Annotated in this window: 45 protein-coding genes and 2 tRNA genes (1 of these 47 running past the window's edge); 23 read left to right on the top strand and 24 right to left on the bottom strand. The window is 62.8% G+C overall.

Annotated features, from left to right (window positions below; all coding sequences use genetic code 11):
* The 4 genes from FHW92_RS12415 to FHW92_RS12430 all read left to right on the top strand — a co-directional run.
* Window positions 1-636: hypothetical protein (locus tag FHW92_RS12415; protein WP_210428485.1), on the top strand; the 636-nt coding region annotated here is incomplete at its 5' end.
* A gap of 503 nt (window positions 637-1,139) precedes the next feature.
* Window positions 1,140-4,118: a hypothetical protein gene (locus FHW92_RS12420; protein WP_168603609.1), complete on the top strand. Its 2,979-nt coding sequence runs from the start codon at window positions 1,140-1,142 to the stop codon at window positions 4,116-4,118.
* A gap of 963 nt (window positions 4,119-5,081) precedes the next feature.
* Complete coding sequence (locus FHW92_RS12425; RefSeq protein ID WP_210428486.1) at window positions 5,082-6,659, top strand: IS630 family transposase; 1,578 nt, start codon at window positions 5,082-5,084, stop codon at window positions 6,657-6,659.
* A 99-nt stretch (window positions 6,660-6,758) separates the two neighbouring features.
* Window positions 6,759-7,187, top strand: coding sequence for a type II toxin-antitoxin system PemK/MazF family toxin (locus FHW92_RS12430; protein WP_168603610.1), 429 nt, complete (start codon window positions 6,759-6,761; stop codon window positions 7,185-7,187).
* A gap of 484 nt (window positions 7,188-7,671) precedes the next feature.
* Here FHW92_RS12430 and FHW92_RS12440 read toward each other — a convergent pair.
* From FHW92_RS12440 to grxC, 4 genes are all read right to left on the bottom strand, one after another.
* A tRNA-Arg gene (locus FHW92_RS12440) sits at window positions 7,672-7,748 on the bottom strand.
* A 61-nt stretch (window positions 7,749-7,809) separates the two neighbouring features.
* Window positions 7,810-8,295 carry a DUF1178 family protein gene (locus FHW92_RS12445; RefSeq protein WP_168603611.1) on the bottom strand — a complete coding sequence of 162 codons (486 nt, stop codon included), beginning with the start codon at window positions 8,293-8,295 and terminating at the stop codon, window positions 7,810-7,812.
* Window positions 8,296-8,301: 6 nt separating this feature from the next.
* Complete coding sequence (locus FHW92_RS12450; protein ID WP_168603612.1) at window positions 8,302-9,123, bottom strand: carbon-nitrogen hydrolase family protein; 822 nt, start codon at window positions 9,121-9,123, stop codon at window positions 8,302-8,304.
* A gap of 1 nt (window position 9,124) precedes the next feature.
* Window positions 9,125-9,388: a glutaredoxin 3 gene (gene grxC / locus FHW92_RS12455; RefSeq protein ID WP_168603613.1), complete on the bottom strand. Its 264-nt coding sequence runs from the start codon at window positions 9,386-9,388 to the stop codon at window positions 9,125-9,127.
* Between the two features lie 165 nt (window positions 9,389-9,553).
* Here grxC and FHW92_RS12460 point away from each other — a divergent pair, with 165 nt between their 5' ends.
* Window positions 9,554-10,024, top strand: coding sequence for an Hsp20 family protein (locus tag FHW92_RS12460; protein ID WP_168603614.1), 471 nt, complete (start codon window positions 9,554-9,556; stop codon window positions 10,022-10,024).
* A gap of 71 nt (window positions 10,025-10,095) precedes the next feature.
* On the opposite strand, the gene FHW92_RS12465 is transcribed toward FHW92_RS12460, so the two are convergent.
* Entirely contained in the window at window positions 10,096-11,079 is a 984-nt protein-coding gene (locus FHW92_RS12465; RefSeq protein ID WP_168603615.1) for a helix-turn-helix transcriptional regulator, read from the bottom strand.
* 253 nt (window positions 11,080-11,332) lie between these two features.
* Here FHW92_RS12465 and FHW92_RS12470 point away from each other — a divergent pair, with 253 nt between their 5' ends.
* The gene (locus FHW92_RS12470) at window positions 11,333-12,214 is read left to right on the top strand and encodes an alpha/beta hydrolase (protein ID WP_168603616.1); all 882 of its coding nucleotides are present in this window, start codon (window positions 11,333-11,335) and stop codon (window positions 12,212-12,214) included.
* A gap of 3 nt (window positions 12,215-12,217) precedes the next feature.
* Here the strand turns inward: FHW92_RS12470 and FHW92_RS12475 are convergent, their stop codons facing one another.
* On the bottom strand, window positions 12,218-12,583 hold the full coding sequence (locus tag FHW92_RS12475; RefSeq protein ID WP_168603617.1) for a glutathione S-transferase N-terminal domain-containing protein: 366 nt from the start codon (window positions 12,581-12,583) through the stop codon (window positions 12,218-12,220).
* Between the two features lie 194 nt (window positions 12,584-12,777).
* Between FHW92_RS12475 and FHW92_RS12480 the strand changes: the two genes are divergently transcribed.
* From FHW92_RS12480 to FHW92_RS12490, 3 genes are all read left to right on the top strand, one after another.
* The gene (locus FHW92_RS12480; protein WP_168603618.1) at window positions 12,778-13,800 is read left to right on the top strand and encodes a hypothetical protein; all 1,023 of its coding nucleotides are present in this window, start codon (window positions 12,778-12,780) and stop codon (window positions 13,798-13,800) included.
* Between the two features lie 16 nt (window positions 13,801-13,816).
* Complete coding sequence (locus tag FHW92_RS12485) at window positions 13,817-14,926, top strand: CapA family protein (protein ID WP_168603619.1); 1,110 nt, start codon at window positions 13,817-13,819, stop codon at window positions 14,924-14,926.
* A gap of 293 nt (window positions 14,927-15,219) precedes the next feature.
* Window positions 15,220-17,613: a TonB-dependent receptor gene (locus tag FHW92_RS12490; protein WP_168603620.1), complete on the top strand. Its 2,394-nt coding sequence runs from the start codon at window positions 15,220-15,222 to the stop codon at window positions 17,611-17,613.
* Window positions 17,614-17,735: 122 nt separating this feature from the next.
* Here FHW92_RS12490 and FHW92_RS25535 read toward each other — a convergent pair whose 3' ends face one another.
* A complete protein-coding gene (locus tag FHW92_RS25535; protein WP_210428487.1) occupies window positions 17,736-18,371 on the bottom strand; it encodes an HIRAN domain-containing protein in 636 nt (211 codons plus the stop codon).
* Window positions 18,372-18,734: 363 nt separating this feature from the next.
* Here FHW92_RS25535 and FHW92_RS12500 point away from each other — a divergent pair, with 363 nt between their 5' ends.
* A complete protein-coding gene (locus tag FHW92_RS12500) occupies window positions 18,735-19,967 on the top strand; it encodes a diguanylate cyclase (protein WP_168603621.1) in 1,233 nt (410 codons plus the stop codon).
* Here the strand turns inward: FHW92_RS12500 and FHW92_RS12505 are convergent.
* The 3 genes from FHW92_RS12505 to FHW92_RS12515 are packed head-to-tail and all read right to left on the bottom strand — an operon-like array spanning window position 19,964 to window position 25,624.
* Window positions 19,964-23,089 carry an efflux RND transporter permease subunit gene (locus FHW92_RS12505; protein WP_168603622.1) on the bottom strand — a complete coding sequence of 1,042 codons (3,126 nt, stop codon included), beginning with the start codon at window positions 23,087-23,089 and terminating at the stop codon, window positions 19,964-19,966. The genes FHW92_RS12500 and FHW92_RS12505 overlap by 4 nt on opposite strands.
* Window positions 23,090-23,093: 4 nt before the next feature.
* Complete coding sequence (locus FHW92_RS12510; RefSeq protein WP_168603623.1) at window positions 23,094-24,176, bottom strand: efflux RND transporter periplasmic adaptor subunit; 1,083 nt, start codon at window positions 24,174-24,176, stop codon at window positions 23,094-23,096.
* Window positions 24,173-25,624: a TolC family protein gene (locus FHW92_RS12515; protein WP_168603624.1), complete on the bottom strand. Its 1,452-nt coding sequence runs from the start codon at window positions 25,622-25,624 to the stop codon at window positions 24,173-24,175. The genes FHW92_RS12510 and FHW92_RS12515 overlap by 4 nt, the downstream gene beginning before the upstream one ends.
* Before the next feature lie 117 nt (window positions 25,625-25,741).
* Here FHW92_RS12515 and FHW92_RS12520 point away from each other — a divergent pair, with 117 nt between their 5' ends.
* From FHW92_RS12520 to FHW92_RS12530, 3 genes are all read left to right on the top strand, one after another.
* Window positions 25,742-26,437: a response regulator transcription factor gene (locus FHW92_RS12520; protein WP_168603625.1), complete on the top strand. Its 696-nt coding sequence runs from the start codon at window positions 25,742-25,744 to the stop codon at window positions 26,435-26,437.
* Window positions 26,434-27,720, top strand: coding sequence for an ATP-binding protein (locus tag FHW92_RS12525; protein WP_168603626.1), 1,287 nt, complete (start codon window positions 26,434-26,436; stop codon window positions 27,718-27,720). The genes FHW92_RS12520 and FHW92_RS12525 overlap by 4 nt, the downstream gene beginning before the upstream one ends.
* A gap of 126 nt (window positions 27,721-27,846) precedes the next feature.
* Window positions 27,847-28,845: a PHB depolymerase family esterase gene (locus tag FHW92_RS12530; RefSeq protein WP_168603627.1), complete on the top strand. Its 999-nt coding sequence runs from the start codon at window positions 27,847-27,849 to the stop codon at window positions 28,843-28,845.
* Window positions 28,846-28,862: 17 nt separating this feature from the next.
* On the opposite strand, the gene FHW92_RS12535 is transcribed toward FHW92_RS12530, so the two are convergent.
* Window positions 28,863-28,939, bottom strand: a tRNA-Arg gene (locus FHW92_RS12535).
* 248 nt (window positions 28,940-29,187) lie between these two features.
* On the opposite strand from FHW92_RS12535, the gene FHW92_RS12540 reads away from it, so the two are divergent.
* The gene (locus FHW92_RS12540; protein ID WP_246870138.1) at window positions 29,188-32,007 is read left to right on the top strand and encodes a TonB-dependent receptor; all 2,820 of its coding nucleotides are present in this window, start codon (window positions 29,188-29,190) and stop codon (window positions 32,005-32,007) included.
* Between the two features lie 90 nt (window positions 32,008-32,097).
* Entirely contained in the window at window positions 32,098-32,844 is a 747-nt protein-coding gene (locus FHW92_RS12545; protein ID WP_168603628.1) for a queuosine precursor transporter, read from the top strand.
* Window positions 32,845-33,122: 278 nt separating this feature from the next.
* On the opposite strand, the gene FHW92_RS12550 is transcribed toward FHW92_RS12545, so the two are convergent.
* Window positions 33,123-33,326 (bottom strand): PspC domain-containing protein, encoded by a 204-nt coding sequence (locus FHW92_RS12550; protein ID WP_168603629.1) that lies wholly within the window; start codon window positions 33,324-33,326, stop codon window positions 33,123-33,125.
* Between the two features lie 191 nt (window positions 33,327-33,517).
* Between FHW92_RS12550 and recF the strand changes: the two genes are divergently transcribed.
* Window positions 33,518-34,600 carry a DNA replication/repair protein RecF gene (gene recF / locus FHW92_RS12555; RefSeq protein ID WP_168603630.1) on the top strand — a complete coding sequence of 361 codons (1,083 nt, stop codon included), beginning with the start codon at window positions 33,518-33,520 and terminating at the stop codon, window positions 34,598-34,600.
* 53 nt (window positions 34,601-34,653) lie between these two features.
* Here recF and fabG read toward each other — a convergent pair whose 3' ends face one another.
* The 3 genes from fabG to FHW92_RS12570 form a co-directional block, all read right to left on the bottom strand.
* The gene (fabG, locus tag FHW92_RS12560; protein WP_168603631.1) at window positions 34,654-35,406 is read right to left on the bottom strand and encodes a 3-oxoacyl-[acyl-carrier-protein] reductase; all 753 of its coding nucleotides are present in this window, start codon (window positions 35,404-35,406) and stop codon (window positions 34,654-34,656) included.
* A 3-nt stretch (window positions 35,407-35,409) separates the two neighbouring features.
* A complete protein-coding gene (gene fabD / locus FHW92_RS12565) occupies window positions 35,410-36,345 on the bottom strand; it encodes an ACP S-malonyltransferase (RefSeq protein ID WP_168603632.1) in 936 nt (311 codons plus the stop codon).
* 107 nt (window positions 36,346-36,452) lie between these two features.
* A complete protein-coding gene (locus FHW92_RS12570) occupies window positions 36,453-37,265 on the bottom strand; it encodes an LD-carboxypeptidase (RefSeq protein ID WP_168603633.1) in 813 nt (270 codons plus the stop codon).
* Window positions 37,266-37,379: 114 nt separating this feature from the next.
* Between FHW92_RS12570 and FHW92_RS12575 the strand changes: the two genes are divergently transcribed.
* The gene (locus FHW92_RS12575; RefSeq protein WP_168603634.1) at window positions 37,380-38,786 is read left to right on the top strand and encodes a Mur ligase family protein; all 1,407 of its coding nucleotides are present in this window, start codon (window positions 37,380-37,382) and stop codon (window positions 38,784-38,786) included.
* 63 nt (window positions 38,787-38,849) lie between these two features.
* Here the strand turns inward: FHW92_RS12575 and FHW92_RS12580 are convergent, their stop codons facing one another.
* Both FHW92_RS12580 and FHW92_RS12585 read right to left on the bottom strand, forming a co-directional pair.
* The gene (locus tag FHW92_RS12580; protein WP_246870139.1) at window positions 38,850-39,836 is read right to left on the bottom strand and encodes a hypothetical protein; all 987 of its coding nucleotides are present in this window, start codon (window positions 39,834-39,836) and stop codon (window positions 38,850-38,852) included.
* Window positions 39,837-39,849: 13 nt separating this feature from the next.
* The gene (locus FHW92_RS12585) at window positions 39,850-40,065 is read right to left on the bottom strand and encodes a hypothetical protein (protein WP_168603636.1); all 216 of its coding nucleotides are present in this window, start codon (window positions 40,063-40,065) and stop codon (window positions 39,850-39,852) included.
* A gap of 269 nt (window positions 40,066-40,334) precedes the next feature.
* On the opposite strand from FHW92_RS12585, the gene FHW92_RS12590 reads away from it, so the two are divergent.
* Together FHW92_RS12590 and FHW92_RS12595 are read left to right on the top strand one after the other, a co-directional pair.
* On the top strand, window positions 40,335-41,936 hold the full coding sequence (locus tag FHW92_RS12590; RefSeq protein WP_168603637.1) for a globin-coupled sensor protein: 1,602 nt from the start codon (window positions 40,335-40,337) through the stop codon (window positions 41,934-41,936).
* Window positions 41,937-42,035: 99 nt separating this feature from the next.
* The gene (locus FHW92_RS12595; protein WP_168603638.1) at window positions 42,036-42,431 is read left to right on the top strand and encodes a hypothetical protein; all 396 of its coding nucleotides are present in this window, start codon (window positions 42,036-42,038) and stop codon (window positions 42,429-42,431) included.
* 28 nt (window positions 42,432-42,459) lie between these two features.
* On the opposite strand, the gene FHW92_RS12600 is transcribed toward FHW92_RS12595, so the two are convergent.
* The 3 genes from FHW92_RS12600 to FHW92_RS12610 form a co-directional block, all read right to left on the bottom strand.
* Entirely contained in the window at window positions 42,460-43,392 is a 933-nt protein-coding gene (locus tag FHW92_RS12600) for a DUF808 domain-containing protein (RefSeq protein ID WP_168603639.1), read from the bottom strand.
* 46 nt (window positions 43,393-43,438) lie between these two features.
* Entirely contained in the window at window positions 43,439-44,767 is a 1,329-nt protein-coding gene (locus tag FHW92_RS12605) for an alginate export family protein (protein ID WP_210428488.1), read from the bottom strand.
* 109 nt (window positions 44,768-44,876) lie between these two features.
* A complete protein-coding gene (locus FHW92_RS12610) occupies window positions 44,877-45,530 on the bottom strand; it encodes a glutathione S-transferase (RefSeq protein WP_168603640.1) in 654 nt (217 codons plus the stop codon).
* A 145-nt stretch (window positions 45,531-45,675) separates the two neighbouring features.
* Here FHW92_RS12610 and phaZ point away from each other — a divergent pair, with 145 nt between their 5' ends.
* Window positions 45,676-46,896 carry a polyhydroxyalkanoate depolymerase gene (gene phaZ, locus FHW92_RS12615; RefSeq protein WP_168603641.1) on the top strand — a complete coding sequence of 407 codons (1,221 nt, stop codon included), beginning with the start codon at window positions 45,676-45,678 and terminating at the stop codon, window positions 46,894-46,896.
* Window positions 46,897-46,960: 64 nt separating this feature from the next.
* On the top strand, window positions 46,961-47,698 hold the full coding sequence (locus FHW92_RS12620; RefSeq protein WP_168603642.1) for an enoyl-CoA hydratase-related protein: 738 nt from the start codon (window positions 46,961-46,963) through the stop codon (window positions 47,696-47,698).
* On the opposite strand, the gene FHW92_RS12625 is transcribed toward FHW92_RS12620, so the two are convergent.
* The 3 genes from FHW92_RS12625 to FHW92_RS12635 all read right to left on the bottom strand — a co-directional run bounded on the left by FHW92_RS12625 (window position 47,695) and on the right by FHW92_RS12635 (window position 52,911).
* Window positions 47,695-48,825: a purine nucleoside permease gene (locus FHW92_RS12625; protein ID WP_168603643.1), complete on the bottom strand. Its 1,131-nt coding sequence runs from the start codon at window positions 48,823-48,825 to the stop codon at window positions 47,695-47,697. The genes FHW92_RS12620 and FHW92_RS12625 overlap by 4 nt on opposite strands.
* A 67-nt stretch (window positions 48,826-48,892) precedes the next feature.
* A complete protein-coding gene (locus FHW92_RS12630) occupies window positions 48,893-51,292 on the bottom strand; it encodes a TonB-dependent receptor plug domain-containing protein (RefSeq protein ID WP_172249285.1) in 2,400 nt (799 codons plus the stop codon).
* Window positions 51,293-51,399: 107 nt separating this feature from the next.
* A complete protein-coding gene (locus FHW92_RS12635; RefSeq protein ID WP_168603645.1) occupies window positions 51,400-52,911 on the bottom strand; it encodes an adenosine deaminase in 1,512 nt (503 codons plus the stop codon).
* Between the two features lie 128 nt (window positions 52,912-53,039).
* Here FHW92_RS12635 and FHW92_RS12640 point away from each other — a divergent pair, with 128 nt between their 5' ends.
* Window positions 53,040-53,951, top strand: a complete 912-nt coding sequence (locus tag FHW92_RS12640; protein ID WP_168603646.1) for a LysR family transcriptional regulator — start codon at window positions 53,040-53,042, stop codon at window positions 53,949-53,951.
* Between the two features lie 5 nt (window positions 53,952-53,956).
* Here the strand turns inward: FHW92_RS12640 and FHW92_RS12645 are convergent, their stop codons facing one another.
* Window positions 53,957-55,219, bottom strand: a complete 1,263-nt coding sequence (locus FHW92_RS12645) for an HD-GYP domain-containing protein (RefSeq protein ID WP_210428489.1) — start codon at window positions 55,217-55,219, stop codon at window positions 53,957-53,959.
* 303 nt (window positions 55,220-55,522) lie between these two features.
* Between FHW92_RS12645 and FHW92_RS12650 the strand changes: the two genes are divergently transcribed.
* Window positions 55,523-57,671, top strand: partial view of a TonB-dependent receptor gene (locus FHW92_RS12650; protein WP_168603648.1) — the 5' portion only. The gene runs 194 nt beyond the window's last position; the window shows 2,149 of its 2,343 coding nt (coding positions 1-2,149); the start codon lies at window positions 55,523-55,525; the stop codon falls past the right edge of the window.

Below are 57,671 nucleotides of genomic sequence, written 5' to 3' on the forward strand. Positions count from 1 at the left end.
AAGCCCGGAGGCGGAATGTCCATTGGTATCGCAGGGGAGTGCGAGGCGCATGGGCTACTCAAGCTGCAAAAGACGTTTGCGGCAGTTTCCATGGACCCGGTGAATGCTCGCGCAAACGAACTGCTCAAATACCTCGGCTCGGTCGGAGCGGACAATGCTGAACGCTATAATGCGGCTCTTTCATTTATCGAGAGCATGGAGCCGAAAAGTCAAGCAGAGGCGCTGCTGCTGGTCCAAATGTACGTTACGCATGACGCGGCAATTAGGGCACTCAGCCAGCTTGGATCGGCTGAGTGGGCTCCGACAGTGCAGACGTTCGGGAACCTCGCCACGAAATTGTTACGCACCTCGCAAGGGCAAATGGAAACGTTAGCTCGAATGCGGCGCGGTGGTGAGCAAGTGGTTCGCCATATCCATGTCGATAATCGCGGCGGTCAGGCTGTGATCGCTGAAAACGTCCATACCCGGGGCAATGAAAATGGAAAAAGTGACGATCAATCCCGTGCAACCGGAGCAACTGGCATCGGCACCACGCTGTTTGGCAAGGACCCGCTTGGGTTCGGCGTGCCAATCTCCAGCGGTGCGGGGGAGGAAACGTTGCCGAATGCACGGGGGTACCAATCCGGGCGCCCCTAAAGGGAATGGCAACGCCTATAAGCATGGTGGACGGTCAGCAAAGACGCTTGCAGCAGCCAAAAACCTTAAGGAGATTGCGAGGCTGCTTCGGTAATCTCGAAGTGGCCATAGCAGTATGGTCGAAGCCCCCAAAAAGATGGCAGAACCATCCGAAAAAGATAATCGCGGTTGATTAAATCGAAGATGTGTGTCATACAAATTCTGCCAGCGAAAGCAGTCCTAACGGCGTAAGGACGAGGCACTAGACAGACCACGCCAATCAATCCGCGTAGGTCTGTCATGCCACCTCAAAGAAAATACCCTGCAGTCACATTCCGGCTTAGCGCTGATCTTCTCTGCGACATAAGGAACAACGCGGGAAAGCAAGGCCTGTCGATGGGGGCATTCATTCGAGATACCATGGCAGATGGAATGCGCGCGATGCAACAAGCCGCCACAACCAGCAAAGATGTGGCTGCAGTTGAGGTGTTTCACCCGTCGCAGGCATGGGGAGTTAACCCGTAATGGCTCAGGATAATTCTTTCGCGCATCTGATCCCATCGCAGAACAGCCCGTGGGCTCCCTTCCGCGTCGAAAGCGAAAAAACCTCTACCCAAGGCAACCCATTTGCGCACTTGATTCCATCTCAAGAGGCTCCTTCTCCTGGCCCAATTTACGGCCCGGCTGCAACGACTATCCAGCAAAATGCAGACAAACGAGCGGATAGTGCTGAGGCGCGAGCTCGGCGCGACCAGCAATTGCAAGAGGACAAATTCAGGCGCGACCAACAAGAGTGGCAAGCCACGCACAATCCAGATGGCACGCCCAAAAAAGATGAATTTGGAAATGAAGCCCAGCAAAAAGCGTCTGGTTTCTACGGGCGAATGGAGCAGGCCGAGCGAGAATGGCTAGCCCTGCCCGATGATGCAAAATCGCCTCGTGGTTTGGTGCGTCAAGCCATGCATACCTCTGCGCCTGATCTTGAAAACACGTTTTTAAATAGCAACGAGCGGCAACGGGCAGACCAGGCAGTAGAGAACTTTATCGCAGCACAGCTACGCCTTGAATCTGGAGCCGCGATCAGTCCTGCCGAATTTGATAGGCAATACCATATTTTTTTCCCGATGCCGGGTGATGGTAAAGAAGTAATTGCCCAGAAAGCTCGCGCCCGCGCTCAGGCGATTGATGCAATGAAAATCGCGGCCGGGCCTTTGGCGGATAAGGCCCGTGCGACGTTGCAGCCTGTAGAGGGACAGCCGCGACAAGATCAGGGCGGCTTATTGAGCTCACCTTCTGCCTCTGGCGGCCCTTCAGGCGGATCTGGCCCCGGTGGCGGCATCAATACGCCTGACATGCGCGGCGGCCTTCCGGTGGGGACTGGCATCAAATTCGGCATGGATGGCAGCGACAATGGTCCCTTCAACCGCGAGGAATACCTTCAGAAGAATTTCGGCATCAATGCCGATCAGGAAGCGAAAGCCCTTGCCTTCCTGAATGCCAATCTGCGCAATCCCGGCCTCACTCCTGACGCCATCAAGGGATGGTATCAGCAGAATGGCATTCCTGCGCCCAGCCAAGCCGATCTGGATCGCATGGCACAGGACGCGCAAAAAGGCGTGCAGTTCCAGCCTATCGATACGAGTGAGGCCGAAAAGGCGCATCTCAACCAGCTTCAGATGAACCTCGACAAGCGAGGCTATAACCCGACCAGTGCAGGGTCTTACGCAAGCCGCGCATTGACCGGTGCCGAGCTTGGCCTGTCCGATGAAATTGAAGGAATTGGTGGCGCTGTCAAAAATGCGTTTTCCGATAAGGGGCTTGCTTCCGGGTACATTGAGGCCCGCGACACCGCAAGGCTTGCTCAGGAGCAGGCGCGGGAGAAACAGGGGCTGCTTGGATATGCCGCCGAATTTGGGGGCGGCCTTGTCCCCGGCTTGGCCACTGGTGGGACCGGATCAGCGCTTAAGACCGGTGCGGCCCTCGGTGGTATCGCAGGCTATGGCTATGGCCAAGGTTTGGGCGGTTCGGCGCTTGGCGCTGTCACTGGCGCAGGTCTTGGCGCTGCCCTCGGGGCCGGTGGGCAGAAGTTGACGGATATAGCCTTGGCTCGTCAGGCCTCCCGCGCCGCTGCGCCAGCCAGTGATGGGGCGCAGGTCATTCAGGCTGCGGATAATCTGAATGCAAAGCTTGGAACATCCATCAATCCCATGCCTGCCGATGTAGCAGGCCCCGGCATTCGAAACGTGACCGGAGGCGCGGCGAAATTCCCGCTTTCCGCCCAGCCCATCGTTAAGGGCGCGCAAAAGGTCACGCAAGAGGCCGAAAAGGCACGCGATGCGATTGCCTCTTTGGTTGGCAAGCCCACCGAATTGGAGACGGCAGGCGAAGCGGCCTTGACCGGTGCGCAAAAGTTCATCCAGAGCAGCCGCAGCAAAGTGAACGCGCTTTACGATAAGGCGCGCCAGCTTGGCGGGCAAGAGCCTGTCGACTTGGTCAATGCCCGCGCGGCGCTTGATCGCAATATCGCTGAACTGGAACAGACGCCGGGCGGCGCAGCGGGATTGTCTGAGCTCAAGGCCCTGCGCACTCAGCTCGATCAAGCCTATCCCGTTGAAGGCGTGAAAAACATGCGCACCCAACTGCGCGACAAGTTCATGCAAGATGGTCTGCGCGGTTCTGATCTGGAACGGCGCATCGGCACAGTGCTTGATGCGGCGGAAACTGACATTGTTGACAGCCTGAATGCCGCAGGGAAGGCTAAAGCCGCAACTGCCTATGCCGATGCCGCAGCGGCGCATAAGGAGCGCGTGCAACTGATCGATACGGTTCTCTCCCCTATTATCGGTGCTAAAGGATCTGCGCCGCGATCAGGCGAAGAGATTATGGCCGCACTCAATTCGGCCACACAGCGCAACAATGCGCGGCTTGGACGTTTCCTGAACGCCCTCCCGGCAGAGGATGCGGCAACCGTGCGGGCCACTGTGATCTCGCGGCTTGGCACAGCCTCTAAGGGGCAGCAGAACGCAGAAGGTACCGCATTCAGTTTGCCGCAATTCCTGACGCAATGGAATGCTATGACGCCGGGGGCTAAGCGCAGCCTGTTCAGCGCTGATGTTCGCTCTTCTTTGGATGATCTGGCAAAGGTCGCTCAGGGTACGAAAGAGGCGCAGAGGTTTGCCAATTTCCCCAATACAGGCTCTGCCATCGGCCTTGCTACAAGCGGCGCTGCCGCAACTGGCATCATCGCGCATCCGTTTCTCACGATCAGCGGCGCTCTTGCACAATATGGCGGCGGGCGGCTGCTTGCATCTCCAGCCTTTGCCCGCTGGTTGGCGCGAATGCCGCAGATTAAGCCTAGTGCCATGCCTAATTACATTCGCAAGCTATCAACCATTGGGGCAGCAGAAGGCGGCGCATTGGGCGATATTGAGGGACTACAAAATTATCTGATGTCGAATCTTAACGCTGGAAAGGTTGAAAAACCTGGTAGGTTACAAAAATGAGATAGAATAGCGCGCTCAAAGAGTTATGAAATATACCTCTATCCCAACGCCATAAGTGACGAGATAGGCTAGCCTTGCTAAGCCACAGAGGTGGAATTTGTGGAGGGCACGTCATGGGAATAACCGCTTTATTGTTGCTCGCCGGGGCTGCAACCAGCAAGCCAGATCCTTGGAGTCCATTTCGGCATCTCATCCCGAAGCCAGACCGGCGCCCTGCCACAATGATCATTTCAAATCATCAAATGATTAAGACCATATCCTATAAAACAATGGATCAGTGCGAGCGAGCGCGCGCATATGTGAAGGGCCCTGATGCAGGAGATCGTGCACCAAATGGGGCCGTTTATGGGCCGCCCGGGATAATCTATGCCTGCTTGCCGCGATGAGCCGAGCCTTCTCGAAACCGCCAGCGACAACCTTCAGGAGCAACTGGAGCGCTTCAAGAGCGAGGATTAGAGCCAGGTGATGCCCAATGCCGTAGAGGCTGGAGAAGATGTGGAGCAGGCACAAAAGGATTTGAAAGAGGCGACGGATGAATAAGCCGGCCGAGTTCGTGAGGCCGGGACGGGCAGGTACGGAAAAGAGTAACGCGCCGACTGGTGCCCAGAGCCCCAAACACCAGCCGACGCGCCCCCACCCCGAATTGGTAGCCATGAGCGGGGACGTTCGGCTTAGCAGGGCAATCCTGCCGGTGGGATGAAGCGTGGGGTCAGGCGGGGTTCAAACAGATTAGCAGGCCTTAAGCTGCGGTCGATCAATAGAGCATCACTGGAAGCATTAGCGTCAGATCGCCCGTCAGCCTAACTAACGATTCGCTTCGATAGGAGGAGGGTGATATTCAATGCCCTGCACGATCTCCCCGGGAGAACGCCAATGCATACCGATCCAACCCTATGGTCGCGTGTTCGGCAAAGCGTCCTTGCTGATGGTCAATCAATCCACAGGACAGCTCGCCGGGAGAAATTGAGCCGCAACACCGTCAGGAAAATGCTCCACCTTGATCGGCCGCCGCGATATATCCGGGCGCCCCGCTCAACATCGATCACCGGTTTTGAGGCAGCCATCGGCACAATCCTTGCTGAAGATGAGGAGCGACCCCAGCGGGAACGCCACAGCGCAGCTTCAATATTCAGGGAACTCCGTGATCACCATGGCTATCGTGGAGGCTACGGCAGTGTCCGCCGCTACTGTCGTAGCGTTCAGGTTACCCAACTGCCTGTTCTGGTGCGGCCAGCCGGTGCTGTGGGGCCCATAGAAAGCCTTGCCATCAATAAAGGGCCAAAGGCCTACAGACTCGAACCCGAAGCGCTAACGGGCTCGGTCGATATAATGCTCCGGCTGCATCGCGACCGCAGAGCGGAGCGTGCCGCCGAAGCATCGGATTGGATCAACAGGCTGCGCGGTGACCGGGCGGGCATGGCTTTCCATGGGGCGCCCGCCTTGGTGAAACCCTTGCTGGATGCCGTCCACTCCACCCAAAAGCGAAAACGGGATAAAGCCGTCACGGCGTTGGCGCACGAGCAGGGCTTTGCACTCCGGCGTATCAGCGCATGCCTTGGCACCAGCCGGAATACTTGTCGTGGCTATCTGCGCTCTTATCTGGCGGGCGGCGTGGAAGCGCTGCTGGCGCCGGTGACAAGAGCCCAGCGCAAAGCCGATGAAAAAGAGCTGAAGGCAGCAGTCTTCCGCACCCTGCACCAGCCACCGAAGGAGCACGGGATCAATCGTACGTCCTGGATCATGAGCGAATTGCAGGCGACGTTGGAGCAGCAAGGATTCCCGGTCGGGCGTTACGTCCTGGGCCAGATCATCCGAGACGCTGGCTGGAAATGGCGCAAGGCAAAGATCGTGCTCACCTCACAAGATCCGGCATATCGAGAACGGCTGGCCGCAGTTCAGACCATTTTGGCAAACCTGACACCCGACGAGGCGTTCTTCTCGATTGATGAGTTCGGGCCATTTGCGGTGAAGATGAAGGCTGGACGGACCCTCGGACCACCTGACACCCAAAAGACGGTGCCGCAGTGGCAGAAGTCCAAGGGCTGCATGATCATGACCGCCGCGCTCGAACTGAGCGGCAACCAGGTCACCCATTTTTACAGCGAGAGGAAAAACACGGCTGAAATGCTCCGCATGATGGATGTTCTGTTGGAACGCTATGCCGACCGACAGACCCTCTACCTCTCATGGGACGCGGCATCTTGGCACATTTCCAAGAAGCTCAAACAGCGGATTGAGGAGCATAACGCGCTGGCGGTGGCTACCAGCCTACCCCGCGTGGAAACGGCACCGCTACCGGCTGGGGCGCAATTCCTGAACGTCATTGAAGCGGTGTTCAGCGGCATGGCGCGGGCGATCATCCACAACAGCGACTATCCGTCGGTTGAGGCCGTGCGCAAAGCAATTGATCGGTATTTCGACGAACGAAACCAGTATTTCCGGGATAACCCTAAGCGCGCGGGCAATCGGATCTGGGGCAATGAACGAGCGCCAGCGGTCTTTACCGATAGCAACAATTGCAAGGAGCCGGGGTGGCGGTAATGAAGGCTATACCCTGAAGCTACGGTTGTGATGGAGGTGGTGGGGGAAAAGGGTAAATGGGGATTGCCCGCAACCGGCTGGCAGCCCTAAGAACAAAACATGCCGCTTCTGTATTATCCTTCGCCGGGCGAGATCGTTCTCTGTGATTATAAGACGGGCTTCATCGAGCCGGAAATGGTAAAAGCGCGCCCGGTCGTAGTGGTTTCACCGCGTTTGCGCCGGAGAAGCAATCTAGTTGCAGTTGTTCCTTTGAGCACCACTGAGCCGAATCCTACTGAACTGCATCATCACAAGATCGCTCTGGCAGTGCCGCTCCCTGCTCCTTTCGATGCGCCTATTATGTGGGCGAAGTGTGATATGGTAGCAACAGTGAGTCTTGCTCGTTTGGACCGCTTCAAGGATGGAAGAACCCCGGGTGGCGGCGGGCGTAGATATCGGACAGGCCGCCTAGCTGATGATGATCTCATCGAGGTTCGAAAGGGTATTTTGCATGGGCTGGGCCTCGGTTCATTGACCCTTCACCTTTGAGAGACTATATCCTTGGCTGTTCCCGCTCTGCTTCTGCATCGGGCTTGGAGACTGCATCTTAATCGGTGCAGCGGGCCTCGCGTCGGCGATAACAAGCTTGTGAGGTCGTCGATGTGTTCGGAAGGCCCTGTCGGAAACGGCGGGGCCTTCGCGATTCTAATCGCCTTGCCCTCAAGCTCATTGCGGCAATGGCGCCTGCCCCTTCCGGGAGGCTTTCATATCGTTCAGGCCGCGAGCACCAGACGCTCGACCTCAATCTCGTCCCATGCGCGCGGGCCTGAGCAAGCTCATAGGCCGCCTGCATCCGCAGCAGCGTGTCAGCCTTGACGCCAAAGCCCTTCTCGAAGCGGATCGTCATACCGTGCAGCTACGGTCGAATCATCGCCACTCCGCGAAATTGCTTCGCCTGATGCCTATCTGATGCCTGGAAACAAAATCGGCGACCCAAGCCCAACTCGGATCGCCACTAAGCATCTGAAAAAATTGGTGCACCCGGCGGGATTCGAACCCACGGCCCTCAGATTAGGAATCTGATGCTCTATCCTGCTGAGCTACGGATGCACGCGGGAGAGGCCATAATGGGGCCTGCGCGCTCTGGCAACCACCGCCGCGCACAAAAGCCTCAGTTAATCTCGTCAGGCGGGGCCACAGGGATCAGCAAGGGCATGATCTCAACCCCTTCCTCGACAAGGGCCTTCGCGTCCTGCAGACTGGCCTGACCATGGATGGGGGCGGGTTCCTTGTCGCCGTAATGCATGGCGCGCGCGTCCTCGACGAAATTCCTGCCGACCCAGCGCGAGGATTTGATCGCCTCGGCCTGCGCCTGGGCGATGGCGGCAAAGGCGGCCTGCAATTTCTCGCGCGCCTCAGGCGGAAGGACGGGCGGCGGCGGGCTGGCCGCAGGCGCCGGTACGGGAACAGCCGCGCCCTGCTGATTGCCCTTGCGGTTCAGACGCGGGGCCATCGGGGCCTTGATCACATCATGGCTGTCGCATTGCGGACAAGTCACGAGGCCGCGCTGCTGCTGGCCCGAAAAATCCTCCGAGGAGGCGAACCAGCCCTCAAAACGATGCCCGTGGTTACGGCAAATAAGATCGAACACAATCATCGAAAGTCACGTCGCGGAAATAGGCCGCCGGTTGGCGAGGCTGGGCAATTGGGCGCGGATTTCGGCAAGGCGCTGCGGCTCGATCTCGGCAAAGCCAAGCCCCGCGGCCTCGCCCCCCAGATCGAGCAGGACATCGCCCCACGGATCAACCGCCAGCGAATGGCCGTAGGTGGCGCGGCCGTCCTGATGCTGGCCCACCTGCGCGGCGGAGAGGACATAGGCACTGGCCTCGATGGCGCGGGCCCGCTGCATGATATGCCAATGGGCCGCGCCCGTGGGCACGGTAAAGGCGGCCGGAATCGCGATCAGATCACAGCGCGCCCGACCCAAAGCCTCGAACAGCGCGGGGAAGCGCAGGTCATAACAGATCGCCAGCCCCAGCCGCCCAGCGGGCGTGTCCACCGTCACCACGCGGTCGCCCGGACGATAGGCCCGGCTCTCGCGCCAGCTTTCGCCCGTGGCAAGGTCCACGTCGAACATATGGATCTTGTCGTAATGGGCGGCAATGCCCCCCTTGGCGTCGATCACAAAGGTGCGGTTGGCCGCGCGTTCTTCGCCCTCCACCCGCACGGCCAGCGAGCCCAGCACGATCCAGATGCCCTCCTGCGCGGCAACCTCACGCGCGGCGGCCAGCACCGGGTTTTCCTCGGGCGCAACGATATGCGGCGCGGCGCGCGCGCGGTCGCGGTCGATCAAACCGCACATTTCCGGCGTGAACAGCATCGTCGCCCCGCCCGCCCTGGCCGCGCGCGCGGCATCGGCAATTGCGGCGGCATTGGCGGCGGGATCGATCCCGCTCGTCATCTGAAGCAGGGCGACGCGGGCCATATTACAGGCCCAGCAGCGGGTCGAGCTTGCCCGCCGCGTCCAGCGCGTGGATATCGTCGCTGCCGCCCAGCGCCTGATCGTTTACGAAGACCTGCGGCACGGTGCGCGCGCCCGGATTGCGCTCGGCCATCTCGCGGCGCTTGGCGGTGTCCATCGTCACGTCGATCTCGGTATAGGCCACCTTCTTGCTGTCCAGCAGCGCCTTGGCGCGCACGCAATAGGGGCAGCCCCATTGGGTATAGATCTCGACCTTGGGAGTGGTCATCGGGCTAGTCCTTCTTTGTCGTGTATCGGGGTCTTGAAATAGGTGGCGGCTAACATATCTCAAGATGCGTGTCATGCGCCGCACCGGGCATGACCACAAATGCAAAGCGCCGACAAGGGCTTTGACGAAACCGAAAATTGCTCATTTTGAACGAGGATTTTTGTTATGACCCGTTTTGATTTCACTCCCTATCGCCGCAACACCGTTGGCTTCGACCGTTTGTTCGACCTGCTGGAAAACGCCAATCGTGCGGGGGCGAGCGACAATTATCCCCCCTTCAACATCGAGCGCAAGGGCGAGGATTCCTATCGCATCACGCTGGCCGTCGCCGGGTTCAAGCCCGCCGATATCGAAATCGTCGCGCAGCAGAACCTGCTGGTCATTCAGGGCCGCAAGCATGACGAGCAAAGCGCCGCGCAGAGCGAATTCCTCCACCTCGGCATTGCCCAGCGCGGGTTTGAACGCCGCTTTGAACTGGCCGATTTCGTCCGGGTCGAGGCGGCCAATCTTGAAGACGGCCTGCTGGTCATCGACCTGATCCGCGAAGTGCCCGAGGCGATGAAGCCCAAGAAGATCGCCATCGGCACCGCAGGCCCCGCCTCGCTGACCGTGGTGGAAGGCAAGAACGCGGCCTGATTTCCCTGAACTTCCCAAGAAGCCTTCCGCGTGCCCCCCTTGCGCGGAAGGCTTTTTTGCGGAAGACTTTTTTATGTCTCCCGCGCGTTGCGGCTCAATTGCCCGATCTGCAGCGCGATGGCGACCAGCTCGGCCTCGCGCCGCACGCCGCATTTCTGAAAAATCGAGCGCATCTGGGCGGTCACGGTCTGGACGCTGGTGCAGCGCGCTGCGGCAATCGCCTGCCTGCTTTGCCCCATGGCCACCATCGCGGTCACATCCCCCTCGGCCCGCGTCAGCCCCAGCGCCTGCGCCAGAACCGCGCCATCGAGCATATCACTGCGCAGCGGCGAGCGGAAAGTGATGATCGCGGCCGGGGCAAAGCCGAAACTCCATGGCCGCAAGGGCAAGGGATTAACCTCGACCAGCAACGGCGGCGAGGCATGGGGCACCCACAGGTCCGGAAAAGGGACCGGCTGCGAGGCGATGGCCGCCCCCACGGCGCGCTGGAGCATAGCGTCAAAACCGCCGTGCGCGGCCTGTAATTGCCCGCCCGCGATCAAGAGCAATCCGCCCGACAGCACATCCTCGGCCGGGCGCGTCCAGGCGCAGACCCGCCCCGCCCCGTCCACCAGCATCGCAGCCGTGCGCATCATGTCGAGCGAGCCGCGCAGCAGCTCTGTCCCCTGATGGTCGATGGCATTTTGCAACCGCACCCCGGCCAGCACATGGGGCAGGCAATCGGCAAAAATCGCGCGCTGCTCGGGCGTAGAGAGTCCGTCGGCATTGCCATGCAGCATTGCCAACCCGATCATCAAGCCCTCGCCCCGCATCAGCACCGACTGGCAGCCGAATTCACCCTCCAGATCGCGCGCATGGCTCAGATAGACTTCGTTGGTGCCCGATTTCTGCCGATAGGCATCATAATCGACCTCGAAAGTAACCTCCATGGGCGCGGCCATCGCGCCGATGCGGTAATTCACCTCGGGCCGATAGGCCTCGATATCGACAAACACCTGACCATAATCGAGCGGCGCATCGGTCATCCAGTTGAAGCGCGCATGCCGGTCATTCATCGCGATCAGATGACCGCGCGAGGACCCCGTGGCACTGGCCAGAGCGCGCAGCGCGTGATCCCAGCCATCCTCGGAAAAAGGTGCGGCAAGAAACGCCTCGGCCAGAGTTTGCCCCAGAATCTCTGTTCCCCCTTCAAGAAGGCGTTGAGACTAATCGCCCGCCGCCTGCCTTGCAATGGGTTACACAGACGCTAACCTTGAGCGCCCTTCGTCGCGGTTGACGCGACGCGCCGCCGCGCCCATGGCCGCCGGCATGAACGCGGCGCCCTCCCCCACCTCGCATTATTTCACCAGCCAGAACCTGCGCCTGCACTATCTGGACTGGGGCAACCCGCAAGCGCCGGTGCTGATCCTTCAGCATGGCGGGTTCGATCATGCGCGCTCGATGGACTGGATCGCGCGCGAACTGGCGGCGGACTGGCATGTCATCGCGCCGGACCTGCGCGGCCATGGCGACAGCGACTGGTCGGTTGATGCGGCCTATAACATGGCGGCCTATATCCTTGATTTCGTCAATCTGATCGAGGCCATCGGAGCGGACCGGGTTACGATCTGCGCTCATTCTCTGGGCGCGATGATCACCACGCGCTATGCCGGGCTCTATCCAGAACGGGTGGCCAAATTCATCAACATCGAAGGGCTGAGCGTGCCCACCGCGGCCGACCCGCTGCTGGCCATCACGCCCTTTGCGGCGCGGATGCGCGAATGGGTGGCCCAGCATCGCGCCGCGCCCGGCCGCCGCCCGCGCTCGTATATCAGCGAGGAGCAGGCCTGCGCCCGGATGCGCGAAAAGAACGGCCATCTCAATGAGGAGCAGGTCCATCACCTGACCCATCACGCGCTGCGCGTGCAGGAAGACGGCACCTATCGCTGGAAATTCGATCCCCGGCTCAACATCTTCCCGCTGGTCGATTTTCAGCAGGAAGAGATCGAGAGCCTGTGGCAGGCCGTGGCCTGTCCGGTCCTGTTCATTCAGGGCAGCGAGAGCTTCATGCCCAACCCGGCGCAGGATGGCCGGATCGGGCATTTCCGCGATGCGTGCCTGATCGAATATGACCGGGCCAGCCATTGGCCGCACCACGACCGTTTCGACGCCTTCATGCCCGACCTGCGGGCCTTTCTGGCGCAGGACTGAGGCTCAGCCGCGCAGTTCGGCGATTTCGGCCCGCAATTCGGCAATGGTGACCAAAGGCCCGCGGATATATTGGTCCAGCGTGGGCAGATCGCCCACATCCACCCCATGCGCGGCAGCATAATGGGCGATCAGATCGTCGGATTCGCGCATGTACACGCCGGGCGCGATCTGGACCGTGGGGAAACTGGGCTTGGCGAAATGCGGGGCCAGCTCCGCACGGATCGCGGCCTCGCGGTCATCGCCGGGCACGAATTCGCGGAAATCAAAATGGTCCCGCAGGCCCGATTCCAGCAGGAACAGGCGGAACTTCAAACACCACGGACAGCGATCCTTAAGATAGGCGATCGGGCGGAAATCGGCTTGGCTCATGATGCTTGTCCTGCTTGGATTATGGGTGGCGGTTTGACGGTCATGGGCCCATGATTGTCAAGCCTGATAAATGCAATCGACCATTCCTCCGGCAGTTCCATAAGTCGATGCAACACGGTTTTTGAAAGCGCTTGCAGAATAAGGGTGGCGCGCCTATCGTGCGAAAAGAACAGGAAATGGCGAGGGAGAGCCATGTGACGAAGGGCCATCTGACCCGGCAAAAGCATTCGGCCATTGAACTGGTGACATTGTCCTATCTGCTTTCCTATCTGCCCTATGTCATCCTTACCCGCTATCTGGCCACCAACGGCATGGACGGCCATGGCCATCCGCTGACCGGGCTGCATATCCTGCCGGTGATGCTGATCAGCGCGGCGGTCTCGACCTATGGCTTCATCTGGATTTCGGGCTGGGGCCGGCTGATGCACCGGGTGCGCGTGGGCGGCCTCTCGCTGCCGGGGGCCACGCGGGCCACGTTCTGGTCGGGGCTTTGCACGGTCTTTGTGCTGACCACGGTGCCTCTGTCCTATACGTTCCGCGATGTTTCGATCCCTTTCATGCAATTGCTGATGCGGGGCGACATTCTGATCATCGCGCCGCTGGTCGATCTCCTGCTGGGGCGGCGGGTGCATTGGTGGTCGTGGGGCGCGCTGGTGCTGGTGGCGCTGGCGCTGTTTCATACGCTGAGCGCGCGCGGAGGGCTGGCGCTGCCGGTTTTGGCGCTTCTCACGCTGCTGATCTATACGGCGGGCTATTTCGGCCGCCTCTGGGTGATGACGCGCGTGGCCAAGGATGATGATCCGATCCGCCTGCGCCGCTTTTTCAGTGAGGAAAAGCTGGTGGCCTTTCCCATCGCCATCCTCTCGCTGGCCGCCATCGCATGGACGGACCGGGCGCCCGGCGGCGCGGGCGAACAATTGCTCTGGGGCTTTACGCAGGCGTGGCGCAGCGAACATCTGCCCGCGATGATCGTGACCGGACTGATGGTCTGCGCGACCGGCGTGTTTTCCGGCCTCATCCTGCTCGACGGGCGGGAAAACAGCTTTTGCGTGCCATTGGAGCGTTCGGCCAGCATTCTGGCGGGCGTGGGCGGCACGGTGATCCTTGCCCAATTCTATGGCGGGAAATGGCCCAGCGAGGCGGAATTTGTCGGGGCCGCGCTGCTGCTGATCGCGGTGCTGCTGCTTTCGGTGGGGCCCCGTCTGCGTCGCCGCTAAATCAACGGAGTTTGTCATGACGGTCCTGTTTCGGGCAACGGGCGATATCGGCCCCAACCGCCCCAACCCGGCGCAATGTTTCGCGCCCTCCGCCCCGCTGCTGCAAGAGGCCGACATCACCTTTGGCCAATTGGAATGCGTGATTTCCGAAAGGGGCTTTCGCCTGCCCCAGGTGCGTCACACCCATCGCGCCATCCCCGCCGCCGCGCAGGCGATTGCCGAGGCGGGCTATGATGTGATCTCCTTTGCGGGCAATCACTGCATGGACTGGGGGCCGGAAGGGCTGAATGACACGCTGGCTCATCTGGGCGCGGCGGGGCTGGACGTGGTGGGCGTGGGGCAGAATATTGGGCAGGCGCGCCGTCCCGTCATCCGCGAGGTGAACGGGGTGCGGGTAGCTTTCCTTGCCGCCTGCTCGATCCTGCCGCCCGGCTTCTGGGCTGATGAACGCCGCGCCGGATGCGTGCCGATGCGCGCCCACACGCTGTATGAACAGATCGAGATCGACCAGCCCGGCACCCCTGCCCGCATCCACACCTATGCCCATGCCGATGATCTGGCCGCTTTTCTGGCCGATGTGCGCAGCGTGCGGGCGCAGGCCGATGTGGTGGTGGCTTCCCTGCATTGGGGCATCCATTTCGTGCCCGCCACGATTGCCGACTATCAGTTCGAGGTGGGCCGCGCCGTGATCGACGCCGGGGCCGATATCATCCTTGGCCACCATGCCCATATCCTGAAAGGCGTGGACATCTATCGCGGGCGTCCGATCTTCTACAGTCTGGGCAATTTCGCCATCGACCTGCCGATGACGCGCGAACATGCGCAATCCAAGGGCTTTAGGGAAATCCAGAAACTAGCCCCCGAATGGGAGCCCAATTTCGAGAGCATGTATAATTTCCCGCCCGACAGCCGCATGACCCTGATCGTGGAATGCGACCTGACGCGCGAGGGTATTGCCCGCACCGCCTTTCGCCCCGCCTTCATCAATGATGATGCGCAGGCCGAGCCCCTGCCCGCCACCGATCCGCGCTTTGCAAAGGTGCTGGCCTATATGCGCTGGTGCAATGAAGAGGCCGGGCTGAGCGCCAAATATGAGGCGCGGGGCGACACAATAGTGCTGGGCTGAACAACCTGCGCCGAACCTGTCACGCCGTTCATACAAGCTCTGCTTCTATCCATATTCCAAATAGCGATTTACGCAGAAAGACGGCAAAAACCGGGCCTAACACCCAAAAGATGCGGCAAAAATGTCACCTTGTACGTCTTTTTCCGCTTGGCGGCGATTCCTTGACAGCTTGCCATGTTTTGTTGGTTGTCCAGCGGGACAATCGGGGTCTAGGGGAGATACCGGTTGTCGACCGCCCCCCGGCCGGCAATCGATAAACATAAATTCTTCGCCAAGTGAATGAGGACATTCCTATGACCCACTTCCGCCAAGCCCTTCTGGCTGGCGTCGGCTCCGCATTGGCGGTGGCCGTCAGCACCCCCGCATGGGCCGCAGACCAGAACACCGACACCACCATCGTCGTGACCGGCACCCGCGCCCAGAACCGCACCAAGCTCGACACCGTCGCCCCCGTCGATGTGCTCTCGCTTGACACGCTTTCGCGTCAGGGCTCGACCGAACTGGGTGCTTCGCTGGCTGCTGTTGCGCCCTCGATCGATTTCCCGCGTCCGGCCGGCACCGACGGCACCGACTCGATCCGCCCCGCCACGCTGCGCGGCCTCTCGCCCGACCAGACGCTGGTGCTGATCAATGGCGTGCGCGGCCACACTTCGGCGCTGCTCAACGTCAACGGCTCGGTGGGTCGCGGTTCGGCGGCGGTCGACCTCAACACCATCCCCACCCTCGCCCTTTCGCAGGTCGAAGTGTTGCGAGACGGCGCCTCGGCGCAATATGGCTCGGACGCCATCGCGGGCGTGATCAACCTGCGCCTGCGCGAAGCCAGCCATGGCGGCGGCGCGACGGCTTCCTATGGCCAGTATGAAACGCAGTTCAACGGCGCGCGCTCCTCGCGTCATATCTCGGACGGCGGCACGCTGACGCTGGGCGCATGGCAGGGCTTCAAGCTGGGCAACAACGGCGGCTTCCTGACCGTTACCGGCGAATATCTGGATCGCGGCCTGACGGGCCGTTCGGACCTCGACACGCGCACGACCACCGCCAACCCGGCATCTCCGGCTGTGGTGCGTTCGCGCATCGGCGATCCCAAGGTTCTGCAGGGCACGGGCTATGTCAACGCCGCGCTGCCGATCGGCGACACCAACTGGACCGCGTTTGCCTTTGGCGGCTATCAGTTCCGCGACAGCACCAGCTCGGCCTTTGCGCGCGAGCCGGGCAACGTCAATAACGTTTTGGCGATCTATCCCAACGGCTTCCTTCCCCAGATCAAGGTCCTGTCGAAGGACCTGACCGTGACGGCGGGCGTGCGCGGCCAGATGGGCGACTGGAACGCGACGATCAAGGCTTCCTACGGCCGCAACCGTCTCGACTATCGCACGCAGGGTTCGCTCAACTCCACCTATGGCGCGGCTTCGCAGACCAGCTTCTATGACGGCGCGATGATCTATGATCAGGCGCTGGGCGGCATGGATCTGGCCAAGCTCTACAAGCTGGGCGGCACGGATCTGAACGTGGCCTGGGGCGTCGAAGTGCGCCGCGAAGGCTATCGCATCATCGCGGGCGAACCGACCTCGTATAACCGAGCGGTGGGCGCTTCGAACAGCCTGACCAGCGGCGCGCAGGGCTTCATCGGCTTCCAGGCGGGCAATGCTCTCAAGACCAGCCGCATCAGCAACGCGATCTACCTCGATCTCGAAGCCAAGCTGCCCAGCATCTTCACCTTTGGTGCAGCCGTTCGCGGCGAGCACTATTCCGACTTTGGCGACATTGCCACCGGCAAGCTTTCGGCCCGCGCCGATCTGGCCGACTGGTTCGCGCTGCGCGGCACGGTTTCGACCGGCTTCCGCGCCCCTTCGCTGCAGCAGCAGTATTTCACCTCGACCGCTTCGGTCCTGACCACGCTGCCCGGCCAGACCGTGCCGAGCATCGTGGAAACCGGCACCTTCCCCTCGACCAGCAACATCGCTCGTTCGCTGGGCGGTCAGGCGCTGCGTCCTGAAAAGTCGACCAACTTCTCGGCCGGCGCGGTGTTCCGCAAGGGCGGCTTCGACCTGACCATCGACGGTTATGTCATCAAGATCCGCGACCAGCTTGGCCTGTCGGAGAACATCCCCCTGTCGACGGCCGATCAGGCCATCTATGCCGTGACGGCCGCCCGCTTCTTCATCAATGGGCTGCATACCACGACCAAGGGTGTGGACATCGTAGGCCATTACAAGCTGCGCACCGCATCGGTGGGTATCTTTGACCTGACGGCGGCGGCCAACATCAACAAGATCACCGTTGACAGCTATCCCACCTCGTCGCTCTCGACGCTGTTTGCGCGCCAGCGCATCCTGACGATCACCGAGGGCACGCCGGGCGAAAAGCTGGTCGGTTCGGTCGACTGGTCGTTGGACAAGCTGGGCGCGACGGCCCGTGCGTCCTACTATGGCAATGTGATCCAGCCGTCCTCGACAGCCGCCGGTGACCTGAGCACCGGCCGCAAGACGATCATCGATCTGGAAGCGCGCTACAAGGTTCTGCCCATGGCGAGCCTGTCGATCGGTGCAAACAATCTGTTCGACATCTATCCGACCAAGACGCCCCTCAGCCTGCTGGCCACCAATGGCGGCGTGGCGTTCCCCTACTATGCGCCGTGGGGCTTCAACGGCCGCTATCTCTATGCCAAGCTGAGCCTGAACTGGTAATCAGCCCAAAAGAAAGCGCCCCGTCCATTCGGCGGGGCGCTTTTTTGTGTCTGCACCATGCGATTAAAAAACGGGCCCGGCATCGCTGCCAGACCCGTCAGACAGGCTAAATTGTAAAGCGCTCAGCCCTGATAAGACCTTTCGCGCAGCGGCCTTTCGCTGGGTTCCACCTCCAGAACCACCTCGCGATAGCCCCGGTCGCCCATTTCGACCGCCAGTACCCAGGCCGAAAAGCCCGAACCGCCGCCATAGACCGCCTCGCGCACCCAGCAGTCGTGGCTGATATAGCCAATGACGCGGCCATAACGTTCAACCGCGGCAATGGCCGAGGGATCATGCGGATTGTCCGGTTCCAGCTGCAGCGTGATCGGCATGCCCTCGGTCAGGCTGTTGACCGCCTCGCGGTGCTGATCCTCGCCCACCAGTCCGATCATATAGGCATTGGGATTGCCGATGCTGGGCACCATGCCCAGATTGGGCTTGTCGCCGGGCAGCACTTCTTCTTCGTCATCATCGTCAAAGATCGAGCCGCGCAGGAAATCCTCCGAAATCGTCGCGGGCGCGGGGGCAAAGGCGGGCGCAGGCGCGAAGACAGGCGGCGGCGCTTCGGCAGCGATCACCGGCGCGCGCGCAGGCTCGACCGGCGGTGAAACCGCCGAAGGGGGCGTTTCCTGCAAGGTCGCCTGATCCGGGTCCATGGGCAGGTTTTGCACCTTGCGAACCATGTTGCCGAAAAACCGCTTCAAGAAACTGAACATGCTGATCCCTTTGCCTTCTTACGATGGGGCCGCAGCGATCAGGCGCCGCCGCAGCCTCCATCGCCGCAATCCCATTCAGACGCGCGAGTAGGACCATAAGGCCCACCAAGGCAAGGCAAACTATGCACTAACACGGCATGGGCGCCGCGATGGCGCCCGGCGCGAAGGGCGACAGCAGGCAGCCTTTACAGCCTGTAACCGACCAGGAGAAAATCGCCGGAGGCACTTTGCCATCACCCCGCACAACTTTGCCTTAACCACGCGATAACCAAGACGTTCTATCAACATAACTGTCAATGGTCGCATGGTAGGGAAATGGGCGCGCTTAGTATAGACACTGCCACCCCGGTTTTGGGCAAATCGATGTTCGACATTGCCTTTGAAGTCGCGGCGATCGGCATGGCGCTGGTCGATGTGCAAGGGCGCCTGCTGGCGGTAAACAGCGCCTTTGCCCGGATGCTGGGTTATGATCCGGGCGAAATCACCAATATGGATTTCCGCGCCATCACTCACCCGGAGGATATTGACGCCGACGAAGCCCAGTTCCACCGCGTCATCGCCGGAGAAATCGACACATACAGCATGGAAAAGCGCTATTTCCGCAAGGATCGCAGCATCGCCCACGGCGTGTTGAGCGTGGCGACCGTGCGCGATGCAGATGGCAAGGCGCAGCTTTTCGTCTCGCAGATCGTCGATATCAGCGAGCGGAAAATAGCCGAACACGCGCTGGCCCAGGCCAATGCCAAGCTCTCGCTGGCGATGGGAATGATGGATTGCGGCATTTGGCAATATGACATCGCCACGCGCCGTTTTACCCCATCGCAGCAGTTTATCCGGCTGGTTGGCGGCCATCAGGCGACGGCGCAGACCTATCTCGAACATGCATGTCTTGTCGACGCCTCGGACCGCCGCGCGGCCAGCCTGCGCCCCCTGCTCTCGGGCGCCGTGGATCGCAGCGTCACCGAATATCGCATCCGCATCCATGACGGCTCTGTCCGCTGGTTCCGTTGCCACCGGCAAATGCTGCTGGACGACCATGGTCGTCCTGAACAGGTGATCGGCAGCGTGATCGACATTACCGACGAGCGCGCGCAGGTCGTGCATCTGGAAAAGAAAGCCTCGACCGATGCGCTGACCGGATTGCTGAACCGGCGGGGCATGAAGCGCTATGTCAAAACCATTGCGACCACGGATCTGAGCACGGTCGGGATCATCATGCTCGATCTGGACCATTTCAAACAGGCCAATGACGCCTATGGCCATGCTGCGGGCGACGCCATTCTGGTCGAGGCCGCCGGGCGGCTGCGCCAATTGGTGCGCAATGAGGATGCGGTGGTGCGCCTTGGGGGCGATGAATTTGCGGTCATCCTGCGCAACACCGATGGCGCCGATGCGCGCCGCGCGGTGGACCGGGTGCTGCGCGCCATGATGGAAACCTATGGCTATCGCGGCCAGATCATCCGCATCGGCGCCAGCGCCGGTCTGGCCATCGGTTCAGAGCGCGACCGCAGCGTGGGCGACATTATCACCCGCGCCGATGCCGCGCTCTATCTGGCCAAACAGCAGGGCCGCAACACATGGCGGTGGGCGGCCTAGGCCCGGTCCGGCGTCATGCTGACCACCGTGACCTGACCCGGCTCGATGGGATCATCATCGCCCGGCGCACGCGGCGTGATCAGGCGCGCCAGACGCGGGCGCAGCCGCATTTCCAGCGTATCGATCAATTCATAGACCACCGGCACCATCACCAGCGAGAGCATGGTCGAGCTGATCAGCCCCCCGATCACCGCAATCGCCATGGGCTGGCGAAAGGTCGAGCCCTCGCCAATGCCCAGCGCCGTGGGCAACATGCCCGCCGCCATGGCCACCGTGGTCATCACGATGGGGCGCGCACGCTCGCGGCAGGCGTTCATGATCGCCTCGCGCTGAGGTTGCCCCGCGCGCTCGTCCTCGATGGCGAATTCGACCAGCAGGATCGAGTTCTTCGCCGCCAGACCGAGCAGCATCAGCATCCCGATCAGCACCGGCAGCGTGATGGCAATGCCGGTGACTTTGAGCGCCACAAAGGCACCCAGCATGGTCAGCGGCAGGGCCGAAAGGATCGTGATCGGCTTGAAGAAGCTGTGGAACAGCATCACCAGCACGAAATAGATCATCAAAATGCCCGAGGCCATGGCCCCCACGATCCCGCCGAACAGGTCGGCCATGGCCTCGCTGTCGCCGGTCTTGGCCTCATGCACGCCAGCCGGCAGATGCTTCATCGCGTCCAGCTTCGACACTTCATTCAGCGCTTGCCCGATGGTGGTGCCGTTCAGGTCCGCCTGAACCGAGACGCGGCGTTCGCGGTCATAGCGCTGAATCTGGCCCGGCCCGGAAGCGATCGACAGGTCCGCCACAGTGCGGAGCGGCGTCATCTTGCCGTTGAGCGTGGGCACCTGAAGATTGCCGATCTGGTCCAGATCGACGCGCGCATCATGGGGCAGACGCACCCGGATCGACAGGCGTTGCTGGAGCGTCGAGAATTTGGCGACATTGGCGTCGATATCGCCAATGGTCGCAATCCGGGCCACCTGCGCAATCGCCTGAGACGAAACATTGAGCCGCGCCGCCGCATCGGGCAGAGGGCGGATAATCAGTTCAGGCGCCGATGGCGGCGGCGCAGGGCGCGGGTCGAGCGTGGTCTTCATCCCCCGCATCTCGCGCAGCAACGCGGCCTGCGCGCGGGCCAGCGCATCACCATCGCGGCCTGCCAGCACCACCTCGACGCCCGCCGCGCCAAAACCGCCCTGATTGTTGAGCCGAACTTCGGGGATCTGGCGCAACAGGCCGGTGATCGAACGCTGGAACTGGTCCGTCGTCTTCGAGCGGTCGCGCTTGAGCACCACGGTCAGTGTGCCGGTCTGAAGATCCGATCCGCTGCCACCGCCGCCCGGTCCGCTGGTGGTGGTCGAACCGACCTGGGCAAAGACGCGCTCGACATCGGGCATCTTGCGCAGCCGCGCGGTCACATCGCGCACGGCATTGTCCATCGTGTCATGGGTGGCGCCCGCCGTGCCCTGCATCGAGAGATAGAAATAGCCCGGATCGCCGGTCGGCTGAAAACCGATGGGGATCGTGGCCGCGATCGCCAGCGCGCCGACAAACACGCCGATGCCGATGCCCACCGTCGATTTGGGATTGGCCAGCGCCCAGTCCAAAACCTTGGGATAGGCGCCGCGCAACCGGTGCGGCGGCTCGCTATGCGTCGAAGGCTTGAGGAAATAGGCCGCCATCAAGGGGGTGACGAAACGCGCCACCAGCAGCGAGAAGAACACCGCCACCGCCACGGTCAGCCCGAATTCGCGGAAGAACTGGCCCGATTGGCCGCCCATGAAAGAGACAGGCGCAAAGACCACGATGATCGTTGCCGTGGTCGCCACCACCGCAAGACCAATCGCATCGGCCCCGATCAGCGAGGCGCGATAGGGCGAGGCCCCGCCCTCGATGCGCTTCTGGATATTCTCGATTTCCACGATGGCATCGTCGACCAGAATGCCGATCACCAAAGTCAGACCCAGCAGCGTAATGATATTCAGGCTGAAACCAAACAGGATCATCGCGCCAAAAGTGGGCACCAGTGAGAGCGGCATGGCCAGCGCGGCAATCACCGTCGCACGCCAGTCGCGCAGGAACAGGAACACCACCAGCGCGGCCAGCAACATGCCCTCGATCAGCACATGGACCGTCGCCTGATAGGAGGCGCGCGTATCAGCCACGGTCGAAACGACCTTGGTGATGGCAATGCCTTTGTTTTCCGCGCTCAGCTTGGCAATCGCGCGGTCCACGCCGTCCTCGACCGAAACGTCGCTGGCGGCGGTGGTCTTGCTCACCTGAAAGGCGATGGCCGGGTGGCCGTTAAGGCGAGCAAAACCGCGCTCTTCGGCATGGCTGTCGGTGATCGTGGCCAGATCGCCAAGGCGGACATATTGCGTCGCGCTGATCGGGATATTCAGCTCGCGCAGCATATCGACCGTGGCCGAGGAGCCCAGCACACGGATCGTCTGTTCGCGCCCGCCCGCCTCGGCGCGGCCGCCACTGTCGTCGCGATGGAATTGCGCCAGCGCGGTGTTGATTGACGAGGCCGTGACCCCATGCGCGATCATCCGGTCAACGTCGAGATTGACATTGATTTCGCGCGCCACGCCGCCGATGCGTTTCACCTGCGCCACGCCGCGCTGGGCCTGCAGCGCGCGGGCGACGGTGTCATCGACAAACCATGACAGATCGACCGCGCTCATCCCCGGCGCGCTGACCGCATAGGTCAGGATCGGGGCCGAGGACATATCGACGCGCTGCACGCTGGGCGCATCAATGCCCTGGGGCAGAACGGGGCGGGTGCGCTCGACAGCGGTGCGGACATCCTCGACCGCCTTTTGCATGTCGGTGCCGATTTCAAACTCGGCGCTGGTGGAGGACGATCCCAGCCGCACGCTCGATGTCGTATGGCGCAGGCCTGCGATACCGGTCAGCGCGTCCTCGATGGGGCGCGTGATCTGCTGCTCCATCTCGCTGGGCGCGGCGCCGCTTTGCGTAACGGTGACCGAAACGACCGGAAATTCGACATTGGGAAAGCGCTTGACCGGCAGCATCATATAGGACGCAATGCCCGCCAGCGTCAGCGCGATCATGATGACGGCGACGGGAATGGGGTGGCGGATCGCCCATGCGGAAATCTTCATGGGATCAGTTTCCCTTCCGGACCGGCTGGACCTTTTCGCCGTCCAGCACAAAGTCCTGCGATCCGGTCAGCACGCGGGTGCCTGCGGCCGGGCCCTGGGTCAATTCGATCATGCCGCCGCCGCGCGCGCCGGTTTTCACTGGCACGCGGCGCACTTTGTCGCCGGCCTCGATCACCGTGACCGAGGCGCCATTGCCGTCATAGGACACCGCCGCCTCGGGCACGGCCAGCACAGGCATCGGCTTTCCGGCCAGTTCGGCGCGGGCATAGCCGCCCGGGCGGATTTCACGGTCCACCGGCAGCAGGATGCGGGCGCGGCCAAGGCGCGTCTGCGCATCGACCTGCGCGGCCACAAGGCGGACCGTGCCGTCGACCCAGCGGCCCGAGGCGAGGCGCACCCGCGCATGATCGCCCGCATGGATGCCGCCCAGCACTTCCTCGGGGATTTCCGCGTCCAGTTCGGCGCGGTCATCGCGCGCCATGGTGAACATCACGGTCGAAGGCGAGGCCACATCGCCGGGGCGCACCGTGCGGGTCAGGATGCGGCCCGAAACCGGTGCGCGCACCACCATCAGCCCTTGCTTGACCAGTTGCGCGGACAATTGCGCCTGCGATTGGTCGACCTGCGCATGGGCCGTGCGCGCGGCAAGGCGGCGCTGGGCAATGGCTTCGTCGGAGAGCACGCCGGTGTGGTCGAGCGCGGTCACGCGCGAGGATTCCTGATCGGCCTTGTCGGCGGCCACGCGGGTCTGGGCCAGAGCGGCGCGGCTTTGCGCGATATCGGCGCGCAGCAAGGTGGCGTCCAGTTCGGCTAAAGGCTGGCCAGCCCGCACCAGCGCGTCCTGATCCACCAGCACGCGGGCCACAAGATAGCCCGAAAGCTGGCTGGAAACGGCGGCTTCCTCCCGCGCGACAAGGCGGCCGTTGACATTGATGCCCGCGCCCAAAGGTACGCGCGCCACCATGGCAAAAGGCACCGCGCGGGGCGTGTCGGCGCCGGGGGGCGGCGCCTCGGACTTGCTGCATGCGGCCAGCGCCAGAAAGGCAGGCGCGATGAGGGCGACGAGAACAAGCGGACGGGCGTTCATGGTTTTTGATCCGGGAAAGAATTAACAGGGTGGTTCGGGTCGAGCGGGGTCCAGCCCCCGCCCAGCGCTTTGAAAACATTGACGGCATCGCTCATCGTCGTGGCGCGCAGCGCCGAGAGCGAGGTGCGCGCATTGCGCCATGTGCGCTCGGCCGTCAGCAGCGCGGTCAGATCGACCACGCCCGCGCGATAGCCCGCGTTCTGGCCGTCAAAGGCGTGATGCGCACGCGCCTCGGCCTCGGTCAGCAGGGCAAGGCGGGCGCGATCCGCGCCATAGGTGGCCAATTGGTTCTGCGCCTCGCCAAAGCCGGATTGGACGGCCTTTTCATAGGCGATGGCGGCCTGCTCGGCCCTTGCCCGCTGCGCCCGCCTTTCGCCCAGCAGGCGCGCGCGGTCGAACACCGGCATGGCCACCCCGGCGGCCAGCGACCACAGCGAGGTGGTATAGCCCGCAGGCCCGGCAATGGCGCTGATGCTGGTGGTGCCTTGCAGCGTGAATTTGGGCAGCAGGGCCAGCGAATCGAGCCGCAGCGTGCCCATCGCCGAACGCAGCCGCGCCTCGGCCTGCATCACATCGGGGCGGCGCACCAGCAGCGTGGCGGGCGTGGCGTCGGGCACATCGGGCGGAGCGCCCAACGCGCCATCGACCGCCAGCGTTTCAGGAGCCGCCCCCGCCCGCCCGATCAGCACCAGCAAGGTCTGGCGCGAGACGGAGAGTTGCGCCTCAAGCTGGAGTACATTGGCCTGCGCGGTGGCGCGGTCGGCCAGCAGGCTGTCGGCGTCAACCTGCGATCCGATGCCCGCCTTGGCCTTGCGCTGGCCAATATCGGCCAGTTCGCGCGCCACGCGCAGATTGTCGCGCGCCTCGGCCAGTTGCAGCGAGAGGCCGCGCGCCTGAAACAGATTGCTGGCCACCTGTGCGGTCAGGCTTTGCAGCGCAGCGTGATAGGTGAAAGTGGCGGCGGTCAGATCGGCATCGGCGGCCTGACGCGCAGCATCGCGGCGGCCGAACAGGTCCACCTCCCACGAGGGTGAGAAACTTCCCGCGCTGGTGGTGGTCGCGCCGGTGGGGGTCATCAGGAAAGCCCCTGCCCCGCTCATTCCGCTGATCGTGGTCTGGCCCCGCGTGATCGAGCCGGAGGCATTGCCCTGCACGTCATAGGCCAGCAGAGCCTTGGACCGGGTCGCCCGCGCCTCGTCCAGCACAGCCAGCGCCGAACGCGCATCGGGGGCATGGGCCAACGCCTCCCCTTCAAGCGCAGCAAGCTGATCGTCGGAAAACAGCAGCCACCAGCGGTCGAGCGCCTCGGCGCCGGGCGCATGGGCCTCGGGCGGAGCGGCGAATCGCTGGGGCAGCGTCAGGTTGGGCCGGGACACGGAACTCGCGCTGCACCCGGCCAGCAGGGCCAACACAGGCAGCGTCAGGAGGGATGGAATACGTCGCATCATGGCGCCACTTATGCCAGCACGCGCGCGGCTTGCGGGTCAGGACTTCGCAAGTGAAGTGTAAGGTTTGTGTAAATCGGGCGGGACAAGCGCGACGCAAACCGTCAAAAGCAATGCTGCATGGAAACTCCCGCCTTCAACATTCTGCTGGTCGATGATGATGCCGCCCTCACCCAGATGCTCGCCGAGTATCTGGAGGGCGAAGGCTTTGCCTGCCGTGCGGTGCATAATGCGGCGGGCGGGCGCGAGGCGGCGCTGTCGGGCCTGTATGACGCGGTGATCCTCGACGTGATGCTGCCGGGCGGCAATGGCATCGACCTGTTGCGCCATATCCGGGGCACCAGCGATGTGCCCGTCATTATGCTGACGGCGAAAAGCAACGATACCGAGCGGGTGATCGGGCTGGAGCTGGGCGCGGATGATTATGTGGCCAAGCCCTATTTCCCGCCCGAACTGGTGGCGCGGCTGCGGGCGGTGCTGCGGCGCCCGGCGCGGCGGGCGGCCAATGGGGATCATCTGCGGCTGGGCTCGCTTTCGCTGGATGCGGCGCGGCGCTGGGCCGGATGGGAAGGCATGGCGCTGGAATTGACGGCGACCGAGTTCAACCTGCTCGAAATCCTGATCCGCGCGGGCGAGCGGGTGTCGACCAAGGATGAATTGTCGCTGCGCCTGCTGGGGCGGCGGCGGGAAAGCTATGACCGCTCGATCGACGTCCACATCTCGAACCTGCGCCAGAAGCTGGAGCGGGCGAGCGGCGAGCGCCTGCGCATCGCCACCCTGCGCGGGATCGGCTGGCGGCTGGAGCAGGCGGCGTGAAGGGGCGGCTATTCTGGAAGATCTTCACCGCCTTTTGCTGTGTGTTCTTTGCCCAATTGGCGGGCCTTTGGACATTGTTCCTCGTTCTGGAACGCGATCATCCCTATTGGGCGGACAATCTGGAACGCTATGCCGCGCCCCGGCTGGAACAGATGGCCGCCGCAATCATCACGCATGAGGGGCCGCAGGCCATCCCGGCAGGCTTGCTGAACGGGCCGATGCCCACGTTGGTGATTGCCCCCGATGGGGTGCAGGCGCCCCAAGGCGTGCGCGCCACCACGGCGCAGGCCACCGCGCCCGATGGCCGCCGCTGGCGCATTTTCTATCGCCTGCCGCAAAGGTTCGACAAGGACCACTTTGCCCCGCCCCTGATCTTTTATATCAGCGGCGTCCTGTCCGGACTGATCTTTGCGGCCATTCTGGGGCTTTATCTCTCGCTGCCGATCCGGGCGCTGCGTGAGGGGCTCGACCGGTTTTCGCGCGGCGATCTGGGAGTGCGTCTGGCCGCGCGGATGGGGCGGCGGCGCGACGAAATCGCTGATCTGGCCCGCGATTTCGACGGCATGGCCGAAAAGGTCGAGCAACTGGTGCTTTCGCGCAGCCAGTTGATTGACGATATGTCGCATGAATTGCGCTCGCCGCTGGCCCGGCTGCAACTGGCCATCGCGCTGGCGCGGCAAAAGCCCGAAGGGGCGGTCACGGCGCTGGACCGGATCGAGCAGGAAGCGCGCCGTCTCGACGCCATGGCGGGCAGTCTGCTCACCCTCTCGCGGCTGGAAAGCGCCAGCGCCAGCCCGGAGCATTTCGTCCATCTGCGCGCGCTGATCGAGGATATTCTGGCCGATGTCCGCTTTGAGAGCGAGGCCAAGAATGTCCGCATCGACCTGTCGCGCCATGCCAGCATGCCCGAGGGTTTCCATGCCGATGTGACGGGCGACGCCGAATTGCTGCGCCGGGCGTTTGAAAATGTGTTGCGCAATGCGCTGCGCTTTTCGCCCGGAGGCAGCACGATCGGCGTCACCCTGTCCGAGGAACCCGAGCGGATCGTCGTCACCATCGAGGACGAAGGCCCCGGCGTGGCCCCCGATCAGATCGACCGCCTGTTCGAACCCTTCCACCGGGGCGAAGGTGAGACGGGTGGATTTGGCCTTGGCCTGGCCATCGCGCAGCGGGCGGTGATCGTGCATGAAGGCACGATTGAAGCCGAAAACCGCGCCAGAGGGGGCCTGCGGGTACGCATCACCCTGCCCGCGCGATGGGAGGAAGCCGCCGCGCTCAGTTAACAAAGGCGGGGCGCATTCCCTTATTTATGCCGTCATGGGCCGGTGTTACTCTGGCGCCATAAGAGGATGGATGAAACGGCGAATCGAATTACCTGCAACCTTGATCCTTTTCTTGTGGAGGTCATCATGCGCATGGGTCGAACAGCCTTTTTCATTCTGCTTTCCTTTGCCTCCACGGCGGCGGCGGCCGATAAATTGCCCGCCCTTCATGCCGATCCGGCGCGGGTTTCGGTTTCGGGCCTGTCCTCGGGCGCGTTTATGGCGGTGCAATATGATGTCGCTTTTTCAAGCAGCGTGATCGGCGTCGGTGTGGTCGCCGGAGGGCCATACAATTGCGCATGGGTCAATCTGGGCGGCATCACCACCTGTATGCAGGGCGCCCCCAGCGGCGCGGCCTCCTATGGCGCGGCCAGCAGCTTTGCCGCCATCGGCATGGTCGATCCTGTGGCCAATATCGCCAAACACAAAGTCTATCTGTTCAGCGGCACCAAGGACATCGTGGTCAAACAAAGCGCGATGAATGCGGTGCGCGACTTTTACGCCGCCGCGCGCGTGCCTGCGGCCAGCCTGCGCTATGTCCGCAATACGCCCGCGGGCCATGCTTTCCTGTCGGGCAATTTCGGCAGCGTCTGCGGAGCCAATGCCGCGCCCTATGTCAATGAATGCAAGGTGGGCGCGCAGTATTACGATCAACCCGGCGCAATCCTGTCGCATATTTACGGCCCCCTGCGCCCCAAACCCGCGACCCTTTCGGCCCAGCCCATCCCCTTTGACCAGAGCGAGTTTCCCGGCGCCACCGGCAGCGGCATGGCGCCTACCGGTTATGTCTATGTGCCCTCCGCCTGCCGCGACGGCGGCGTCCCTTGCGCCGTGCATGTCGTCTTCCATGGCTGTCTGCAGAGCGCGGATCTGGTGAGCGATGCGGTCTATAACCGGCTGGGCTATAACGCGTGGGCCGATGCCAATCGCATCATCACGCTCTATCCCCAGGTCAACAAGAGCACCTTTCCGGCCAATCCGCAGGGCTGCTGGGACTGGTGGGGCTATAGCGGGCTGAATTTCCAGACGCAGAACGGGGCGCAATTGTCGGTCATCCGCGCGATGGTTCAGCGCCTGACCAGTTGAACCCAACCCTTTGAAATTGGCGCGCCCGACAGGGTTCGAACCTGTGACCCCAAGCTTAGAAGGCTCGTGCTCTATCCAGCTGAGCTACGGGCGCGCATGTCATGAACGGGCGGATTGCCGCATGACGCCCTCCCCATAGCGACAAAGGCAGCAATGCGCAAAGGTGGATCGCGACCCGATGTGGACACTGGCGCCTTTACTATAAAAAACATATAAATTCAACAATATATAAAGATCATAAAATCATCTTTTATGACATTTCCTGTCACAGGACCGGAACAGAATTGTCAAAATCCATCCCTAGCCCCCCGCTCGAGTTCTGACCAAATAACGGGGCATATCATGACGTCTGTTTTCACCGCGCGCCGCGCCATGCGGAGCGCGCGCTTTGCCTTGCTCTGCTCGGCCATGTTCCTTCCGATGGCGACGCAGGCCGCCGAAGCCAATCCCGCACCCGATGTCGCCGATGCCGCCGATGATGGCCAGTCCATCGTGGTGCAGGGCGCGCGCCCGATTGCCGAATCCGAAGCCGCCGCGCTCAAGGTTCAGCAATTGTCCGATTCGCTGGTGACCGTGGCCGCATCGGACGCGGTGGGCCGCCTGCCCGACCAGAACATCGCCCAGGCCGCAGGCCGCCTGCCCGGCGTGGCGGTGGAGCGCGATCAGGGGCAGGCGCGCTACATCAGCTTGCGCGGCGGGCCCAAGAACTGGACCACGCTGTCGTTCGACGGCATCAATGTGGTCAGCCCCGAAGGGCGCGACAGTCGCTTTGACTCGGTGCCCTCGGCCATTGCGGGCAAGATCATCATCAACAAGGCCGTGACGCCCGAAATGCCGGGCGAAACCGTGTCGGGCAATGTCAATGTCGTCACGCGCTCGGCCTTTGATTTCAATGGCCTGCACATCAACGGCAAGGCCGGGTATGGCCAGCAGGAATATGGCGACCGCCCGGAATATGAAGGCTCGCTGGTGCTTTCCGACCGTTTCAAGGTGGGCGAAGGCGAACTGGGCGTGCTCCTTTCGGGCAGCTATTACCAGCGCGACATGGTGACCGACAATTTCGAGAATGACTGGGAAAACGTGTCGCAGGACAAGCGTCCCGGCAATGCCAACCGCATCTGGGTGGCCGAAAGCGAGAACAAGCTCTATCGCTTGACGCGCAAGAACTGGTCGGTGTCGGGGCGGCTGGATTACAAGCCCAACGAGCGCAACACGATCTCTTTCCGCAGCATCTACACCATCTTTTCCGATGACGAGGCGCGCGACAATTACCGCTTCGACATGGATGACAAGCAATCCTCGCTGAGCAACGCCAGCGCGGCCTGCGACACGTCGGTCAAGACCTCCTATGCCACCTCGGCCTATGCCGATGTCTGCTCGGGCAACACGCCGACCAAGGGCACGATCTATGGCATCGACATCCGCCAGCGCTCCACCCTGCGCGCCTACCGCCAGTCGATCTTCACCAACACGCTGGAAGGCAGCCATGAATTCGACGGCGGCTGGAAACTGAACTGGGCGGGCAATTACACCGAGAGCAAAGATGACCGCTCGGTCGTGGGCGAGGCGACATGGGACAGCCCCGGCACGCTGACCGCGCGGCCGACCGTGTCCTATGATTACACCAATCCCAATATCTCGACGCTCAACCTTTACACCACCAACAGCTCGGGCGGCCTGCTCTCGGCGGGCACGCGCGTGACCGACATCGACACATTCACGAAACCGGCTTCCTCCTTCACTCTGCTGGACGCCATCGACATGACCCGCGCCTATACGGGCCGCCTGGTCCTGTCGAAGCAGACCGAGTTTCTGGGCGGCAATCTGACGCTGAAGGCCGGTTTCCAGTATGACCAGCGCACCAAGACCGCCAATGAAATGCAGATTTCGGTCTCGGGCGCCTCGAATCTGGCCGCGTTGGGGTTGAGCGATTACAGCAGCTTCCTGTCCAATCAGCCCTTTATGGGCAAGATCGCGATGGGCTACACGTTCCACTATTTCGACACCGCCAAGATGCGCGACGCCTCGAACAAGGCGCGTCAGCTTTATGCCCGCGTGCCCGTAACCGACAACAATTACCGGGTGCGCGAACAGGTCTATGCCGGGTTCCTGATGGGCACGCTGCGCTATGACTGGGGCAGCATCCTTGCCGGTGTGCGCCTTGAAAACATCACCAACACCGGCAATGCCGTGGCCACGATCACCAGCACCACCGGCGCGGTCAGCACCCGCGACCTGAGCGCCAAATCCAGCCAGTTGCTGGCCTTCCCCAGCCTGCATCTCAACTATAACGTCGATCAGACCAAGAAGCTGCGCCTGTCCTTTACCACCGGGGCCGCGCGCGCCGATTATGACCAGATGCGCCCCAATGTGGTGATCAGCGACACCAATCAGGCCATTTCGGGCGGCAATCCCGCCATCAAGCCCGAGCGCGCCTATGGCGTGGACGCCTATTTCGAATGGTATATGCGCCCCAGCGGCTTCCTGATGGCGGGCCTTTATTACAAAAAGGTCGAGAACGTCCTCTACACTTCGGTGCGGACCTATGGCTCGGATTCGCTCAACAGCGGCGGGGTGGACCGTTCGAACTATACGTTCCGCGGCATCAACAATGCGGGCAGCGGCCATCTGATGGGTCTGGAAGTGGCCTTTCAGCAAAGCCTCGAACCCTGGATGCAAAAGGCGGGCCTGCCCGACTGGATGGGCGGTTTCGGCATCAACGCCAACCTGATGCTGAACGACAGTTCGGTCACCAAGGCGGCCTATGACGGCTTTGCCGCCCGCAAGGTGCGCCTGCCCAACACGTCGGACATGGTGTACAACCTTGGCGGCTATTATGAGAAATACGGCCTGACCCTGCGCCTGCAATATCAGTATCGCTCGAAATGGCTCGATGCGATCGGTGACGATCTTTCGGCGGGCGGCGACAGCTATTGGGCGGCGGATGATGAAATGGATTTCTCGGCCCGCTATCAGATCAACAAGCGCCTCTCGATCTATTTCGACGCCTTGAACCTGCTCAACCAGCCCGGCCGCCGCTTTGTCGATCCCAGCGGGCTGATCAACGCCAGCGGCGGTTCGGCCACCTTCAGTCAGAACTACACCACCGAATGGGAACGCTTCGGCCGCCGGTTCACCGGGGGCGTGCGCTTCAACTTCTGATGACGGATCAGGGTTGATGAACCAAAGGGCGCTCCATCCGGGGCGCCCTTTTTCTTGCGCAAATGCAATATTGCAGGTTAGCTTGGCGCCATGAGCCAATCCCCCCTCTTCCGCCTCGAAGGCAGCGCAGGCGCGCGCCGCCATTTCCGCTATTTCGACTATGTGATGGCGGCTTTCGTCACCATCCTGCTGCTCTCGAACCTGATCGGCGCAGGCAAGCGCGCGGTGGTGGACCTGCCCTTTATCGGCCCATGGCCGTTTGGCGCGGGCGTGATGTTCTTTCCCATCAGCTATATCATCGGCGACGTGCTGACCGAGGTCTATGGCTATGCCAACGCCCGCCGCTGCATCTGGGTCGGCTTCTGGGCGCTGCTCTTCATGGTGTTCATGAGCCTGGTCGTGGTCGCCCTGCCGCCCGACGCGGGATGGACCGGCCAGGCCGCCTATGAAAGCGTCTTCGGCCAAACCCCGCGCATCGTCTTTGCCTCGGTCGCGGCCTTCTGGGCGGGGGAATTCGTCAATTCCTTCGTCCTTGCCAAGATGAAGATCCTGACCAACGGCTCAAAACTGTGGACCCGCACCATCGGCTCTACTGTCTTTGGTCAGGCGGTAGACAGCGCGCTCTTCTACCCCCTCGCCTTCTACGCCGCCGATGGCTGGACCGGGGCACAGGTGATGCAGGTGGCATGGACCCAATGGGCCATCAAGGTGAGCTGGGAAGTGATCCTGACGCCTGCAACCTACTGGGTCGTGGGCTTCCTCAAAAAGCGCGAAGGGGTGGAGGTGTTCGATACGGACACCAAATTCTCGCCCTTTGCCAAGGCGGCGGAGGTTTAAGGGTTTAAAGAGAGTCTGCCTCCGGCGGGCAAAGGGTCTCGACCCTTTGCAATCCCATTAATGGGGTGGCGCTTCATTCTCAGCGTCGCGTTAGGCGCAAGGATTTGAAAGCCTGCGGCGCGGCGAAGTCACCCTAAAAGCGCCGCAGGCTTTATAATTCGAACATGGCAGGGGCCATCTTCGGTCAACCCCAAACCGCAACGTGGACAGTAACGGGATTGCAAAGGGTCGAGACCCTTTGCCCGCCGGAGGCAATGCACTCCTCCAAACCCCACCCATCAATCAGCAATCAACGCAATCGCCAGATAAACCAGAAACAACGAGCCAAACCCCAGGATCGCCCCCAGCGCGAAGGCCACGCGCACCAGCGTCACATCCAGCCCGAAATAGGTCGAGATCCCCGAGCAGACGCCAAAGATCTTCTTGTTGCGGCGGTCAAGCATAAAGCCATTCGTGGGGCGGATCGGGTCGTAATTGTTCATGGTTTTTCTCCTTGGTGCGGGGCCGGTCGGTGGCCGCCGCCTGTGCAGAGGGAATTGCATGGCCCGTGCCAATTGGCGAAACGCCCGAAAAACGGCCATTCCTGCGGCATCCTATATGGCGCAAAATCCCAAGCCTTCGCATTTTTCACCAAGGCTGGCCCCGGCGGCCCAATCCGGCTACAGCCCGGCCCATGGCGCTTGATCGCATCCGTCTGGGCTGGTTCCGCAACCACCGCGCTACCGCGCTGGAGGGTACGGGCAAGTTCAACCTGTTGGTGGGCGAGAATGGCGCGGGCAAGACCAATATCCTTGAGGCCATTTCGCTGTTTGCGCCGGGGCGCGGGCTGCGCCGGGCCGCCCTGCCCGATATGGCGGGGCAGGCGGGCGATGGCGCCTTTGCGGTCTCGGGGGACCTGCTGCGCGATGGCGCGGGCGTGCGCCTTGGCACAGGCACCGCGCCGGACAAGCCGGGCCGCCGCATCGTGCGCGTCAATGGCGCGGATGCCAGCGCGCTTTCGCTGTCGGAATGGCTGGGCCTGTTCTGGCTGACCCCGGCGATGGACCGGTTGTTCATGGATTCGCCGGGCGGGCGGCGGCGCTTTGTCGATCGTCTGGCGCTGGCGCTGGACCCGGCCCATGCCGCCCATGCCGCCCGCACCGAGGCCGCGATCCGCGAGCGCAACCGCCTACTCTCCGCCCCGCAGGAGCCTGATGCGCGCTGGCTGGATGCCATCGAAGCGCAGATTGCCGAGGCGGGCGGGGCGCTGGCATCCGGGCGGGCGCGGCTAATTGAGGCGCTTAACGCCAAGCTCGAAACCCTGCCCCCCTCGCCCTTTGCGCGGCCCGCGTTGACCTATCAGGCGGGCGGGCCGATTGATGCGGACGCCTTGGCGCAGGCGCTGCGCGACCAACGCCGCCGGGATCGCGCGGCCCAGCGCACATTGACCGGCCCGCATCGGGATGACCTTGGCGTAACCATGGCGGCCAAGAACCAGCCCGCCGCCGAATGTTCGACCGGCGAGCAAAAGGCGATGCTGATCGCCATCACGCTGGCCCATGCGGAATTGTCGGGGGACACAGACCGCCCGCGCCTGCTGCTGCTGGATGAAGTGGCCGCCCATCTTGACCCGATCCGGCGGGGCGCCTTGTTCGAAAGACTGGAGGCAGGCGCGGCGCAGGTGTGGATGACCGGCACGGAACTGGCGCCCTTTGATGCGCTGAAGGGCAAGGCGGCACAGTGGCACGTGGCCGAGGGCAGCGTCAGAAAGGAATAGGGCGGGAAGCGCGCAGACGCCCCCGCCCCAAATCTCAGGCAAACATCCGCCTATCAGGCAAACATCGCCATGCCGCCATTCACATGCAGCGTCTGGCCGGTCACATAGCCTGCTTCCTTCGAGGCCAGGAAGGCCACAGCAGCGCCGATATCCTCGCCCTCGCCCATGCGGCCCATCGGAATGCGGCCGTTCAACGCTTCCTTCTGCGCATCGGGCAGGACATCGGTCATCGCCGTGCGGATGAAGCCGGGGGCAACGCAGTTCACCGTCACATTGCGGCTCGCCAATTCTTGCGCCAGCGATTTCGACGCGCCGACAAGGCCCGCCTTGGCGGCAGCATAGTTGATCTGGCCCGGATTGCCCGTGGCGCCCACAACGCTGGTGATGTTGATGATACGGCCAAAGCGGGCCTTCATCATCGGCTTGGTGGCCGCGCGCATCAGGCGGAAGGCGCCTTCAAGGTTGATGCGGATGACGGCATCCCACTCATCATCCTTCATGCGCATGGCCAGATTGTCGCGCGTGATCCCGGCATTGTTGACCAGAATGTCGAGCTTGCCCAACCCAGCCACAGCGGCGGGGATCAGCCCTTCCACGCTGTCCTTGTCCGACAGATCGGCCACCAGACAGATGTGATCGGCTGAAGAGTCCTTGGCCAGCTCCGCCGCAAAGGCTTCCAGCTTGGCCTGGTTGCTGCCCGACAGCGCCAGACGCGCGCCCTGCCCGGCCAAAGCCTTCGCCACCGAAGAACCGATGCCGCCGCTCGCGCCTGTTACCAGCGCGGTCATACCCGTCAGATCAAACATCGCTCAAATCTCCTTCAGCAGCGCTTCGATGTCGGCCATCGTCACCACGCTGGTAATCTTCACATCCTTGATGGTGCGGCCGATCATCGGCCCCAGCACCTTGCCGCCCAGTTCGACGAATTCGGTGACGCCCGCTGCCTGCATGGCGATTACGCTTTCGCGCCAGCGCACCCGGCCGCAGACCTGTTCGACCAGCAGCTTTTGCACCAGCGCCGGATCGGTCACGACATCGGCGGTCACATTGGCAAACAGCGCGACCGAGAGCGCGCCCGGCGCGGTGCGCGCCAAGGCCTCGGCCATCGCGTCAGCAGCAGGCTGCATCAGCGGGCAATGGAAAGGCGCCGACACCGGCAACGCCACGCCGCGCTTGATGCCATGTTCTTTCACCAAGGCGATGGCGCGGTCAATCGCGCCCTTGTGGCCGGAAAGGACGACCTGACCCGGATCATTGTCATTGGCCACGGTGCAGACTTCGCCCTCGGCAGCAGCCGCCGCCAGAGCGGACGCCTTTTCAATATCCGCGCCCAACAGAGCCGCCATCGCGCCCACGCCCACTGGCACCGCCGCCTGCATCGCAGTCCCACGCAGCTTCAACAACCGCGCCGTATCGGCCAGCGAGAAAGCCCCCGCCGCACACAGGGCCGTATATTCGCCAAGCGAATGGCCCGCGACGAAATCGGCCTTGTCGGCCAGACGGATGCCGCCCTCGGCCTCCAGCACGCGCAAGGTGGCAATCGCATTGGCCATGATCGCGGGCTGCGCGTTTTCGGTCAGCGTCAGCGCGTCTTCGGGCCCTTCGGCCATGATGGCGGAGAGCTTCTGGCCCAGCGCGTCATCGACCTCTTCGAACACTTCGCGGGCCACGGCGCTGGCCGCCGCCAGCTCGACGCCCATACCAACCTTCTGGCTGCCCTGACCCGGAAAAACGAAAGCCCGCATTGCGCGATAATCCCTGATAAATGCAAAGTGGGCGCGGGTTATTGCGGATGGACGCCAGAAGCAAGGCCAAACGGCACGCTCTATGCCTGCGTGCCAAACGGCATGCCTTATGTCTGCGTGCCAAACGGCACGATGCGATTGTCCGCGTCATGGCCGATATCCGCCTCGCCCAAAAACGGAATGGCATGGCGCGCGCACCAGTCGGCCACGATGGCCTGTGCATCCTTGCCAAAGGGCCGGTCATTATCAGGCACATCCGACACCCGCCCCAGCCGGACCCCCGCCACGCCGCCCAAATGCGCCGTCACATGAAACATCAGCCGGTCAATGGCATAGAGATATTCGCTGACTTCTTCGATCATCACCACATGACCGGCCAGCCCCGGCATGATCGGCGTGCCCGCCAGCATGGCCAGCGTGGTCAGGTTAAGGGCCACCACCGGATGCTTCTCTCCGGCCAGCGAGGGTTCGAGCCCCTGCCTCTCCCCGCCGAAAAAGCCCAAAGCGCGGCGCAGCGCGGCCTCTCCACCCATGCGACGGCCATCCGCCACCATCGGGCCATGGCACACCAAACCCACCCGCGCGCGATAGAGCGCGCCCAGCAGATAGCCCATGTCCGAATAGCCCATATAGCGCTTGTGCCCGGCCGGAGCGGACAGTTGCGCCACCGCACTCTGGGCGATGCGGTTGCTGCCATAACCGCCGCGCGCGAACCAGACCGCATCAAAGCCCGGATCATTCACGCAATCGAGGAAGGCGGCAAGCCGGGTCGCGTCATCCCCCGCGAAATGCCCGGCCGAGGCAAAACATTGCGGGTGGAAATAAGCACTCACCCCATAATCGCCCGCGATGGCCTCGACGCGGGCGGCATCTTCAGGCGTGATCGGGCAAGCGGGGGCGCAAATGGCAATTCGGGTCATGGACGAGGGCATAAAGCATCGCGCAAAAAAGTGGGAACCGGTTTTTTGCCTTTAGCGATGCGACAGGCAAAGACGCCGGTTGCTTCTGTTCGCGCCACATCCTAACCCGCGCGGATGGACAAGGACGCGCTCATTTCGACCCCGTGGTTTTTCTGTGGCATTGGCGGATCGGGCATGTTGCCGCTGGCGCTGATCCTGCGCGGCATGGGGGCGCAGGTGGCCGGGTCCGACCGCAGCCGGGATCAGGGCCGCACCCCGGAAAAATTCGCATGGCTGGAAAGCCTTGGATTTGAATTGTTCCCTCAGGACGGCAGCGGGATGCGCGATGGGGCGCAGATCCTTGTCGCCAGCGCGGCGGTGGAGGACAGCGTGCCCGAGGTCGTGCGCGCGCGCGAATTGGGCTGTGCGCGGATGAGCCGGGCCGAGTTGCTCTCCACCCTGTTCAACGCGGCCCCGGCGCGCATTGCCATCGGCGGCACCAGCGGCAAATCGACCGTCACCGGCATGGCGGGCTGGATCATGACGCAGGCTGGGCGCGACCCCACGATCATGAACGGCGCGGTGATGAAGAATTTCGTCGCCCCCGATGCGCCCTTTGCATCAGCGCGGGTGGGCGCGGGCGGCGTCTTTGTGTCGGAGGTGGATGAGAGCGACGGTTCGATTGCGCTCTATAATCCCACCGTGGCAGTGCTCAACAATGTCAGCCTCGATCACAAGAGTCTGGAAGAATTGCTTGAATTGTTTGGCAATTTTCTGGCCCGCGCCGATGTGGCCGCGGTCAATATTGACGATGCGGAAAGCGCCGCGCTGATCGCGCGGGCGCGGCGTGTGGTGACATTCGGGCTGAGCCATGAACAGGCCGATATTGGCATCGCGCCCGGATCGATTGCGGAAACGCCCACGACGATCGCCGCCACGCTCATCGACCGGCGCGATGGGGCGACCTATGCCTTGGCGCTGCGCGTACCGGGGCGGCACAATCTGGCCAATGCGCTGTCGGCCTTGGCGGCGGCGGATGCGGCGGGCGTGGCGCTGGCGCAGGGCGTGGCCGCCATCGAGAGCTTCACAGGTCTTGCGCGGCGGTTCGATATTGTCGGCACCAGCGCGAACGGCGTCACCGTGATCGACGATTTCGGCCATAACCCGGACAAGGTGAGCGCCACGCTGCATACGCTCAAAGCGCATCCGGGGCGTATTCTGGCGTTTTTCCAGCCGCATGGCTATGGTCCGCTGCGGCAAATGGGGCATGAACTGGCCCAGACCTTCGCCCGCCTGCTGGAGGGCGAGGATCAGGTGATCCTGTGCGATCCGGTCTATTTCGGCGGAACGGTGGACCGCACGCAGGGTTCACAGCGGATCGTCGATCTGATCGGTGATCGGGCGCGCTATATTCCCGCGCGTGATGATGTGGCGGCCTATCTGGCGCAGGAGGCACGGCCGGGCGACCGTATCGTGGTGATGGGCGCGCGCGACGACACGCTCACGCTTTTTGCCAAAAACCTGCTGGAACAGATTGGATAAGATGCAAAAAAGGGGCGCGAGGGGAGACAGTCCCGCGCCCCTTTCCGCATCAGATGCAAGGGTTCAGATGACGCGCACCTGCACCAGTGTCTGATTGACCAGTTGATAGGCGATTTCGCCAAAGGTAACGGGACCGGCCACGCCGCCCACCGTCCTGCCTTCCAGACCGCCGAACAGATAGTTCAGGATGCAGTTGCACGACCACATCGCACCATCATGGTCATGTTCGGCAAATTGCGCGGCAAAGGCGGAAGGATAATCCTCCACCGGGGCGGCAAAGGCATAATCGATGCCGGGAAACACCGGGGCATAAAGATCCACCGTCTTGTCACCCACCGCGCGCAGCGAGGCATTGATGCGCGCGCCCGAATAGTCGCCCACCAGCGGCAATTGCCCGCCTTCAAACCCGCGCTCGCGGATATAGTCGGCAAACAGGCGCTTTTGCCCGTTCACGATCACGTCATGGGGTGAGAAACTGGCTTCTTCGAAACGCAGGATGTCTACACCGTCGGAGGAGAAGATGTTCACGATCTCGACGATCGGCATCATGCCTTCAGGCAGATGGATCTGCAGCACCGCCGCGCCATCGCTTTGCGCACCGCTGCCCGATCCGTCATAGACATAGGCACCGGCCCCCTCCTCGCCCAGGTCGAAGCCCGCGATCCAGCCCACGGTGGGCTTGAGGAAAGCCAGCGGATATTGGCCCGCTTCCTTGGCAAAGCGCTGATGGGCCTGCGACTGAAACGGCAGGATGGCCAGGGCAAAACCATGCTCGGGCGCTTCCTCGGTGATATCCTGCAGCGCATCGGCGCCGTAATGATGTGAGGTGACCGCGCCCAGGCCCGAGAAATCGGTAACGAAAACCCGCCCGGCATCAATCATTTCGCCGCCCTCGGCAGTCAGGAAATAGGGCGTTGTGCCCCCGATCCAGTTGCCCGCGGGCAGTTGGTCAAGCGCTTCCTTGCGCCCGGCGATGGCCAAAGGCGCGCCCGCGCGGATCAAGGCAATCGCATCGTCCAGCGCAACCAGCGCATTGATGCGCCCGGCCATCGCGTCAGCGAAGTCAGATGGAGCTAAGCTGTGCGATTTCATTGGCCAGTCCTCTTTCCCATTTTACAAAGAAATCATAAACTTCATCAGCTTTTTGCGCGGGCGTGAGCTTGCTCATTTCCAGACGTTGGCTGAGCATTTGCGCGCCCAGATTGGTGGTGCGCAGTTTTTTCAATCCGCCATTGGCCAATTTTTGCCAGCATGGCGCCGATTTGGATGGCAGGGCCATTAGGTTCCCCTTCGCAAGTCTGCACTCTTTGTTGCTGCGCCTGAGTAACCCTTTGGCTTTTTACATTCGGCTGAACACGAACTCGGTATTCCAGCGTATTTTGGAGAATGGGGAAAATCCGCCGCTCTGGGCAATTACCCGTAAAACGCGCCCCAAGGATGTTAAACGCGATTACTGTAAAGGATTTCCGACCCGACCAACCCTTTCGTTTAAAACGCGCTCCTTTTGGAAATCCATTCGTTTAAAACGATTGATCGCAAGGAAAAGAGATGAACGATCCCCGGTCAAACCATCCGAAGAGCGCAACCGAAACCCTCGAATTGAGGGTCGAGTTTTTTGAGGTACAGCACGAGGATTACGGTGCGTTTTCCCGCATCGCCCGATCGCTGCGCAAATTCGCTCCGGCCGCTCTGGACCGTTTCTATGGCCGCGTGGCCAACACCCCGGCCATAGCCAGTTTTTTCCCTACCAGCACTTCGGCCCGCAGCGCGCGCGACAAGCAATATGCCCATTGGGTCGATCTGTTTGAAAAGAACACCGGGGGGCTATCCCAATCCTATTTCCAGCGCGCCAGCCATATTGGCGATGTCCACGCCCGCATCGGGCTGGAGCCGACATGGTACACCGGCGCCTATGCCACGATCCTTCAGGATGTGATCAAGGGCATGGTGGGGCAATCGCTGGCCGGTCGCCTGGGCGGGCGGGCGATGGCGCAGGATATTGCCACGCTGGTGAAACTGGCGATCATGGACATGGATATCGCGCTGGGCGCCTATTTCCGCGCCGAGGAAGCCAAGCGCCAGAGCGTGGTCGACAGCCTTTCCCATGCGCTGGAGGCCATGGCCAATGGCGACATGACCCATTCGCTGACCGACCTGCCGCCCGGCTATGCCAAATTGCAGGAAGATTTTGAGGCCATGCGCCGCGCGGTCAATGCCGCGCTCAATGGCGTCACGGCGGCGGTGGAAACGATCAGCGCCGGTTCGGCCGAAATCCGCAGCGCGTCGGACAATCTTTCAACCCGCACCGAGCATCAGGCCGCCACGCTGGAGGAAACCACCGCCGCGATGAACAGCCTGACCCATGGCATCAGCGATGCCGCGCAAGGCGCAAGCCGGGTCGAGGCCAGCGTCTCCGAGGCGCAGGACGAGGCGCAAAAGGGCAGCGAAGTGGTGCGCGAGGCGGTGGACGCCATGGCCAGCATCGAAAACTCGGCCCGCGAGATCACCCAGATCATCAATGTCATCGACGGCATTGCCTTTCAGACCAACCTCCTTGCGCTCAATGCGGGCGTCGAGGCGGCGCGCGCGGGCGATGCGGGCAAGGGCTTTGCCGTGGTCGCCAACGAAGTGCGCGCGCTGGCCCAGCGCAGCGCCGAGGCAGCCAAGGACATTCGCGGCCTGATCGGCACCAGCGTCGATCAGGTGACGCGCGGCGTCTCGCTGGTCGATCAATCGGGCCAGGCCTTTACGCGCATCACCGGCAAGGTGGCCGATATCGCCAGCCTTGCCATCACCATCGCCAGCCTGAGCCGGGAACAGGCGGGCAATCTGGTGCAGATCAACGAATCGGTGGGCGATATCGACCGCAACACCCAGGCCAACGCCGCCATTGCCGAAGAAGCCACCGCCGCCGCGCGCAGCCTTGCCTCGCAGGCGCAGGAGCTGGCGCAGCTGGTCGCGCGTTTCCGCATCGAGCGCACGGCGGGCAACAGCCTCACCTCGCTGGCCGAGCTGTCGCCCGCCCCGATCCCCCTGCCCCGCGCCAAATCCCGCCCCAAACTGGTCCCCGTGCCGCGCAGCGAGGGCGCGCTGGCCGTTCAACCGACGCCCGAAGCGGCCAATGAAGCCGACGACTGGGCCGAATTCTGAGCATCGGCCCGGCAGGCCCAAAAATCATGGCGCCGATCTTAATTTTTCCCGCCGGTCCCCGTTTCTATCCATGCAGAGAGGAAAAGCCGGAGCCACACCATGCTGCTCAATACGATCGACGATACAGTAGTTTACGTCCCCCGCGCCGAACGTATCAGCTTTGACCTGATGGTCCGCTACCGGTTCGGCGAGGATCGCGGGCCAACCCTGCTCAAGAACCTGACCTGCGGCGGGGCGCGGGTCGAAGGCATCGCGGGGCTGCGCTGCGGAGACAAGGTGACGCTGTGCCTACCCTCGCTGGCGCCCAAGGAGGCGACCGTGGTGTGGCTGATGGGACAGAGCGCGGGGCTGGAATTCGACCGGCCGCTGCATCCCGATATTTTCGAGGAACTGGTGCTGCGCCATGCCAGCCAGCGCGAAAGGTCGGAAACCGACCGCCTGACGCAAATCAACAATCGCTATGACCGCGAGGAAAGCGAAGAATTGCCGAATTGATCAAAGGGGGGCCGCAAAGCCCCCTTTTTCATGCCCGCCGCAACAGAGCGGGCAGCCCGTGCAGCCCCCCCGCCACGATCATGCCGATCGCCAGCCCGACCAGCCCGGCGATCCCCGCGCCCGCGATCCAGCCCAGCGCTCCGCCCGCGGCCATTTCGACTACATGGGCCGCGCCATGCTGCCAATGGGCGGGCGCGGCAAGGCCCAGTTGCTCGGCGCCATGCAACAGGATGCCGCCGCCCACCCACAGCATCGCGGCCGTGCCCACATTGGCCAGCAGGGTGAGCAAGGGCGGCGTGCCCTGCACCAGCGCCCGCCCGATGGTCAGCCGCAGCCCCGTTCCGCCCCGCGCCAGATGCAGGCCGATATCATCCGCCTTCACAATCAGCGCGACCACGCCGTAAACCAGCACCGTAATGCCCACGCCCACAATGCCCAGAATGACCGCCCGCTCGACCAAGGGCTTGTCGGCCACCTCGGCCAGAGCGATGGCCATGATTTCGGCCGACAGGATCAGATCGGTGCGCACCGCGCCCTTGACGCGCGCGGCCTCAAAGGCCTTGCCATCGGCCACCGGCCCGTCGGGCGTTTCGCCATGTCCCTCGCCGCCCAGCTTCTCCAGCAGCTTTTCCGCGCCCTCATAGCTCAGAAACAGCCCGCCCAGCATCAGCAGCGGCGTGATCGCCCATGGCAGCAGCGCCGAGAGCGCCAACGCCACCGGCAGCAGGATCACCAGCTTGTTGAACAGGCTGCCCCGCGCGATACGAGCGATGACGGGCAATTCGCGGTCGGGGGTAAACGAGGCGACATAGGCAGGCGTCACCGCCGCATCGTCGATGACCACGCCTGCCGCCTTGCTGCCCGCCTGCGCCACGCCGGCGGCCATATCGTCCAGCGAGGCCGCCGCCGCCTTGGCAATCATCGCCACATCATCGAGCAGCGCGATCAAACCCACCGACATGTCTTAACAGCCCCCTGCGACAGGCGGCCCGACCATGCCGCCAGAATCAGAAAAATCCGGTCAGATTGAACGACACATAGCGCGTATCGCCGCGCCGTCCATTGGGCGCGTTTTCCATAAACGACCCGCGCGCCAGATAGACGCCATCAAATTCAAAACGAAGTCTTTTCGGCCTGATCCAATAGCGCAGCCGCGTATCGAACTGATGTCCGGCGAAACTGCCACTGCGCCCGGTGGCATCGCGCACATTGGTGGTCGAGAAACTGTCATGGCTATCAGCCAGCCACATGCCGCGCCAGCCGATAAACGCATCCACGCGGGCGCTGGGCGCGACCTCGATCCGCAGGCCGGGCGAGAGGATATTGGCGCGCCCGATGGCATTGTACAGGCCGCTGGGTGCCAGATCGCCGCGGCGGAAACCGAACAAAGTGTCGAAACGGCCATAGGTGCCCGAAGTGCCGTCGCCGCTGGCCCGGTCGAATTCGGCCAGCACATGCGGCTTCCACTTGCCCGCCCAGCTATAGCCCAGATGGGCGCGCACGAAGGTCGCGCTGGCGGTCAGCATGGCGGCGTTGGCGGCGGTGCTGGCGCTGACATGGCCCCATTGATAGATGCCCTCGACCCCGCCATCGACATGGCCGGGGCGCGGGTCCGCGCTGGCGCGCAGGCCCAGATTATTGAGCGAACGGTCGCGCGTGGGGTGGCCGGGCGCGTCGCGCTCGCCAAAATGGATGAAGCTGATTTCGGACAGGAACGGGCTGCCCTTGGCCTGATGCGCCAGCAATCCGCCCGTCAGCGCGATGTTCACATTCTCCGAATCCAGCGCAAAACGGTTGTCGCGCAAGGAAACGCCATCATCGGGCAGACGCAGATGCGGCATCAGATAGATCAGCGTGGACGTATAGCCGCGCGGCATCGCCGTGGTCACAATCGCGCCGGTATAGGAATTGGTGGAATTGCGATAATCGTCCGAGGCGATCAGGCGGCCCGAACCGATGCGCGCCATCATGCGCCCGGCCTGAATGGTGGTCTTGGTGCCCTTGCCGAAGGTGGAGCCCAGATTGGCCATGATATAGGCCTGCGCAGGCTCCATCACATTGACATCATTGGTGGAGAGCGGCGTGCCCGGATTGGCGTTCCATTCGCGGCTGTCATAGATTTCGCCGACAAGCTGGATCGGCCCGTGTTTCCATTCGGCGCGCAAGGTGGTGCGCAGGCCCGGCAACTGGTCGCTGGCATTCACACCTGCGCGCGCCTGGCCCTCGATGGTTTCGTAACGCGCACGAATGCTGCCCGAAATTTGCACGCCGTCATCGGCCCGCGCATCCGCAGACCAGCCCAACAGGCCCAATACGGCAAGAACCCTGAATTTCATCACCCGACATTCCCCCCAATGGGCGCGCTCTCTAGGGGGGCAATGCTACAATCCAAAGCCCTAAAATGCCGGAGGATGACCCCTGCGTAGTTTTATCGGGAGGCTCGTTTCAGAATTCGACATCCAGATCTTCGAACTCCTCGGCCTCGGCCAGCGCGGCCTCGCGCCACTTTATCATCGGCGCCCATGCCGCGATGGTCTGGCAATAGGCGGCGCTGGGCGCGCTCAGGCCCACCGCATAGGAGAGGAAGCGCGTGGTGACGGGGGCATACATCGCATCGGCAATCGTGGGCGCGGCGCCGAAGAGGAACGGACCGCCATATTTGCTCAGACACTCCTGCCAGATCACCTCGATCCGCTCAATATCGGGGCGGGCGCCGGAAAAGACCGGGAATTTCTCGTGCCGCACCTTCAGGTTCATCGGCAGGGCCGAGCGCAGATTGGTAAAGCCGGAATGGATCTCGCCGCTGATCGAGCGGCAATGGGCGCGCGCGATCCGGTCGGCGGGCAGCATCTGGGCCTGCGGGTAAAGCTCGTTGAGATATTCGGCAATCGCCAGCGTATCCCAAACGCTCGCCCCTTCATGCGTCAGGCGCGGCACCAGCACCGATGGGCTGAGCAGCAGCAGTTCGGCGCGGTCGGCCGCGTCATTTTCCACCCGCTGTTCATCGACCTCGAGCCCGGCCAATTGCGTCAGCAGCCAGCCGCGCAGCGACCATGCCGAATAGGTCTTGCTGGAAATGGTGAGCGTTGCCTTGGCCATGACTCGCTTCCTCTCTAGGCTGTTCTCGCTTTTGCAGCATAAACTCTTGCCAAGCGCAATGACGCAGCGCAGCATCACCCTATTATTTCATCCCGGCACTCATGCGAATCATGCACCGGGCGGAAAGATTGGCGGAACCGAACCCATGCTTTATCAGGCCTATCAGACCTATTGCGACATGATGGAGCCATCGCGGCGGATGGCGGCGCTGGCGCTGGAGGCGCGCGACCGCCTGTGGCCATGGGCCGATGTATGGGGCTGGCCGCGCCGGATCCATGCGCTTTGCACGACTCACAAGCTCTCGGCCATCACCCACAGCCGCCCCGCCTTTGGGATTGAGGAGGTGCGGGTGGGCAATGCCCGCGTAGCCGTGCGTGAGGAAATCGCCATTGAGCGCCCCTTTGGCAATCTCATCCATTTCGCCAAGGACGAGGTGATGACGCCCCAGCCCAAGATGCTGGTGGTTGCCCCCCTGTCCGGCCATTACGCCACGCTGCTCTCCCATACGGTCGAGGTCCTGCTGCGCGATCACGATGTCTATCTGACCGACTGGAAGAATGCGCGCGATGTGCCGTTGGCCGAGGGGCGGTTCGGGCTGGAGGATTACACCGATTACCTGATCCATTTCCTGCGTGAACTGGGCCCGCGCAGCCATATGCTGGCGGTGTGCCAGCCCTGCGTGTCGGCGCTGGCCACGGTGGCGGTGATGAGCGCCGAACGCGATCCATGCACCCCGCGCAGCCTGACGCTGATGAGCGGGCCTCTGGATGTGCGCGAGGCGCCCACGGTGGTCAATGAACTGGCTAATGCCAATACGCTGGACTGGTTTGAGGCCAATCTGATCTCGCGCGTGCCTTCGCGGTATAAGGGCGCGGGGCGGCGGGTCTATCCCGGCTTCCTGCAATTGACCGCCTTTATGTCGATGAACCTTGGCCGCCATTTCGGACAATTCCGCAAGCTCTATCAGGCTCTTGTCGACGAGCGTGAGGCCGAGGCGAAGAAGATCGCCGATTTCTATGATGAATATATGGCGGTGCTGGACCTGTCGGCGGAATTCTATCTCGAAACCATCGATCAGGTGTTTCAACAGGCGTCTCTGGCGCGGGGCGAAATGATGCACCGCGGCCGCCGCATTGATTGCGCGACAATCCGCCATACCGCCTTGTTGACGGTCGAGGGCGAGCGCGACGACATTTGTGGCGTGGGCCAGACGGCCGCCGCGCATCAGATGTGCTCCTCGCTGCGCCCCCATCTGCGGCGGCATCATCTGCAGCCGGGCGTGGGCCATTACGGCGTGTTTGCCGGATCGAAATGGGAAAAGCAGGTCTATCCGCAGGTGCGCAATATGGTGCTGGCGATGAGTTGAGCCTATCCGCGCTGCGACTATAGGCGCGCTGTTGCCGGGGCGCACGATCGGGTAAGAGGCGCCCATGCTGAAACTGGACAAGGATGGCGCCATCGCGCGCCTGCTGATCGACCGCCCCGAGCGCCACAATGCGATGAACCTTGCCATGTGGCAGGCGTTGCCGGTTTTGCTGGCGCAGGCAGTGGATGACGCGGATGTGCGCGCGATTGTGCTGACCTCGGCCACGCCGGGCCTGTTCTGCGCAGGCGCGGATATTGGCGAAATGCTGGCCGCGCGTGATGATCTGGCGCTGCGCGCCGCGACGCAGAGCGCGATCAATGCGGCGCAATCGGCGCTGGCGCAATGCCCCAAGCCTCTGGTGGCGATGGTGGATGGCGATGCGATCGGCGGGGGATGCGGGCTGATCCTTGCTTGCCATATGCGGGTGGCAACGGCGCGCGCGCGTTTCGGCATTACGCCCGCGCGGCTGGGGCTGGCCTATCCGCTGCATGATACGGGGCTGCTGGTCGATCTCGTCGGGCCGGGTCAGGCGCGGCGACTGATGCTGACCGGCCAGTTGATCGGGGCGGAGGAAGCGCTGCGCATCGGATTGATCGAGGAGATCGCCGAAAGCGCGCATGACCCTCTGCGCGCCATCGCCGCCAATTCCGCCTTTACCCATAGCGCCACGTTGCACACCATCGCGCGGGTGATCGCCGGGCAAAGGCAGGAGGACGAAGCCTCGCTGGCCCTGTTCGCCTCCGCCTTCGACGGGGCGGATTTCGCCGCTCGCGCCGAGGGATTTTTCAAACGCAAGGGTTAAGGGGCCGAGGGCGCGGATTTTTCATAGCGCGGCCAATGCGTGGTGATTTCCCCCACCACCTTTGACCCGGCGGCATAGAGTGCCTCCAGCGCGGCGGTCATGCCCGAATAGCCCGCATTCTCGCGCGCCATGTTTTCGGCCGCGCCCATGCCCGGCGGGGGCATGGTAAAATTCGACCCCGCGCGCAGCACCATCACCCGATTGCGATCCGCCCTGCCCACCTTGGTCAGATATTCGAGGCTCTGGATAATCCCCGTCTCCTCCATCGCCGAGGTGACGAAAGTGCCCTTGCCATTCGTCCAGTATTTGACCCAGTCGCGGCCCCATTGGGTCATCTTCTCGCCATGCCAATAGGTCATCGCGGCCAGTTGATCGCCCATCATCACGTGGGGCGGCTTCTGGGCTTCGGGGAAATCCTTGTAGAGTTCGCGCTGCGCCGCAATCGAGGCATCGTCGGGCAGTTTCAGATCCTTGGTCAGCCCATAGGCCCATTGGGCAAGCCCGGCGTTGAGCGCGAACATCTCGCCATTGGCCGCCACAGGCGCAGGCCCGGCCAGCGGGTCGCCCTCCACCCTGGTCGAGCCGTGGATCGGGAAATAGCCATATTTCCAGCCCTTGGGGATTTCGCGCGCGTCAATCTCATGCGCCATATCGCCATCGACCAGATAGCGCGCCCATGCCGCGCTGCCCGCCGATCCCGCCGCCGGATCGATACCGGCAATGCCCGCCACCAGCCAATAAGCGTGGGACAGATCGAGCCGCTGATCCAGCCCCAGCGCCAGCGCGGCGGTGGCCGATTTGATATTGCCCATGCCGGTCACAATGCCCAGAACCTGCGTGTCCGGATTGTAATAGAGGTCGTGATAGCCCTGTGGAAAAGGGATTCGCTCGGTCAACTTCGCCCGTTCTTTCCAGAGCTGGAACTCGCCAGGCCGGTCGCCCTCGTCTTTGCCGATTTCAAACAGCGTGACCACCACCACCCGCACCGGCAGATGCGCGGCGCAAGGCGCGGCGGGCGCGCATTTGGCGATTTGCCCCAAGGCGGCGCGCGGAGACACGGGAGCCGCCGCCACCGGCCCCGCCAGAGCAACCGTCAGCGCCAGAAACAAAGCCTTGTAACGGGCCATTACCATAAATCACTTCCCCAAACGAACGGGGCGCGCAGGCCAAAGGTCCGAGCGCCCCGCCCCATCATCAGAACTTGTAAACCACCGAACCCTGCACGCTGCGCGGCTTTTCCGGCAGGACGATGGTCGAGCCGAACAATTCGGTGAAATTGGCGCGGAAATAAGTCGCATCGGTGGCGTTCTTCACCACCACACGGAACAGCCACGGCCCGGTCTTATAACTGGCCGAGAGATCGACCAACGTATAGGCGGGCAGGCGCACCGCCTGCGACTGGCCCGAAAACACCGAATCGAAGGCCGAAGCGCTGACGGCAAAGGCGAGGCCATTGTCGAAAGCATAGGTGGCCGTGGCCGAATAGGTGTTAGTCGGAATGCCCGCCCGGCGCGACTTGTCCATCGTATTGGTGGAGATCAACCCGCCCGGCTGACCGCCAAGGATCAGCGAGGGGTCAACGCCCTTCAAGTCCTCGATGCCAAGGAAGCTGAACGTGCTGCCCGCATTCAGGAAGGACAGGTTGTACACCTTGGTCTTGGTGTAATTGCCCGAAATCAGCAGGTGCTTGTCCACCGACCAGCGCACTTCGGCCTCGATGCCGCGCGTTTCGACCGACTGGTTGACGGTCGAGGACTGGATCGAGAAATCGGTGCGCTTCTGGTTATAGGTGTCGATCGCGGCATAGAGGCGCCCGCCCAGCCACGAACCCTTGATCCCGGCCTCCCACATGCGCGATGCGGTGGTCCATGCATTGCCCAGCACGTTGGAGGTGTAGATTTCCGCACCCTGCCCGGCGATCACCGTCGATTGGCGCGACACCGTGCCATAGGGCACCAGGCCGAAGGGCAGCTTGTAATTGGCGCTCGCGGTCCAGCTCCAGATGCCGTTGGTGGCCGAGGCCGAAGGCGTCACGCCCGCCGACACGCGCAGCTTGCTCAGGTCATTGCTGGTGCGCACGTTGATACTGTCATAGCGGCCGCCCAGCGTGATATCGAGGCCGAACTTGAAATCCAGATCGGCAAGCGCCGCGAAGGCCGCATCGGTGTAATAGCCGCGCACATAGTTTGAATATTCGCAATCGCACTGGGTCGACAGGCGGCGGGCAGAAAGCGCGGTATAGCCCTGAGTCAGATCGACGCGGTGGAAATATTCGAACGTAAAATCATCGCCATGCAGGAAATCGGTATAGCGCACCGAGGGGCTGAGCTGGAGCTGGAACTTGCCCGCGCTGTTCTCGACCGTCTTGGTGGCGACGATCTTGTCCTCGATCACATAGGAATTGTGGAATTGCGAGAAACCATAGGCGTTCTCGTTGATGTTGTCATAGCCGTCATAGAAAAGCTGGTTCTTGATTTCCAGCGTGTCGGACGGGTTCCAGATGAGATCCGCATAAAGCGTGATCGCCTTGTTCCACAGCTTGTCATTCGGCCCGGTCAGCACATTCTTACGGCTGAGCGTGGCGGTGCCGACATTGTTGAGCGCCAGCCAGGGATAAGCGGCAAAGCTGGCATTGGTAACGCTGGTCGGATTGGGGAAGAAGGGGTTGAAATTGCCAACGCTGGTAAATTCGCTGGCCTGGATCAGGCCGTCGCCATTGGTGTCGAGCGGTTTGGCCGTACCGGTGATATAGGTGCCGTTATTGACCAACGCCTGCGTCAGACGGTTCCAGCCGCCGTTCTGCTGGCCCTTGTAATTGTGATACATGCCGCCAAATTCGAGGCGCAGCGTGGGCGTCAGGTCCATTTCAAAACTGGCCTGAAGGATCGTCTGCTTGGTCCCCATATTCCGGTAATAGGAGCCGCTGTCCTCGACCTCGCCATAGAGGCTGTAGCCGAATTCCTTGGAACCCACATGGCCCGGCCCGCGGATGGAGGCGGAGAGCACATTCTTGCTCCAGCTACCGCCGGTGTAGTTCACCTCGCCCTCGGCATGGTCAAGGAACTTGCCCTTGCCCGCACGCGCCGACTTGGGCACGAAATTCATATAGCCGCCGGTCTTGGACGGGCCATAGATCGGCGAGGAAGGCCCGCGCACGATGTCGATCCGGTCCGATGCGCCCAGCGGGGTGGGATAATTGCCCGGATTGTCGAGACGGCGCATCCCCCGGAAATAGATTTCGCCCGGCGTGCCGCGAATATCAAGCGCCCCGCCCACGCCAAAGAACGAGTTGGTGAACACGCCCGGCGATTGCGCGACAAGGTCATAGATCTCGGTCGCGCCGAACCGCTCCATCTGCTCCTTGGAAATGGTCGAGGCCGAGCGCGGCGTTTCCACCAGATTCTTGTTGAAGCCGAAAATCGTGCCGACATCCTTCAGGGGCAGCGCGCCCAGCGAGCCCTGCACGACGATTTCCTTCTTTTCCTCGGCCGGTTCGTCGGCGGCATAGGCGGTGGTCGACAGCACCGACCCGGCCAGCAGAACGGCCGCCAATGTCACGCGACGCAGCCGTAATTTCTCGTTGGATTCCATCATACTTGCCCCCATGTGTGATGGCCGGCCGCGCCCTTGCGCCGCCTGCCCTGTGTTTGTTCCCTGTCCTCTTCCCGATGCCTGTCCGGCTTATCTTGTGATGATCCGCATCATGGCGCCCCGGCCATCCGGTCTCGCTCAAAAGCGTCCCATTCCCGGTCGAGCGCGGCCAGCGCCGCCGCCTTTTCATCGCTCGGCAGGAAAGAATAGGTCAGGCTGTTGCGCGAAGCCTGTTTGAGGTCCCGATAGGTCAGCCCCTGTTCGCGCACGGCGCGGACGTATTCGCCGGTCATGTCGCCGCGCAAAACGCCCGCATCATCCGTGCTGAGCACAAAGGGCACGCCATAGCGGCGATAGAGCCCCAGCGGATGCGCTTCGCCTTTTACGCCGAGGATCACATCATTGCTGGTCAGATTGATTTCGACCGCAATCCCCGCGCGGGCCATGCGCGCCATGATGGTGGCGGCATTTTCCTCTCCGGCAATATCGACGCCATGGCCAATGCGCTGGGCGCCCGCCGCGATGGCCTGCGCGATATGGTCGGTACGGGCCAAAGGCGGCACCTGCGTCGCGCCCAGTTCCCCTGCATGCAGCGTGCGATGAACACGCGGATAACGCGCCGCCAGAAAGCGGATCATCGCCATGTGCAGCGTGTAATCGCGCAGCGCCAGCGGGTGATCCTCGGGCATGACGATGTTGATGCCGACATAGCGCGGATCGCGGTCCGCCATCATGAAGGCCGCCGCCAGCGAGCGAAACACCATGCGCGGCGGAAGCGCCCGCAAGGCCTGAAACAGATAATGCACCCGCACCTTGCATCCGGCCTCGGCCTGCGGCGTGGCGCATTGCAGGATCCGGATCGCCTCCGCCTCGTCGCGGGTCAATTCCGCGCTCGCCTGCGCCAGCAAAGGCTCTATCAGGGCGCGGTCAGCCTCAAAGGCGGCGGCAATATCGCCCTCGCCCATCGGCGCATCGCCCGCCGCCATGATGGCATGGGAAAAGGCGTTGGTGTTGTGATCCAGCTCCAGATAGCCAACCCGGTCCAGCGCGGCATGGCGCCGCACCGAGGCTAGCATCGGCCCGGTCGAGATGGCGGCGATCGGGGCAAAACGCGCAAAGGTCTGAAAGAATTGCGCATGACCCGAACGTTCATTGCGCCCCACGCCCGCCTGCCAGCCGCGCGTCGAGAAACTATCGACCAGCCGGGCATAGGAGGGCGCTTCCTGCCCATCGCGACGTTCAATCCGGCGTTCGCTCGCGCATCCGCCGGGCGGAGGCGGTTCGACGCTCAAGCCATCGGCCGTGACGCAAAAGCCCGCCTGCGCCGCCCAGAGCAGATAATCCTCGGCCCAGATCGCCCCCGACAGGTGGTTATGCAGATCGCCGCCCTTGGGCATGGCGCGCAGGAATACGCGCAATTCGGTCGGGCTCTGCGCCGCACGCGCCATCATCTGCGCCACCGCCGCCTCGCGCTGCGGAGAGGAATGGGCGCGGGCGGCGGTGGTTCCGGCCAGAACCGCGTGAGGGAGGAGCGCGGCCCCGGCCAGTATGCAAAGACCCAAAGACCGGCGCATACGCAAGGTCGAGGCGCCCAACCGCCGCCTGCCACCGGAAATGTTCAAGATTTGTCCCCGTCAAAGGGTCCCCTGACCCCTTCGGCGGCGAATTTAGGGCTTGACGTGCAACAATCAAACGCAATGATTTAGACGCAGCGTTGCAAAAATGAGCGCACCTTTCCCGGAGTCAATCCATGCCCGCCTTCTCCCGTTTCCTGCGCTATTTCATGGTGGTGGGCCGCACCGGCTCCATTCGTAAGGCAGCGGATGAATTGCATGTCTCGGCCTCGGCCATCGACCGGCAAATCCTGAACGCCGAGGCCGAGATCGGTATGCCGCTGTTTGAGCGTCTGCCCTCGGGCCTGCGCCTGACGGCGGCGGGCGAGATCATGATGGCGGCGGGCGGCAACTGGCAAAAATCGCTGGCCGATGCGCGGGCGCGGATCGAGGATCTGCGCGGACTGAAACGCGGCCATGTCGAGATCGCCGTCATCCATGCGCTGACCAAGGGCTATATTCCGCAAGTGCTGTCCGCGCTCCACCGGCGCTATCCGGGCATCACCGTGGCGCTGCGCATATTGGACAGCGCGGCGATGCGCGATGCGGTGGCCGATGGCGAGGTCGATTTCGGCATCGGCTTTGAACCGCAATCGATCCGCGATCTGACGGTGCGCGCCTTTGCCGATGTGCCGCTGGGCTTCATTACTCTGCCCGGCCACCCGATCGCGCAATTGCCCCGCGCGCGCTTTTCGATGGCCGCCGATCTCCCGGTCATCCTGCCCGCGCGGCCTCTGGCGGTGCATGATCAGGTGGCCGTTCTGCAAGGCGCGGCGCAGGTGCCGCTCAACCGCATCTTCACATCCGACAATATCCAGATGATCGCCAGTCTGGTGCAGGAAGGTGTCGGCGTGGGCGTCCTGTCATGGGTCGATGTGGCCAGCGAGGTGCGCGCCGGAACGCTCTGTTTTACCCCTCTGGCCGATCCGATCCTGAAACCTCTGGTGCTGGCCATGACCACGGCCACATCGCGCACGCTGTCCTATGCCGCCGATCTGGTGCTGGGCGAAATCCAGCAGGGGTTTGCCGCACTGGCCTATCAGGAATAGCCCGTTTATCCAGCGCAGGCCGCCGCCAGCAATTTCATCCGCATCTGGCTCAGATTGGGCAGATTGGCCTGCGCAAGCATCGCGCTGTCGGCCGCGCCCACGATGCGGTCCTTGCCATAGCAATTGCCCAGATCGACCGTCTCCTGCGCCACCGCCCGGCCCAGTTTGAGCGAATAGAAGCAGCGCACGGTGGGCATGGCCGGATCGTCGGGGTTTTGGTCCACCACCATCGCCAGCCGATGCGAGGCCAGCAGCACGATCGACCCCACCGGATAGACCCCGACCGCGACAATGAACTCGCGCAGAATATCGGGATCATACGCCCCCGCATCGGCCTGCATCATCTCGATCACGCGGGCCGGATCGGACACGCCATCCCCGTCAAACGGATTGGCCAGATCGTCATAGGCATCACAGATCGCCGCCATCCGGCCCAGCAGGCTGATCCCCTCGCCCGCCACGCCTTCGGGATAGCCCGCGCCGTCCATCCGCTCGTGATGCTCGTAGCAGGCACGCACGACCGCTTCGTCAAAACCGCCCGTCGCCACGAAATCGCGCCCGAACAACACATGCTCGCGCACGGCCCGCTCGGGCAGATCCCTCCAGTCGCCCTGCCATCGCTCGGGCATGGGGAGCAGCGCAATGCCGCTGTCCATCAACAGGCCCGCAAGGCCGGCATCATGCATCTGTTCATGCGACAGTTTCATCTGCCGCCCCAGCGAGATCATCAGCGCCGATGTGGCCAGCGCATGGCGGAACAGATATTCCATGTCGCGCTTGCACCGCATCAAACCGTTGAAGGCATGGGGGTTGCGCTGAACCGAGGCAAAGACCGATTCGACCACCGGGGCCACCACCTCGGGCTGGATCGCCTTGCCCAGCCGGGCCTCGATAAAGGCGCGCGAGATGACTTTGACGCCCATGTCGGCGGCCTGCTCGGCGCGACCGAATTCGCGGGCCATGCTGCGCGGAGTCAGCGCATGGGCGGATTGGCGCCGGTCGGCCTTCTGCTCCTCCAGCAACATCTGGCGCCGCCGCCGGGGCGTGACCGGGGGCAGCGCGGCCAAAGGCTCGCCCTCAGGCACGTCGCATCCACGCGCGGTATCGATTATCACGGCGGCCACATCGCTGGCCCGCAGCCGCGCCAACCGCTCCTCGTCCGTCAGCAGAAACCGCCCCCGCCAGAAGGGATGGCTGAACCAGTTGCCCTCCAGCTTGTGGATGAACATGCCAAGTTGCGCCTGCTGGGGATCAATCCGTTTGAGCATGGGTCTGTGTGGACTTTTGTCTGAGTTGCGACGCGAACTTCGCAATTGGCGACAAATTTCTAAAATCCGAAGGGGCTGGATCTAGGCAGAAACCCTTGTCGGCTGTTGCGCAAAACGAGCGGCCAGCAGCCCTGTTCGGCACCGATTTCGCACAGGGCGCGGGTGGCGCTGGTTATCGCCCGTTAAAATTTGGGGGGCGCTCCGGCGGGGAAAGGGCCATGAATTTTTATTCATTTTTCCTATTGCAACGCATTCGCATTTGCTCAATAGGCTCTTGCAACTTAATCGCAATAAGGAAAGCTCATGAACTCCGGCAGCAAACCTCTCCTGCTCGGCGCCGCATCGCTGATTGCGCCTGCCATCGCCAATCCCGCGCTGGCCGCCGAACAAACGCCCCAGCAGGCCGATCTGGGCAGCTTTGCCGTCACCGATACCGCCGTCACGGGTGGCACGTACAAGACCGAGCGCCAGTCCTCGCCCAAGGCGACCGCCGATCTGGTCGACACCCCCCGCTCGATCACGGTGGTGACGCGCCAATTGCTGGAGGACACGTCCTCGACCACGCTGGCCGAGGCGCTGCGCACGGTGCCGGGCATCACGCTGGGTTCGGGCGAAGGCGGCAACCCGCTGGGCGACCGTCCCTTCCTGCGCGGTTCGGATTCGTCGAACGCGATCTATCTGGACGGCGTGCGCGATATTGCCGCCACCAGCCGCGAAACCTTTGCGGTCGAATCCATCGAGATTACCAAGGGCTCGGACGGCATCACCAATGGTTCGGGCAATGCGGGCGGCTCGATCAATATCGTGTCCAAGAGCCCCGAAAAGCGCCGCTTCATCAATGCGGACGCCACCTATGGCACCAAGGATTACAAGCGCTTCACGGCCGACATCAACCAGCCGATCAGCGATTTCGTCGGCCTGCGCGTGTCGGGCATGTATCACGATCAGGGCGTCGCGGGCCGCGATTACGTGTGGCAACGCCGCTGGGGCGTCGCGCCCTCGATCAAGATCGGCATGACCGGCCCCACCAGCCTGACGCTGGACTGGTATCACATGCAGTCGAGCGAATTGCCCGATCAGGGCATCCCCTATACGCGCATCGCCACCAGCTTTGGCCCCGGTTATTACGAAGTCGCCCCGCTGGGCACCGATCCGTTTACCACCGCCAATGGCGGCACCGTGCAGCGCCAGCGCGGCACGTTCTATGGCCTCGTCAACCGCGATTTCCGCACCAGCAACACCGACGCCTTCACCGCACGCTTTGAACACAAGATCAGCCCGGACCTGAAAATCCGCAATACGATGCGCTACAGCAACACCGAGCAGGATTATCTCTGGACCCTGCCCGATGACTCGCGCGGCAATCTCTATTCCTATGGCACGATCTCGCGCCGGGTGAACGCGCGCTACAGCAAACAGGACGGGCTGGTCGATCAGCTCGACCTGTCGGGCAAGTTCAACACCGGCGGCATCCAGCACAGTTTCGCCGCCGGGCTGGAGTTCAACTGGCAAAAATCGGCCATCGGCAATTACCTGTCCGACACCAGCGGCACGGCGGTCGCGCTGGCCATTGCCTGCCCCACGGCCACGACGGGCACCAACGGCATTTGCACCAGCGCTTCCAACCCCAATCCGTTTGATGCGTTCAACGTGCCCGTCGTCAAGGGCCCGAACAATTCCCAGACCTTCTCGGACTGGACCACGCTGTCGGCCTATGTGTTTGACACGATCACGCTGTCGGACAAGTGGATGATCAATCTGGGCGGGCGCTATGACCGCTATCTCACCCATGTCAGCGCCAGTTCGGCCGCGCCCTATACGGCGGCCCGCACGTGGACCCGCCGGGTGGACGATCTGTTCACCTATCAGGCCGGGCTGGTCTACAAACCGCGCCCGAACGGCAGCTTCTATATCTCGACCTCGACCTCGGCCATCGCGCCCGGCTCGTTCCTGTCGCAGGGGCTGGAGGACAACACGCTGACGGCCACCACCACCATCGGGGTGGACGCGCTGAAAGTGCAAAAGAGCACAACCTATGAGGCGGGCACCAAGTGGAACCTGTTTGACGAGAACCTGTCGCTCTCGCTGGCCGTGTTCCAGACGCGCACCACCAATGTCCGCGCCAATCTGGGCGACGGCACGGTGGGCTTTATCGGCGACAAGCGGGTGCGCGGCATCGAACTGGGCATCAGCGGCAATATCACCGACAAGTGGAGCCTGTTCGGCGGCTGGGCGCATATGCCCTCGGTCATGCTCAACGGCGGCTATACGCTGGTGGGCACCGCCTATGTGCCCGCCGCCATCACCGGCAAGCGCGCGCCCAACACCCCGCTCGACAGCATCAGCTTGACCACGACCTACAAGGTCACGCCCAAGTTCACGCTGGGCGGCGGCGCGATCTATATGGGCAAGGTGTATGGCGGCTATTCCTTCGGCAGCACGGCCTCGACGG

The organism is Novosphingobium sp. SG707 (assembly GCF_012275515.1).
Classification (GTDB): Bacteria; Pseudomonadota; Alphaproteobacteria; order Sphingomonadales; family Sphingomonadaceae; genus Novosphingobium.

What these genes read in the sequence shown, in the direction of transcription:
- FHW92_RS12420 (WP_168603609.1), top strand. Translation starts at nt 1,140, where the DNA reads ATGGCTCAGGATAATTCTTTCGCGCATCTGATCCCATCGCAGAACAGC.
- FHW92_RS12430 (WP_168603610.1), top strand. Translation starts at nt 6,759, where the DNA reads ATGCCGCTTCTGTATTATCCTTCGCCGGGCGAGATCGTTCTCTGTGAT.
- FHW92_RS12445 (WP_168603611.1), bottom strand. Translation starts at nt 8,295, where the DNA reads ATGATTGTGTTCGATCTTATTTGCCGTAACCACGGGCATCGTTTTGAG.
- FHW92_RS12450 (WP_168603612.1), bottom strand. Translation starts at nt 9,123, where the DNA reads ATGGCCCGCGTCGCCCTGCTTCAGATGACGAGCGGGATCGATCCCGCC.
- grxC (WP_168603613.1), bottom strand. Translation starts at nt 9,388, where the DNA reads ATGACCACTCCCAAGGTCGAGATCTATACCCAATGGGGCTGCCCCTAT.
- FHW92_RS12460 (WP_168603614.1), top strand. Translation starts at nt 9,554, where the DNA reads ATGACCCGTTTTGATTTCACTCCCTATCGCCGCAACACCGTTGGCTTC.
- FHW92_RS12465 (WP_168603615.1), bottom strand. Translation starts at nt 11,079, where the DNA reads ATGAATGACCGGCATGCGCGCTTCAACTGGATGACCGATGCGCCGCTC.
- FHW92_RS12470 (WP_168603616.1), top strand. Translation starts at nt 11,333, where the DNA reads ATGAACGCGGCGCCCTCCCCCACCTCGCATTATTTCACCAGCCAGAAC.
- FHW92_RS12475 (WP_168603617.1), bottom strand. Translation starts at nt 12,583, where the DNA reads ATGAGCCAAGCCGATTTCCGCCCGATCGCCTATCTTAAGGATCGCTGT.
- FHW92_RS12485 (WP_168603619.1), top strand. Translation starts at nt 13,817, where the DNA reads ATGACGGTCCTGTTTCGGGCAACGGGCGATATCGGCCCCAACCGCCCC.
- FHW92_RS12490 (WP_168603620.1), top strand. Translation starts at nt 15,220, where the DNA reads ATGACCCACTTCCGCCAAGCCCTTCTGGCTGGCGTCGGCTCCGCATTG.
- FHW92_RS25535 (WP_210428487.1), bottom strand. Translation starts at nt 18,371, where the DNA reads ATGTTCAGTTTCTTGAAGCGGTTTTTCGGCAACATGGTTCGCAAGGTG.
- FHW92_RS12500 (WP_168603621.1), top strand. Translation starts at nt 18,735, where the DNA reads ATGTTCGACATTGCCTTTGAAGTCGCGGCGATCGGCATGGCGCTGGTC.
- FHW92_RS12505 (WP_168603622.1), bottom strand. Translation starts at nt 23,089, where the DNA reads ATGAAGATTTCCGCATGGGCGATCCGCCACCCCATTCCCGTCGCCGTC.
- FHW92_RS12510 (WP_168603623.1), bottom strand. Translation starts at nt 24,176, where the DNA reads ATGAACGCCCGTCCGCTTGTTCTCGTCGCCCTCATCGCGCCTGCCTTT.
- FHW92_RS12515 (WP_168603624.1), bottom strand. Translation starts at nt 25,624, where the DNA reads ATGATGCGACGTATTCCATCCCTCCTGACGCTGCCTGTGTTGGCCCTG.
- FHW92_RS12520 (WP_168603625.1), top strand. Translation starts at nt 25,742, where the DNA reads ATGGAAACTCCCGCCTTCAACATTCTGCTGGTCGATGATGATGCCGCC.
- FHW92_RS12530 (WP_168603627.1), top strand. Translation starts at nt 27,847, where the DNA reads ATGCGCATGGGTCGAACAGCCTTTTTCATTCTGCTTTCCTTTGCCTCC.
- FHW92_RS12540 (WP_246870138.1), top strand. Translation starts at nt 29,188, where the DNA reads ATGACGTCTGTTTTCACCGCGCGCCGCGCCATGCGGAGCGCGCGCTTT.
- FHW92_RS12545 (WP_168603628.1), top strand. Translation starts at nt 32,098, where the DNA reads ATGAGCCAATCCCCCCTCTTCCGCCTCGAAGGCAGCGCAGGCGCGCGC.
- FHW92_RS12550 (WP_168603629.1), bottom strand. Translation starts at nt 33,326, where the DNA reads ATGAACAATTACGACCCGATCCGCCCCACGAATGGCTTTATGCTTGAC.
- recF (WP_168603630.1), top strand. Translation starts at nt 33,518, where the DNA reads ATGGCGCTTGATCGCATCCGTCTGGGCTGGTTCCGCAACCACCGCGCT.
- fabG (WP_168603631.1), bottom strand. Translation starts at nt 35,406, where the DNA reads ATGTTTGATCTGACGGGTATGACCGCGCTGGTAACAGGCGCGAGCGGC.
- fabD (WP_168603632.1), bottom strand. Translation starts at nt 36,345, where the DNA reads ATGCGGGCTTTCGTTTTTCCGGGTCAGGGCAGCCAGAAGGTTGGTATG.
- FHW92_RS12570 (WP_168603633.1), bottom strand. Translation starts at nt 37,265, where the DNA reads ATGACCCGAATTGCCATTTGCGCCCCCGCTTGCCCGATCACGCCTGAA.
- FHW92_RS12575 (WP_168603634.1), top strand. Translation starts at nt 37,380, where the DNA reads ATGGACAAGGACGCGCTCATTTCGACCCCGTGGTTTTTCTGTGGCATT.
- FHW92_RS12580 (WP_246870139.1), bottom strand. Translation starts at nt 39,836, where the DNA reads ATGGCCGGGCGCATCAATGCGCTGGTTGCGCTGGACGATGCGATTGCC.
- FHW92_RS12585 (WP_168603636.1), bottom strand. Translation starts at nt 40,065, where the DNA reads ATGGCCCTGCCATCCAAATCGGCGCCATGCTGGCAAAAATTGGCCAAT.
- FHW92_RS12590 (WP_168603637.1), top strand. Translation starts at nt 40,335, where the DNA reads ATGAACGATCCCCGGTCAAACCATCCGAAGAGCGCAACCGAAACCCTC.
- FHW92_RS12595 (WP_168603638.1), top strand. Translation starts at nt 42,036, where the DNA reads ATGCTGCTCAATACGATCGACGATACAGTAGTTTACGTCCCCCGCGCC.
- FHW92_RS12600 (WP_168603639.1), bottom strand. Translation starts at nt 43,392, where the DNA reads ATGTCGGTGGGTTTGATCGCGCTGCTCGATGATGTGGCGATGATTGCC.
- FHW92_RS12605 (WP_210428488.1), bottom strand. Translation starts at nt 44,767, where the DNA reads ATGAAATTCAGGGTTCTTGCCGTATTGGGCCTGTTGGGCTGGTCTGCG.
- FHW92_RS12610 (WP_168603640.1), bottom strand. Translation starts at nt 45,530, where the DNA reads ATGGCCAAGGCAACGCTCACCATTTCCAGCAAGACCTATTCGGCATGG.
- phaZ (WP_168603641.1), top strand. Translation starts at nt 45,676, where the DNA reads ATGCTTTATCAGGCCTATCAGACCTATTGCGACATGATGGAGCCATCG.
- FHW92_RS12620 (WP_168603642.1), top strand. Translation starts at nt 46,961, where the DNA reads ATGCTGAAACTGGACAAGGATGGCGCCATCGCGCGCCTGCTGATCGAC.
- FHW92_RS12625 (WP_168603643.1), bottom strand. Translation starts at nt 48,825, where the DNA reads ATGGCCCGTTACAAGGCTTTGTTTCTGGCGCTGACGGTTGCTCTGGCG.
- FHW92_RS12630 (WP_172249285.1), bottom strand. Translation starts at nt 51,292, where the DNA reads ATGATGGAATCCAACGAGAAATTACGGCTGCGTCGCGTGACATTGGCG.
- FHW92_RS12640 (WP_168603646.1), top strand. Translation starts at nt 53,040, where the DNA reads ATGCCCGCCTTCTCCCGTTTCCTGCGCTATTTCATGGTGGTGGGCCGC.
- FHW92_RS12645 (WP_210428489.1), bottom strand. Translation starts at nt 55,219, where the DNA reads ATGCTCAAACGGATTGATCCCCAGCAGGCGCAACTTGGCATGTTCATC.